Here is a 57,528-nt window from a genome sequence, read left to right as displayed (position 1 = left end):
CGAGCATCGAGACCGGCTCGTCGGCGATGATCACCTGCGGGTCGGACGCGAGTGCCCGGGCGATGACGACGCGCTGCCGCTGCCCACCGGAGAGCTGGTGCGGGAGCTTCTGCGCGAACTGCTCGACCGGGGTCAGGCCCACGGTCTCGAGGAGCTCGAGCACGCGGCGTCGGGCGTCCTGCCCCTTCAGGTCCGTGTAGTTCGCGATCGGGCGGGAGAGCGTGTACTCCACGGTGTGCAGCGGGTTGAGCGCCGCGTACGGGTCCTGGAACACCATCTGCACCTCGGACCGGAGGTCCCGCAGGCCGCGCTTGCCCAGGCGTGCGACGTCGAGGTCGCCGAACCGGACGGTGCCGGTCGTCGGCTTCTCGACCCCGGTCAGGAGCTTCGCGATGGTCGACTTGCCCGAACCGGACTGGCCGACCAGGGCGAGCGACTGCCCCGGCTCGAGGGTGAACGACACGTCGCGCACCGCCTGCACCGGCTGCTCGCCGCGGCGCGGAGCCGGGTAGGTCTTCACGATGTTCGAGACGACGATCGGGTTCTTCGCCGCCGATCGCTCACGCGACCCGACGGTGCTGAACGACGACGTGGCCTCCTGCCGCTTCTCGCCGGACGTCGCACGCTGCGACCGGTCCGGGAACCCGGGCAGGGACACGATCTCGGCCCGCGGGTCGGCGTAGTGCGACAGCAGCATCTGCGTGTACTCGTCCTGCGGGTTGCGCAGGAGCTCCTTCGAGCCGCCGTCCTCGACGATGCGGCCCTCGTGCATGACGAGCACGCGCTCGGTGGCCTCGAGCACGATGCCGAGGTCGTGGCTGATCAGGATCGCCGTGAAGCCCTCGGCCTGCTGCAGCTCGATGATCGTGTCCATGACGGCGTGCTGCACGAGCACGTCGAGTGCCGTGGTCGGCTCGTCGAACACCATGAGCTGCGGTTCGAGCGACAGGGCCAGGGCGATCGAGACACGCTGCCGCATGCCGCCGGAGAGCTCCCCGGGGAACCGGGCGAGCATCGACGTCGGCAGCTTCACCTTCTCGATGAGCTCCTTCATCCGGGCGTCCCAGCGGTCGCGTGACACGTGGCCGTGCGCCTTGAAGATGTCGATGAAGTGGTTCCGGACGGTGCGCACCGGGTTGAGCGCGTTCATGCCGGACTGCAGCACCATCGCGAAGCCGCCCTGGCGCTGCTGCCGGAGCGCTTCCTCGTCGAGGTCACGGATGTCGTGACCGTTGAAGACGATGCTGCCGCCGTTCGTCCGCGCCGGCGGCTTCTGCAGACGCGTCAGCGCGTAGCCGAGCGTCGACTTGCCCGAACCGGACTCGCCCACCAGGCCGACGAACTCGCCCTTCCGCAAGCTGAACGACACGTGGTCGACCGCCTGCACGGCCGTCTGGCCGGCCGATTCGTACACGACCGACAGGTCGCGGACGTCCAGTAGGACGCCCTGGGCGTCACCACCGTCGGACGGGAGGCCCGTGGCGGCGCCGTCCCGCGCCTCCAGGCCGTCATCTGCGTACGTTCGCGAGCCGCTCATGCGGTCGCCTCCTTGCGCTTCGGGCGCGCGCCTTCGCGCAGCCGCGGGTTGGACACGGCGTCGACGCCGAAGTTGATCAGGGTCAGGCTCATCGCGAGCAGCGCGATGCAGAGACCGGGGGCGAAGAGCAGGATCCACTGGCCGGTGAGCAGCGCGTTGGAGTTCTGCGCCCAGTAGAGGATCGTGCCCCAGCTGACGATCGACGAGTCGCCGAGCCCGAGGAACTCGAGGCCCGCCTCGGCCAGGATCGCGCTCGTGGCCGCTCCGAAGAAGGAGCCGACGATGAGCGAGGTCATGTTCGGCAGGATCTCGCGGAACACGATGCGGGTCGCACCGTCGCCGGAGAACTGCGCGGCCGTCACGAAGTCGCGACCGCGAAGGGACTGCGTCTGGCTGCGCAGCACGCGAGCGCCCCAGGCCCAGCCGGTGACGACGATCACCGCGATGATGACCGCGATGCCGCCGTTCTGCAGGTACGCCGCGATGACGATCATCAGGGGCAGGCCCGGGATGACCAGGAACAGGTTCACGATGAAGCCGATGACCTCGCCGATCCACCCGCGGACGTAGCCCCAGCTGAGGCCGATCGCGACGGCGACGAGCGTCGACAGGATGCCGGCGACGGCACCCACCATCACGGAGATCCGTGCGCCGTAGATGATCTGGGACAGGACGTCCTCGCCGGCGGCGGTGGTGCCCATCCAGTGGTCGGCGGTCGCGTCGGCGGACCGGGCGAAGCCGTTCTGGCTGGCACCGTACGGGGCCAGGAGCGGCGCGAAGATCGCGACCAGCACGAACACCGCGAGGATGATGATGCCGATCCGGGCCTTCGAGTTCGACCAGACGACGCCGAACTGGCGGGCGATGCTCTTCCACTTGGAAGGAGCCTGTTGTTCGTCGGTGTCCTGGGTCCGGACAGCGACAGTGGCGTTGTTGGTCATCGGCGCGTCCTCGGGTCCAGGACGCCGTACATGACGTCCACGATGAAGTTGGCGATGAGCACCGACACGGTGATCATCAGGAAGAGGGCCTGCATCAGCGGGTAGTCCTGCCCGATGACGGCGTTGAACAGCAGGTAGCCGATGCCGGGGTAGCCGAAGACCTGCTCGACCAGCACCGAACCGCCGACCACGCCACCGAGTGCCAGACCGAAGCCGGTCAGGTTCGGCAGGATCGCGTTCCGCGCCGCGTACCGGACGGCCACGGTGCGGCCGCGCAGACCGTTCGCCTCGGCGAAGGTCACGTAGTCGTCACCGAGCGTGTTGATCATCGCGTTGCGCATGCCGATGATCCAGCCGCCGAGGCTCGTCACCAGGATCGTCACCGCGGGCAGCACCGCGTGCTGCAGGGCATCGGCCGCGAACGCTCCGTTGAGCCCCGGGGTGGTGGTCGCCGAGTAGGCGCCCGTGGTCGGGAACCAGTGCAGCACGTAGCCGAGGAAGAACAGCAGGAGCAGGGCGGTCCAGAAGTACGGGAACGTCGACATGAACGAGCCCGACAGCGTCGGGAGCGAGTCCAGCCAGGTGCCGCGCTTCCACGCCGCCGCGACGCCGATCAGGGTGCCGAGGACGAACGCGAGGATCGTCACGACGCCGACCAGGATGAGCGTGTACGGCAGGGCCTTCGACACGAGGTCGCCGACCGGCTGCGGGTAGAACGTGTAGCTCACCCCGAAGTCGAGCGTGACGACCTGGTGCAGGTAGTTGACGTACTGGTCCCACAGGTTGCCCGTGGGGACACCGAGCTGGGCCTCGATGGCCTTCTTGGTGGCTTCGGTGACGGGGCCGTTCTGGCTGAGCTTCGCCAGCGCGGCGTCCGACGGGCTGCCCGGCATGAGGCGCGGGAGCACGAAGTTCAGCGTGACCGCGGCCCAGAGGGTCAGGACGAAGAGGACGAGTTTCTGGAGGATGTACTTCACTTCTGGTCCTCTTGCTGCTTCAGGATCTCCTGGCCGGCTGCGCTGTCCCGGAGCCGGAGCTTCGAGAAGATGAGCAGCGGTGCGGAGTCGTAGTTCTGCGGGGCCATGTACGGGTCCTCGGCGCTGGGCCAACCGACGAACTTGCCGGTGTTGAACAGCCCCCAGAGCCCGCCGTAGTACATGCCGATCACGGGCAGCTCGTCGTACACGATCTCCTGCAGCTGGTTGAGGATCTCCTGCTGCTTCGCGGTGTCCGTCGTCGCCTTGTACTCGTCGAGGAGCTTCTGGGTGTCGGCGTTCTTGTAGCGCTCGTAGTTGTTGACCGTCGACTTGCCGACCGGCTGGTAGAAGTCGCTGCTGAGCAGGGAGTTGAACGCCTGGTAGACGTCACCGTTGCCCATGCCGCCCATCGCCATGTCGAACGTGCCGTTGTTGATGTTCTGCTGGTAGCCAGCGGGCTGCGGTGCCTGGATCGTCACCTTCACGCCGATGGCCGTCAGGTCGCGACGGACCTCCTGCGCGGCACGGAGCCAGTCCGAGTAGCCGTTCGCGGTCATGATGGTGATGGACAGCTGCTTGCCGTCCTTCATGATCTTCCCGCCCTGCTCGGTCCAGCCGGACTTCGCGAACGCGGCCTTCGCAGCGTCGACGTCCTGCGTGATCATGCCCTTGTCCGGGATGTCCGGGTTGAGGTACTTCTCCTGGTTCGGCAGGATCAGGCCGGTCTGGCCCGCTGCCGCCAGGTTGCCCTCGGACGCGGTCTCGGCGATGTCGTCACGGTTCAGCGCGAGCGAGATGCCCTTGCGGACGTTGACGTCGTTGTACGGGGCCTTCGTCAGGTTCGGGATGAGGCCGATCACGCCACCGGCCGGGAACCACCACTGGTTCGTCTTCGACGCGGCACCCCAGGTGCCCTTGACGTCCGAGATGAACGAGTACGCCCAGTCGTAGCCGCGGGTGACGGTGTCGAGCTGCGTGTTCGTCGCCGGCAGGATGAGGTGCTTGATGGCGATCTTGTCGGCCTGCCAGTACGTCGGGTTCTTGTCCATCGAGTACTGCTGGTCGGTGTAGTTGCCGAGCACGAACGGGCCGGTGCCGACCGGGTTCGGGTCGCGGAACGTCGTGGGGTCCTTCACGCCGCCCCAGTGCTGCTCACCGAGGATGTACGTCGCGCCGATGATGTTCAGGCTCGGCACGTCGTCGCTCTTCAGGTGGAAGACGACGTGGTCGCCGTCCACCTCGATGCTCTTGATGTGCTGCCAGGCGCCCTTGACGTCCATCGCCGGGAACTTCTTCAGCAGGTCGAACGTGAAGGCGACGTCCTTCGCCGAGAACGGTGAGCCGTCGGACCACTCGACGCCCTGGCGGATCGTCATGTCGATCGTGCTGGCGTCCGGCTGGCTCCACTTGCTGGCGAGCCACGGGGTGCCCTTGCCGTCGAGGGGGTTGATCTCGATGAGCGGCTCGTACATCCACTTGGAGGCCGTGCGGGCGTTCGCGATGTACGGGTTGAAGTTGCGGTCGAACAGCGGGTTGCCGTGGTCCGCGTTGATGAGCATCGTGTCCTTGCCGATCGTGGGATCGGGTTCGGACCGGACCTGGATGCTGCAGCCGGTGGCCATGAGGGCCACGGCTGCGAGCCCGGCGATCGCCGCGACGAGGCGTCCGCGTCGTCGCGTGCTGCCGGGGCGCGTTCCGGGAGCGCGGGTCCCGGGGTCGCGCTTGCCGCGCGTGCGCTGTGGGGGAAGCGTCATTGCTCGGTCGACCTCCGTGTCGAATCGGTACTGGGTCAATGTATGCGCTTACATCGCGTCGCGCAACACCGGGGTTCCGTGCCGGGGTGGTACGCAGGCGCGGGCGGCGGCAGCGAGGGTCGCTGCGCACGGTGCGCGTTCCGTCGCCGGGTGCGAGGCTGCCCGCTCCGTGCGCGGTTACAGGCCCGCACCGGGCGGTCAACGTCGCACGGGATGACCAAAGCCGCACGGTGCGGACGCACCGCCGCGCCGCTCGCAGCGCCGTTCGCCGCGCCATGCGCCGCGCCGCTCGCAGCACCGCTCGTCACAGCGCCGGCGGGCAGCTCTCGCGCAACAGCACCTCGACCGGCAGGCGGACGGCGCGCGGCGGTCCCTCGCGGTGGTCCAGCCGGTCGACGATCGCCCGCACCGCCGCACGCCCGAGCTCCCCCATCGGCTGGTGCACGGTGGTGAGCCGCGGCGACGAGAAGCGCCCGGCGTCGATGCCGTCGAACCCGGTGACGACGACGTCCTCGGGCACGCGCAGGCCCCGGGCGGTGGCGGCGTCGAGCACGCCGAGCGCCGACTGGTCGTTCGAGCACACGATGGCCCGGGGCACCTCGTCCGCCAGCAGCGTCGCCGCCAGCTCCCGCGCTCGCGCCCGGCCGAAGTCGCCGTGCACCACCCGGACCGACGACGCCGGCACCCCGTGGTCCGCCAACGCCGACCGGAAGCCGGTCGAGCGCTCCATGTCGTCCGGCGAGTCGATCGGGCCCGCGACGTACGCGAGCGACCGGATGCCGAGCCGCCCGATCACGTGCGATGCGAGCGTCCGCATGCCGGCGCTGTTGTCCACGCTCACGGAGTCGAACCCGTGCGACCGCCGGTCGTCGGCGAGCACCACGACCGGGATCCGACGGGCGACGTGCTCGAGCAGGTCGTCCGGCACGGTCTGCGCGAGCACGGCGAGGCCGTCCACCCGGCCGGCGACGTCGTTGACGATCACGTCGCGCGAGGACCCCCGACCGGCGGCGACCATCAGCGCGAGTCCGCGCTGCCAGGCCTCGGTCTCGGCGCCGCGCAGGACCTCGTCGAAGTACAGGTTCGAGGAGAACGGCTGGGTCACGTGGCGGCGGTCGTCGACCACGCGGACGCCCCCGTCGGTGACCAGGTCCGGCCGTTCGTCGGGCACCACGTCGAACCCGGGCAGCAGCAGTCCGACGACGCCGGTGCGCTTGCCGGCGAGGGCTCGGGCGTTGCCGGAGGGGACGTAGCCGAGGCTGCGGATCGCCGCTTGGACGCGGTCCCGGGTGCCCTCGCGGACGGCGTCCGGCGTGCGGAGCACGCGCGAGACGGTCGCGATCGAGACGTTCGCGGCACTGGCGACGTCGTAGACCGTGGGAGGTGCGGTACGTGGTGCAGCCAAGCCGTGCCTCCCGTCCGACGTCCGCTGGTGCGCACCGGGGCGGCGCGGCCGCACCATCCTAGGCACGGTCCGTGACGGCACTTCTCCACATGTGACGAAAGCCCTTGCGGCGGCCGGAGCGACCGCGCGACACTGTCACGACCTCAGTACGTCCCGTGAGGAAGCGCACCGGCGGGCAGGATGCCCGCGCACACCACGATGCCCACACGCAGGGGAAGGACACCGACATGTCACAGGCGACACGATCCGGAAGCAAGCTGGCGAACCGCGCGAGCCACGACGAGGCCGAGGTGCGCGACGCGCTGCTCGAGCGCACCGACGGCGGCGGTTCGACGTTCGACCAGCTCGACGCGACGGAGGAGCGCGCGGACCGCCCGTAGCGGGTCACGTCCGGCGTCGACCGGGCGACGGCCAGGAGGCGCGGACCGGCAGCTGCTGTCGGGTCGCGTCTCCGGCACGGTCGCGTCCAGTGCCCTGCTCGCGCCACGGCGGACCGGGTCACGCGTCACGCGCCGCGCATCACGCCGGGCCCCGGGGTTCGTGCTCCGTCAGGTCACGCGGATCGCGTCAGCGCTCGGTGGCCCCGACGATCGTCATGCCCGCGCCGCGCAGTCGGCGGCGCTCCTGCGCGATCCAACCGAGCAACCGGTCGTTCGTCCCGGCGACGTGCGCTGCGACGAGCCCGGCCGCACGGTCGGCGTCGCCGTCGCGCACGGCGTCGATGATGGCGCTGTGCTCGTCCCACGCGGCGTCGCGGGCCTCGGGCGTGCGCACCTCGATCCACCGGGTGCGCTCGAGACGGGTCAGGGCATCGGCGATCGCGTCGGTGATGAACCGGTTGCCGCCGAGCGCCGCCAGGTCGAGGTGGAACGTCGAGCCCATCCGGATGCCGGCCTGCTGGTCGGGTGTCGGGCGCAGTGCGTCGAGGTGCCCGCGGACCTCGGCGAGTTGTTCGGCGCTCGCCCGCTCGACCGCGAGTCGGGTGGCGGCGGGTTCGAGCACGCCGCGGAGTTCGGCGAGCGAGGCGATCTCGTCGAGGTCGATCGGGGTGACCGTCCACGAGCGCCCCTCGTGCAGGATGAGGCCCTCGCGCTCGAGCCGCGACAGTGCGGCACGGACGGGGGTCCGCGAGGCGTGGAACCGCGCTTCGAGTCCGCGCTCCGAGATGCGCTCACCCGGCGCGATGTCGAGCGTCAGGATCGCGGCACGCAGGTTGTCGTAGAGCTGGGCCGTCTGCGACACCGGGGTTGCATCGGTCGTGTCGGTCACGGCCAACAACTCTAGCGGGGACACCGTCGGAATGGTATACCGTTGTGGTATACCAATTGCTTCCGACATGAAACGATGCGAGCCACCACGATGACCGCGACCGCCCCACCCCCGACGCCCACCACGATCGGCCGCCGAGCGTGGACGATGCTCGCGCTCGGGGTCGCCGCGCAGGCCGCCGGGACCCTGGTGGTGACGGCTCCCGCTCTGCTCATCCCGTACCTGCACGCGAACGGCACGTCCCTGACCGTGGCGGGCGTGCTCGCCGCTGCACCGACGTTCGGCATGGTCCTGACGCTCATCGCCTGGGGCGCCATCACCGACCGGATCGGCGAGCGGATCGTGATCGCCGGCGGACTCGTGCTGACGACCCTCGCGGTGGTCGGGGCATGGCTCGCCGCGGGCGACCCGGTCCTGCTCGGGCTGGCCTTCCTGCTGGGCGGCATGACGAGCGCGTCGACGAACGCCGCGAGCGGCCGGGTCGTCGTGGGGTGGTTCCCGAAGGAGCGGCGCGGGCTCGCGATGGGCATCCGGCAGATGTCGCAGCCGCTCGGGGTGACGCTCGCGGCCGTCACCGTGCCGCAGCTCGCCGAGGGGTCCGGGATCCGCGCGGCCCTCGTCCTGCCGATCGTCCTCTGCGCCGTGCTCGCGGTGCTCTGCGCCATCGGCATCCAGAACCCGCCACGACCGGCCCGGCACACGGCACCGGCCGACGCGACCGCGAACCCGTACCGGGCGAGCGGGTTCCTCTGGCGGATCCACGCGGTGTCGATCCTGCTCGTGGTGCCGCAGTTCACCCTGTCGACCTACGGGCTGGTGTGGCTCGTCGGACTGGGCTGGTCGACGGCCGCGGCAGGGCTGCTCGTCGGGGCGTCGCAGTTCGTCGGGGCGATCGGACGGATCCTGGTCGGGGTGTGGAGCGACCGGGCCGGCTCACGCGTCGGACCGCTGCGGATCGTCGTCGTGAGCGCCGCCGTCGTGATGGGGCTGCTCGCGCTGGTCGACGTCACGCACCTGGCCGCCGGAGCCGTGTTCCTGGTGATCGCGACGAGCGTCACCGTGGCGGACAACGGGCTGGCCTACACGTCGGTCGCCGAGGCGGCCGGGCCGTTCTGGTCCGGTCGCGCCCTCGGCACGCAGAACACCGGGCAGTTCATCGCGGCGAGCGCCGTCGGCCCGGGAATCGGGGCCCTGGTGACGGCGCTCGGGTTCGCGGCGTCGTTCGGCATCGTGGCCGTGCTGCCGCTGCTGGCCCTGCCGCTGGTCCCGCGCGCGGACCGGTCGCACGACTGACCCGCGCGGTGTGGGGGCGCCGAGGTTCCACGACTCGCCGCACGCGGTTCGCCGAGGTTCCAGAGAACCGCGGCGCGAGCCCCGAGATGCCGAGATTTCGGAACCTCGGGGCGCGCACTCCCGGGGGGCGAGAGAGAACAAGCGCTAGGCGGGGACCACCGGACCGACGGGCCAGCGGAGCAGCGCGGCGGCGGGAGCGCCACCGGGCAGCGACGCGGCGTTGACGAGCACGAGCTCGGCGTCGGTCAGCACCGCGGCCCGCACCAGCGCGCACACCGCCGGCACCGCCCCGATGACGGGCGTCCCCGCGGCCTGCTCCGGTGCGGTGGCGACCCACGGCGCCCCGGCGAGCGCGAGCAGCGCCCGGTCGCCGATGGCCACGGCGTCGAGGGCGACGGTCGCGCCCTGGGCCTGCTGCAGCGCCTCGACGACGGGTCCGAGGCCGGTGACGACCTGGTTGTCGCCACGGCCGACGTGCGTGCGGAGCGAGTCCTCGAGGTCGTGACGGCGGGTGGCGACGACGCGGGCGAGTGCGGTCTCGACGTGCTCGACGAAGGCCTGCTTCGAACCGGCGTCGGCGCGCGGGTCGCCCGGGAACACCGAGACGAGTGCACGGGTCTCGGACGAGAGTGCCTTCACCAGGAGCTCACGGGCGGTGACGTCACCGGCGACGACGACGAGTCCGGGGCGGATCGTCCGAACGGCCTCGTCGACGGCGGCAGCGGTCTCCGACGAGTTCTGCTTCCAGATCTCCTCGGTGTGTTGCTGCCAGTGCGGCTGCTTCCACCCGGTGCCGGCCTTGGCGTAGTGCAGGGTGTCGTTCCGGCCCGCCACCTGCTGCTCGGACGCGTCGGCCGCGACCGGGGCGTGCCCGAGGCGGTAGGCGCGGAAGGCCCCGCCCTCCTTGCCGGCGTGGACCACCAGGAACGGGAGGTCGACGGGACGGTGGGCGACGAGCGGCACGAGGTCCGGCACGGCTCCGACGCCGACGGACTCCGATCCGTGCAGCGGCCCGGGCAGGACCTCGCTCAGCACGACCTCGCCGTCGTGCACGAGCACGTACCGGGTGACGGGCGAGGGGACGCCGGGCTCCTGCTCGAACTCGGTGGCGACGGCGTCGACGACCTCGTCGGACGCACCCTGTGCCCGGAGCCCCTCCTCGACACCGCGGAGCTTGAGCGCCGCCTGTCGTCGGGGATCCTCGACGTTGCCGGAGACGTCGGCGTAGGCCCAGGCCCAGGTGCCGCCGCCCTCCAGTCGCTCTCCCAGGATCCGGTGCAGTTCGCTCGTCGCGTTGGTCGACGTCATGGCAGCTCCTCTCGGACGGTTGCCGGAGCCGATGAGCTCCGGCGCTCTCACGTGCGACCACACTCCACCTCGCCGCCACCGGGCGTCCACAGTCGGGAGCGAACACCCAGGCGCGAATCTGCAACGACGCTCGGTTTTGTGGTTGGCTGACCTGGACCCCGAATCGACGACGAACCGGAGTGCGGCAATGACGCCACGACCACGACCCATCTCCAGACGACAACTCCTGGGCTTCGGCATCGGCACGGCGGCGGCAGGGCTGCTCGCCGGCTGCGCCGTCCCCGGTTCCACCAACGTGAACAAGGCCGCCCTCGTGCCGGCCGCCGCGTCGGGCGAGACCGTCCAGCTCACCTACTGGGCCTGGTTGAAGGACCTGCAGAAGGTCTGCGACGTCTGGAACAAGACGCACCCGAACATCCAGGTGTCGGCGAACTGGATCCCCGGTGGCAACAGCGGCGGGTACCAGAAGATGTACTCCGCGCTGGCGGCCGGCGGCGGTCCGGACATCGGTCAGGTCGAGCTCCGGCAGATCCCCGAGTTCATGCTCGCCAACGGTCTCGTCGACCTCGCCCGCTACGGCGCGAAGGACTTCGAGTCGAAGTACGACGAGGCGGCGTGGGCGCAGGTGTCCTTCGTCGACGGCATCTACGGCATCCCGCAGGACACCGGCCCCATGGGCTTCTACTACCAGACCGCCCTGCTCGAGCAGGCCGGCGGTGAACCCCCGACGACGTGGGACGAGTGGCGCGACCTGGCCGAGAAGGTCCGGAAGACGGGCAAGCAGAACTACCTCGAGGTGTTCCCGGTCTCGGACGCGTCGCCGTTCGCCGCGTACGCGCAGCAGGCCGGCGCCCGCTGGTTCAAGGTCGACGGTGACGAGTGGGTCGTCGACATGACCGACGACAAGACCCTGATGGTCGCGGACTTCTTCGACGGGGTCATCGACGACAAGCTCGTCGACACCAGCGCCGGTGCGTACTCCCCCGGCTGGTACGCCTCGGCCGCGAGCGGCAAGATCGCCGCGGTCACGAGCGCGAGCTGGGGTGACGCCCTGATCGAGTCCGTGCAGGGCGGCGAGGGCAAGTGGAAGGTCGCCCCGATGCAGAAGTGGGGCGCCGACGGCTTCGGCTCGAGCGCCATCGGTGGTTCGACGGCGGCGGTCCTGGCGAACGCGAAGCACCCGAGGGAGGCGCTCGAGTTCATCACGTGGATGACCACCTCGAAGGAGGGCATCGACGCGATGATCAAGCACTGCGGCATCGGCTGGTCGCCCGCGGTCGACTACATCGGCAAGCAGCGTGAGCAGCCGTCGAAGTGGTTCTCCGGCCAGAACTACAACGAGGACGTCTTCGTGCCGGCCTCGAAGGAGCAGAACATCGACTGGTCCTGGTCCCCCGTGACCCAGTCGGCGTTCACGAGTCTGCAGAACCAGTTCCGCCGCAAGCTCACCTCCGGCCTCAAGCTCTCCGACGCGGTGGAACTCGCGCAGCGGGAGATCGTCCAGTCCTTCAAGGACAAGGGCCTCAGCGTCAGGACGGCACGATGAGCCAGCAGACCAGCACGCGACCCGCCTTCCGCACGAGCACGAAGGCCACGAGTGCGCAGAAGCGTGCCCCGTGGATCTTGCTCGCGCCGTTCCTGGCCCTGTTCCTGCTGACGTTCATCATCCCGATCATCAGCGCCCTGTTCCAGTCGTTCACGACCGTCGACCGTGAGGGCCTGTTCGGCGAGGACGGCGTCGTCGGCAAGTTCGCCGGCTTCGACAACTACGCGATCGCGCTGCAGGACTCCGGCTTCGTCGCCTCGATCGGCCGCATGCTGCTCTTCGGCATCGTGCAGGTCCCGGTGATGATCATCGCCTGCACGATCCTGGCGCTGCTGCTCGAGTCGGCGAGCGCCCGCTGGCCGGGCTTCTTCCGCGCGATCTACTTCATGCCGTACGGCGTCCCCGGCGTCATCGCGACGATCCTGTGGTCGTTCCTGTACGTGCCCGGCCTGTCGCCGATCGTGTCCCTGCTGCAGTCGATGGGGCTGCAGCCGGACTTCCTCGGCGCCAACAGCGTGCTGTGGTCGATCGCGAACATCGTCACGTGGACCTACACGGGCTACAACATGCTCATCATCGTGGCGCAGCTCAAGTCGATCCCCGGCGAGGTCTACGAGGCCGCCAAGATGGACGGCGCCGGCCCGTTCCAGGTCGCGTGGCGGATCCAGATCCCGCTCATCGCGCCGGCCCTGGTGCTCACCACGGTGTTCTCGATCATCGGCACACTGCAGCTCTTCGCCGAGCCGCAGATCCTGTCCACGGTCGCCCCGGCGATCGACACCGAGTACACGCCGAACTACGCCGCGTACACGAACGCGTTCGCGTTCAACGAGTACGGCGTCGCGAGTGCGCAGGCGGTCATCATCGCGCTGGCCGCGTTCATCCTGTCGTTCGCGTTCCTCGCGTTGACGAACCGCGCGCCGAAGGACGAACGCGACCGGCGCAAGCGCGCCAAGCGTGACGGCCTGGAGGCCCGCACCGCGCTCCAGACGCGCGCTGCGGCGGGCAGCACCGGTACTTCCCAAGCCGCACCGGGCCTCCAGGCCAGGTCCGGTCTGCAGAACGGAACGAAGGGGGCGGACGCATGACCAGCGAAGCCATCGAAGCGCCGGCCACGGCGAAGACCGCCGTCCCCGTGGACACCACGTCGATCTCGGCGCACCAGCGCCGCAAGCTCGACCGGTCTCCCCGCTCGCAGATCGTCGTGACGGGCATCCTCGTCATCGTCGCGCTGTACTTCCTCGTCCCGCTGTACTGGGTGGTCATCGCCGCGACGAAGACGACCGGCGCGCTGTTCTCGACGAACGGGTTCTGGTTCGGCGGCGAGTTCGCACTGTGGAGCAACCTGCAGCAGGTGTTCACCTACGACGGCGGCATCTTCGTCCGGTGGATCGCGAACAGCATCCTGTACTCCGGCGTCGGTGCGGTCCTGGCGACCTACTTCGCCGCGGCCGGCGGGTACGCCCTGGCGAAGTACGACTTCAAGGGTCGGCAGTTCGTGTTCGGCACGATCCTCGGCGGCGTGCTCGTGCCCGGGACCGCGACGGCGCTGCCGCTGTTCCTGCTGTTCTCGACGCTGGGCCTGACCGACACGTACTGGAGCGTGCTCATCCCGAGCCTCGTCTCCCCGTTCGGCCTGTTCCTGTGCCGGGTGTACGCAGCGGCGTCGGTGGACACCACGCTGCTCGAACAAGCACGCATCGACGGTGCCAGCGAGCTCCGGATCTTCCACACCGTCGTGCTCCGGCAGATGACCCCGGCCCTGGTGACCGTGTTCCTGTTCCAGGTCGTCGGCATCTGGAACAACTTCTTCCTGCCGCTCATCATGCTGGCAGACCAGAAGCTGTACCCGATCACACTGGGGTTGAACAACTGGCGCTCGCAGGTCGACCGCCTGCCGGAGTTCTACCAGCTCACCACCGGCGGGGTGCTCGTCTCGGTCATCCCGCTCGTCATCGCCATCATCGTCCTGCAGCGCTTCTGGCGCGGGGGCCTCACGGAAGGATCGGTCAAGGGTTGACCAACTCCGCACTCGACGACCTCCACTCGACCTCGCCGGGTTCGGCATCACGGCTCCCTCCGCGGGCCGCGCTCCACACCGACGCACCCTCGCTGTCACTGAACGGCGACTGGCGCTTCCGGTGGTCGCCGGTCGCATCGGTGTCCGACGCGTTCGCCACCGACGCCGCCGTGGAGGACGACCCCGCGTGGGGCGAGCTCCCGGTGCCGTCGCACTGGGTGCTGCACGGGCACGGGTCGCCGAGCTACACGAACCTGCAGTACCCGTTCCCGATCGACCCGCCGCACCCGCCGGACGAGAACCCCACCGGTGACCACCGGCGCACGTTCGAGCTGCCGTCGTCGTTCGCGGCGGCCGGTCGGGTGCTGCTGCGGTTCGACGGTGTCGAGTCGCACTTCCGGGTGTGGTTGAACGGCACGCTCGTGGGCTGGTCGACCGGGTCCCGCCTGGCGACCGAGTTCGACGTCACGCAGCTGCTCCGTCCGGGGTCGAACGACCTGGCCGTGCGGGTGCACCAGTGGTCGGCGGCCTCCTACCTGGAGGACCAGGACCAGTGGTGGCTGCCCGGGATCTTCCGCGACGTCACGCTGCTCGCCCGTCCGACGGCGCCGATCGACGACGTGTTCGTGCGCGCCGGGTGGGCACCGACGCTCGGCAGCGCCGCGACGGCCGGGACCGCTGCGTCCGGACGCCCGGCGACCGGCAGCGGGACGATCACGTTCCCGACGCTGGACGCTGGCTTCCCGGTGCGGTTCGCGGTGCCCGACCTCGGCGTCGACGTGACGTGGGCGACGGCCGACGAGGTCGCGCCGATCGAGGTCGAGGGCGTCGAGCCGTGGAGCGCGGAGCTGCCGAAGCTCTACGACGCGACGGTGTCGACCGGCACGGACGCCGGCGGTGCCGCCGGTGGCGAGACCGTCTCGTTGCGGCTCGGCTTCCGCACCGTGTCGATCGAGGGCGACCGGTTCCTGGTGAACGGCGAGCGCGTGGTGTTCCACGGCGTGAACCGGCACGAGACCCACCCCGTCCGCGGCCGCGTCTTCGACGAGGAGCACGCCCGCGCGGACATGGCGCTCATGAAGCGCAACAACGTCAACGCGATCCGCACCTCGCACTACCCGCCGCACCCCCGCGTGCTGGACCTCGCCGACGAGCTCGGCTTCTGGGTGATCCTCGAGACCGACCTCGAGACCCACGGGTTCATCTTCACCGGCTGGGTCGGCAACCCGTCGGACGACCCGGCATGGGCGGACGCCTACCTCGACCGCGTCGCACGGACCGTCGAGCGGGACAAGAACCACCCGTCCATCGTGATGTGGTCGCTCGGCAACGAGTCCGGCACCGGCCGGAACCTGGCGGCGATGTCGCAGTGGGTGCACGACCGCGACGCCGAGCGCCCCGTGCACTACGAGGGCGACTACACGGGCGAGTACACCGACGTGTACTCGCGGATGTACCCGTCGCTGCAGGAGACCGAGTCCATCGGCGGCGGCACCCCGACGCCCCTGCTCGGCTGCGGCCCGGCCGAGGCCGCACGGCAACGCTCGAAGCCGTTCATCCACTGCGAGTACGTGCACGCCATGGGCAACGGCCCCGGCCAGATCGCCGAGTACGAGGCCCTGGTCGACCGGTACCCGCGCCTGCACGGCGGGTTCGTGTGGGAGTGGCGCGACCACGGGCTCCTGGCGCAGACGGCGTCCGGCCAGGACTACTACGCCTACGGCGGCGACTTCCACGAGGTCGTGCACGACGGCAACTTCGTGATGGACGGCCTGGTGCTGCCCGACGACTCCCCGACCCCGGGGCTCGCCGAGTTCGCGGCCGTCGTCGCCCCGATCCGCCTGGCGGTGTCGGACACCACGATCCTGGTCGAGAACCGGTACCACTCGGCCTCGACCGCCGGGCTGCGGTTCTGCTGGACCCTGTCGCGGAACGGCGTCGTCGAGGCCTCCGGTCGGTTCGCCGCCGGTGTGGTGGCCGCCCGCGAGTCGGCGACCGTCCCGGTGCCGTCCGAGGTGCTCGACGCGGCCACGGCCGAACTCACACCCGGCGACGAACTCTGGCTCGACCTGACCGCCGAACTGGCGGGCCCGACCGCGTGGGCGGACACCGGCCACGTCGTCGCACGCACCCAGCGGCTCGTCGCGAGCCGTGTGGCGGACGCACCACGGGCCTCCCGGCAGGGGTGGGACGGCGACCGTCTCGGCGACGGGACGTTCTCGGACCGCGGCGACCTGGTGTCCTGGAAGGGACACGAGGTCGCAGGACCCCGCCTGGAGCTCTGGCGCGCCCCGACCGACAACGACCGGCTGGCGTCGCAGGGCGGCTACGAGACGGCGGACCCGGTGCTGACGCACGGTGTCGGTGACCCGGACGCTCCCCCGTCGGCCTCGCGCTGGCGGGACCGTGGACTGGACCGGCTGACCCACCGCCTGGTGTCAGTGGCACGGACCGACTCCGGCCTGGAACAGCGGGTGCGGGTGGCGGCGGCGAACAGCGGGTGGGGCCTCGAGGTCACGCACCGCTGGACCCTGACGTCCGACGGGCTCGTGCTGCAGACCGACGCGGTGCCGTTCGGGGCGTGGGACGTCACCTGGCCGCGGATCGGGGTGCGGTTCGACCTGCCGGCCGGGTTGGCCGACGAGACGGCCACGTGGTTCGGCACCGGGCCGCTCGAGTCGTACGCCGACTCGTCACACGCTGCCCGGGTCGGCCGGTTCACCGCTCCGGTGCGGTCGCTCGGGGTCGAGTACTCGCGGCCGCAGGAGACCGGGCACCGGCCTGCTCTGCGCTCGTTGTCCGTCGGGCCGTTCACGGTGTCGACCGTGGGATCGCACCGTGCGGGCTTCACCCTGTCGCCGTGGACCGCGCAGCAGATCGACCGCGCCGAACACCCGTACGAGCTGCCGACGTCGGACCACCTGTACCTGTACCTCGACGCGGCACAGCACGGGCTCGGCTCCCGCGCGTGCGGCCTCGACGTGCTGCCGGAGCACCAGCTCTGGCCGCAGGCGTTCAGTTGGAGCGTGGCGCTGGCGTAGGGCGGGTCCGGGTCTTCCGGAACCAGGTTCCGGACACAGCACCGCGCATCGGCGGGGTCCCGTGTCCGGAACCTGGTTTCGTCGTTTCGCGCCGCACGCCGCGCGCCGCGACCGCGCCGCGCTACGCGTCGGCGGACAGGGCGCGCAGTGCCTCGGGGTCGCTCGCGTTCAGGAAGTCGGTCAGGCGCTCGGGCTCGCCGGGCTCGTCGATCGCCTCGGCCGCACGGCGCAGCGCGAACAGCGCACGGAGCACGCCCCGGTTCGGCTCGTGCGCCCACGGCACCGGACCGGCACCGCGCCACCCGGCCTTGCGCAGGGCGTCGAGCCCGCGGTGGTACCCGACGCGGGCGTAGGCGTACGACTCGAGCGCCGCGCCACGCTCCCAGGCCTCGTCGGCGAGCAGGGCCCACGCCAGGCTCGACGACGGGTGCGACACCACCACGCTGGCGACGGGAGCGTCGGCGGCGAGCGCCGCGGTCACCTCGGGTTCGGCGGGCAGCAGGGTCTCAGGGTTCGTCGACGGGTTCGGCAACAGGTTCTCCGGCATGCCCCCAGCCTGTCATCCCTTGCGCGTCCCCGTGGCCGGGATTACCGTGGGAGACACCTCGTCGTCATCACGAGGCCCCCGGGGCGGGAGACCGACCGGCGGCACGGATGGCGGACACGGGGGTCCCCGACGGAAGAAGACGGATTGCTGTCGATCACCGGTTCTGCTCAGCCCACGCGCTGACACCGTGATCGCGCGCCCCCGTCGGGCGCTCCACCGCACAGCGGTGGGTTCGGTGTCGTGCGCCCAGCATCGACACCGGGAGGCATCCCCATGCCCAGCAGTCCATCCGTCGTCCTGCACGACGTCACCTTCGCCTGGCCCGACGGCACCGTCGCCCTCGACCACCTCACCGCCGCCTTCGGGCGTGGCCGGACCGGCCTGGTCGGGAGGAACGGGGCCGGCAAGTCCACGCTGGTCCGGCTCGCGACCGGCCGGCTCCACCCCACGTCGGGCACCATCTCGACGTCCGGCCCCGTCGACCACCTGCCGCAGCGCCTCGCAACGGGGACCGACGACGCCGTCGCCGACCTGCTCGGCATCCGGTCGACGCTCACCGCGCTCCGGGCCGTCCTGTCCGGTGACGCGTCGCCCGAGCACTTCGAGGCGGTCGGCGACGACTGGGACCTCGAGGAACGGGCCGCCGCCGCGATCGCGAGCGTCGGACTCGACGGCGCCGACCTGGAACGCCCGGTGTCGACGCTGTCGGGCGGGCAGTCCGTGCTCGTCGCCGTCGCCGGGGTGCGGTTGCGCGGTCGTCCGATCGCGTTCCTCGACGAGCCGACGAACAACCTGGACCGTCGGGCACGAGGGCTCCTGCTCGACCTGGTCGACGACTGGCGTGGCACCCTCGTGGTGGTCAGTCACGACCGGGAGCTCCTCGAGCACGTCGACGAGACGTGCGAGCTCCGCGCCGGTGCGATGACCGTGTTCGGCGGGACGTTCAGTGCGTTCGAGGAGCACGTGGCCGTGCAGCAGGCGGCCGTCGAACGGGAGGTCCGGGTCGCCGAACAGCGACACCGCACCGAGAAGCGGCAGCGCATCGAGGCCGAGACGAAGCTCGCCCGGCGTGCCAAGGCCGGTGAGAAGGCGGGCCGATCGATGCCGAAGATCCTGGCGAACGAGCAGCGGAAGAAGGCGCAGGAGACCGCCGGCCGACTGCGCGTCGGGTACGCGGACGACGAGGCCGCCGCACTCGCCACCAAGCGCGAAGCCGAACTCCGGCTGCGCGACGACGAGTCCATCCACGTGACCCTGCCCGACCCGGACGTCCCGGCGTCACGACAGATCGCGACCGTCACGGTTCGCGGGCGGGACGTCATCGTGCAGGGGCCGGAGCGGATCGCCGTCACCGGGGACAACGGCGTCGGCAAGTCCACCCTGCTCGAACAGCTCGTCGGTTCGCCGGAGGCGCGGGAGCACCCGCTCCCCGACACCGGAGCCGTCGCCCACGTCGAGCGGATCGCGTACCTGCCGCAGCGGAAGGACACCCTCGACGACACCGCCACGGTGCTCGACAACGTGCGACGGGACGCCCCGCACGTCGCCGTCGCCGAGGTCCGGAACCGCCTCGCGAAGTTCCTGGTGCGCGGCGACACCGTCGACCGGCTCGCCGGGGCGCTGTCCGGCGGGGAGCGGTTCCGGGTGGCGTTGGCGAGCCTGGTGCTGGCCGACCCGCCGCCGCAGTTGCTGGTGCTCGACGAGCCGACGAACGACCTCGACCTGACGAGTGTCGACCAGCTCGTCGACGCGTTGCGGGCCTACCGCGGCGCGCTCGTCGTGGTCAGCCACGACGAGACGTTCCTCGACCGGCTCGAGCTCGACGCGCGCATCGAGCTGTCGTAGCCCGCTGTCAGCGCCGTCGGGTCGGTCGGATCGCGAGCGACTCGACGGTGCCGCGCTCCGGCAGGTCGACGACCGTCCGGACAGCGGCGGCCACGTCCTCCGGCGCCAGGTAGTAGGCGGTGTCGTAGTCCTCGCCGAGCTTCTCGGTCAGCGCCCGCTGCATGTCCGAGTCCGTCCGGCCCGGGTGCACGCTCGAGACCCGGACGCCGTTCGCCCGCTCTTCTTCGCGCAGGGCGTCGGCGAAGGCCCGCAGTGCGAACTTCGACGCCGCGTACACACCACCGCCGGGGCCGGAGTGGAAGCCCGAGCCGCTGTTGATCGGCACGACGATGCCCCGAACCGCTCGGAGTGCCGGCAGCGCCACCCGGGTGAGCTCGGCGACCGCGAACAGGTTCGTGGCGAAGACCTGCTCCCACACGGCACGCGGGGTGTCGGCGATGGTCGTGCCCTGCTCGACACCGGCGGAGTGCACGAGCACGTCGAGCCGGTCGGGCAGCGGCGGCAGGTCCCCCGCGCCGAGGTCACCGACGAACGGCACGGCGCTCGGCAGCTCGGCGACGAGGGCGTCCACTGCCTCGGCGTTCCGCCCGCCGACGAACACGTGGTGGGTGCGACCGAGGTCGGTCGCGATCGCGCGGCCGATGCCGCGGGTGGCACCGGTCACCAGGGCGACCGGACGGTTCTGGAGCTGTTCTGTCGTCACGTGGGCCAGCCTACGGAAGCCGGGCCGGGCCTCCCGTCCGGTTCCGTGATCTGTGGAGAACCGTCACCGCGACGACCATCGCGACCACCAGGACGGCCACCAGGACGGCCACCGCCGCGATGCCCCACGGCGAGCCGGCCAGCGCGGCGACGACCGCCCAGAACACCGCGAGCCCGACGGTGGCGTAGAGGAAGGCCCACGCGACGCACCCCGGCACCATCGCGGTCGTGTACCGCCACCACGCCACGCGGGCGAGCCCGGCGGCCGCGTTCATCACCGTCTGCAGCCCGACCACCACGAAGCTCACCGTCACCACCGGCAGGCCCCAGCGCTCGAGGAGCACTGAGCCGCGGCGGACCGCCGGCGAGTGCAACCAGCGACCCCAGCGGGAGCGCGAGGCACCCGTCACTGCGAGACGCGCGACCCAGTACGTGGCCTGCGCACGGCAGAACACGATCACGAAGAGCGCGAGGACGAGCTGCCAGAACGGCAGCCCGTCGAGGAAGGCGGGCACGGTCGCACCGTAGCGCCTCCGTCCGGAGGAACGCCTCGGGTGTCAGTCGCCGTCGGCGCCCTGCCGGATCCTGATCCCCTCGAGGACGTCCTGCGCCCGCTTCTCGTCCTGCTTCTCGATCTGGCGGGTGTCGCGCTCGGGGAGCTGGATGTCCTCCTCCGCCCGGATGCCCGCCTGCAGCTGCCGGCCGCGCTCGAGCTCGGCGTCGAACTCGGCACCGAAGAGCAGCGCGTTGTTCGTGATCCAGATCCACAGCAGGAACACGATGACCCCACCGAGGGAGCCGTAGGTGGCGTTGTAGTTCGAGAAGTTCCCGACGTAGAAGCCGAAGCCGACGCTCGCGATGATCCAGATGAGGAGCGCCAGGATCGACCCGCCGCTGACCCAGGTGAACTTCGGCTGCTTGACGTTCGGCGACCAGTAGTAGAGCACCGCGACCACGACGATCGCGATGATCAGCAGGATCGGCCACTGCACGATGAGGAGCACCGTCGCAGCGACGTCCCCGAGGCCGATGACGTCACCGAAGCTCCGGGCGAGCGGACCGGAGACGAGCGTCAGCAGTCCGAGGACGAGCAGGATGACGGTCGCGAGCGTCACGCCGAGCATCGTCGGGCGGAGCTTCCAGATCGGACGCCCCTCGCGGACGTTGTAGATCCGGTTCATCGCCCGGCCGAAGGCGCCGACGTACCCGGAGGCCGACCAGAGCGCACCGACGACACCGACGATGAACGTGATGGGAGCGGCGGGCGAGCGGACGAGGCCCTCGAGCGGCTCCTTGATCAGGCTCACGACCTGGTCGGACCCGATGTTGCCGATGATCTGCAGCAAGGTCTTGATCGTGTTGTCGGCCTGCCCGACCAAGCCCAGGAGCGACACGACGGCCAGCAGTCCGGGGAAGAGCGCGAGGACCGTGTAGTACGTCAGGCCCGCTGCGAGGTCGGTGCACTGGTCGCTCGAGAACTCGCGCAGCGTCTTCTTCAGCGTGTAGACGAGCGTCGGCTTCCTGAGGTCGGTGGGGTTGTCCGGCTTCCGGGAGTCGTCCGGATCCGGCTTCTGCTGCTCCTGCGCCATCGGACTACCCCCGCGCCTTCAGGGCCTGCTTCGACCGCTTCACGGCGGCCTTGCGGTTCTTGTCCGCCCGTCGCTGCACCGCGGCGATGCCGGTCTGCTGCTTCACGCGGGCCTTGTGCGCCGGGTCACGGTCCAGCGCCTGCTCGGCCGCCTTCGCCCGGGCCTTGCGCCCCTTGCGGCCGGACTGCGCCTGCTCCTTCGCCGAGGGGCCGTCGCCGCGCCCGCCGAAGGGCAGCAGCGCGGTGAACGCCGAACTCGCCGGTGGCGTCGCCAGGTGGCCGGCGGGACGGTTGCGGATCGCGATGCCGGTGATGATCGCCGCGATCCCGGTGAGTCCGGTGATGCCCATCGCCACGAGCGGGGTCGGGTCACGGTGCCAGCGCTGTCGGGTCTTCGCGACTGCGAGCCGTGCCCGCGCCGGGAGGTTCGCACGGCGCTTGAGCTCGGTGACGGTGTCGGTCATGCGCTCACGCGTGCGGACGTTCGCGAGTTCGAGCTCGGGGAGACTGTCCTTGGCCATTCCCCAGTTTCTACACGGCCGGGCCGGGGGCGCGCCCAGATGGCCGCGGCGCGGCCACCCGGGCGGCGTCGCGCCCGCGGCAGTGGGCGTGCCCCCAGGGCGGACGGGAGGCCCGTGGCGGGCCCGCCACGGGCCTCCCGTCCGTCGGTCACGGCGTTCAGGACGGGACGACGACGTCCTCGGGTTGGCCGCTGGCAGCCGAACGACCAGCTGCCTCCATGAGTGCGAGGCTGCGCAGGTTGTCGCGGCCGCTCGTCGCCGGCGCCGGACCGCCCTCGACCGAACGGGCGAAGGCCTGCAGCCCGCCCTGGCGGTCGGTGTGCTCGAGCACGGGCAACTCGACGGGCTCGGCCTCGTCGTCCTGGGTGCGGCGGAGGGTGACCACGTCGCCGTCGACCGCGTTCGGCGCGCCGTCGCGGCTGGTGAACCAGAGTTCGCCGTCCTCGCCCTGGATGCTCCACTCGCCGGCCCACGCCGTGCGGGGGCCGCGGCTCAGCCAGCTGCCGCGGTAGCTGACGACCAGCCCACCATCGAGCTCGATGATCATCGAGGCGATGGCTTCGTCCTGGTACTTGCTGTACGACGGGAAGGTCGCCTTGGCGAAGACCCGGACGGCCTCTTGTCCGGTGACCATCCGGAGCAGGTCGAAGTGGTGGATGGCCATGTCGTTGATCATGGCGTGCGGGAACTTGTAGTGCGGGTGTTCCTCGAACGCCAGGTCGTTGTCCCACTGCCGGAAGTCGACGTTGATCGCGGAGAGCTCGCCCACGGTGTTCGCAGCGAGCAGGTCCTGCACGGCGCGCGGTGCCGGGTACCAGCGGTAGTTCTGGCTGACCTGCAGCACGAGGCCGAGCTCCTCGGCACGGCGCACGGCGGTGACGGCCTCGTCCGTGGTGTTGGCGAACGGCTTCTCGACCAGGACGTGCTTGCCGGCGTCCAGGGCCTCGAGCGCGAGCGGCACGTGGGTGACGGCGGGGGCGGTGATGACGACGGCGTCGGCCTCGACCCCGGCGAGCGCCTCGGTGAGGGACGCGAACGCGGCGGACGCGGGCAGCCCGAGGTCCTGCTGCACGGCGGTCAGCGTCGCCGGCACCGGGTCGACGATCCCGACCACCTCCACTTCGGAGACCTCTGGGATGGCGGTGCGGGCCCAGTTGCCGCCCCACCCTCCGAGACCGACGTGGATGATCCGGACCGTCATGCGTGCACTCCTTCGTGGCTGCGGCGTCACGACTCCCGTGACGCGTCCGTCCAGTCTGTCAGTGCTGCGCGCGCCGGGCGCTGTCAGTGCTGCGGGCGGCGGGCGGCGGGCGCCGAGGTTCGGGCGCCGAGGTTGCACGACATGCCGCGTGCGCGGCGCCGAGGTTCCACGGATCGCGCCGGGCGACGTCGAGATGCCGAGATTTCGGAACCTCGACGGGACGCCGACGGAGCCCGACCGCGACCGACGCCGGGCGCTCAGTGCGTGAAGGCGTAGGCGATGAGCGCCATCGTCACGATGAACCCCGCCAGGTAGTTGATCCAGAGGAACCGCTTCCACCCCGCGTTCGCGGCCTCGGCCCCCTGGTCCGTGATGTTCCACCAGGGCAACACGTTGAGCGCGTACGGGATCACGACGACGGCGGCGATCGGCCCGGGGAACGCCGAGAAGAGCAGCGCGACGCCGGCGACCAGGTACGCGACGAACGCGAGGCGCACGGTCGCCCGCGCACCGATGACGGTCGCGACGGAGCCGATGCCGCCGGCCCGGTCGGCGAGGACGTCCTGCACGGCACCGAACGCGTGCGAGGCCACGCCCCACAGGAAGAACGCGACGCAGACGGCGACGAGCTCACCGGTCCAGTGCGGTCCGGCGAGCGCGAGACCGTAGATCGCGGGCGAGACGAAGTGCGTCGACGAGGTCAGGGAGTCGAGGAACGGCTTCTCCTTGAACCGCAGCCCCGGCGCCGAGTACGCGATGACCGCGAACACGCTGATCGCCAGGACGAGCCACGACCACGGCCCGTTCCCGCTCACCGCCCCGAGCACGACGAGCGCGACCAGGAACGGCACGTTCGTGACGACGACGGCCCAGAGGGTGGTGCGGTGGACGCTCTTGTCGAGCAGGGCACCCTCGACGCCGCCCTTGCGCGGGTTGCGCAGGTCGGACTCGTAGTCGAAGACGTCGTTGATGCCGTACATCGCCAGGTTGTAGGGCACCAGGAAGTACACGACGCCGACCAGGAACGCGACGAGCGAGAACCCACCGCCGCCGCTGCTGTCGTCAACGCTGACGCCGACCCCGCTGCCGAGCAGGTACGCGGCACCGAACGGGTAGGCGGTGTTCACCCAGCTGATCGGGCGCGACGAGACGAACAGTGCTCGCAGCGTCGACGGCCTGGAGGCGGTGTTGGCGTTCACTTCGTGTCCTCCGGTGGTGCGGTGGTCGGGTCGGGCGCGGGGCGCGGGCCCGTCCGGTCGAACACGACCCACAGGCTCGGCAGCAACACGATCGCCGCCATCGCGTACGCGAGGTCCTCGACCGGGATCGCCCCGATCTTCGCCCCGCTGATGAGCGAGGGGTCGTAGGCGACGATGCGCAGGGTCACGATGACGTTGTCGAACACGATCGTCATCACGAGCAGCGCGATCCCGGCGACGAGCGACGTGACCAGTGCGACCCGACGCCCGGGCCCCGGTGCGCGTCCCGCCGCTCGTGCACGGCGCGCGGCCAGGATGCCGGCGACGACCGCCACCACCGCCACCACGGCGAAGAACGGCAGGGCCAGGAGCGCGTACGCGCCGGAGCCGGTCACGGGCGCCGCCGTCCGAGCGACCGCTGCACGACGGGCCGGACGAAGCCGACCAGGTCCATCGTCGAGTAGCAGAGCAGCAGCAGGAAGAAGAGCTCCTCGAGCGGGACCTCGGGGGCGAGCAGCACGCCGGTCAGCAGGTTCTGCGGGCCGATGAAGAAGATGCCGTACGCGACCCCGGCGACGTCCCACACCATGAAGAAGGCGACGCCGACGACCATCACCGCAGCCGCACGCCACGGTGCTCGCCAGAAGAACAGCCGGAAGCGGGCGTCGAGCACGGTCATGCCGATCAGCGACACGACCAGGCCGGTGAGGTACAGCCCCGGCATCAGGCGGTGCCGGCCTGGTTCCGCGGGGTGCCGAGCGGCGTCGGCAGCGGTTCGGTGCTCGTGTCGCCGTGGATCCGCTTGAGCAGGACCTCGGCGCTGATCAGGCACATCGGCAGACCGATGCCCGGGATCGTGGACGCCCCGGCGTAGTACAGACCCTCGACCTTGGCCGACGCGTTCTTCTCGCGGAAGAACGCACTCTGCTTGAGCGTGTGCGCGGGACCGAGCATCGACCCGTTCCACGCGTTGAGGTCGTCGGCGAAGTCGCGCGGGCCGATCGTCCGGCGGACCCGGATGCGGTCCCGCAGGTCGGGGACGCCCGAACGCTCGGCGACGACGTCGATGGCGCGGTCGGCGATCTGCTCGACCTCGTAGTCGCCGGCACCGTCGATCCCGCCCTTGCCGATGGACAGGTCGGCGGGCAGCGGCACCAGGATGAACAGGTTGCTCGAGCCGCGGGGGGCGACGGAGGGGTCGGTCTCCGACGGCGCGCAGACGTAGATCGACGCGGGGTCGGGGACGTGCCGGTCCTTGCCGAAGATCGCGCCGAAGTTCGCCTTCCAGTCCTCGGTGAACACCAGGGTGTGGTGCAGCAGGCCGGGCGTCGGTCCGTCGATGCCGAGGTAGACGAGCACGGCGCTCGGCCCGGGGTCGCGGGTCTTCCAGTGCTCGGCGCCGTGGGTGCGGTGCTCGCGGTCGAGCAGCTGCATCTCGGTGTGCTGCAGGTCGGCGGCGCTCACGACCAGATCGGCCGAGGCGGTGTGCTGCACGCCGTCGCGGTCGCGGTGCACGACCCCGGTGGCGACGCCGTCCTCGACGACGATCCGTTCGACCTTCGCACCGGCGATGATCTTCGCGCCCTCGGCACGGGCAACCCGCTCGACCGCGGCGATCACCTCGATGATGCCGCCCTTCGGGTAGAGCACCCCGTCGGCGAGGTCGAGGTGGCTCATCAGGTGGTACATGCTCGGTGCGGCGTACGGGCTCGTGCCCAGGAAGACGGCCGGGTAGCCCAGGATCTGCCAGAGCCGCCGGTCCTTGACCGCCGAGGCGGCGCGGGACGACAGCGGCTGCAGCAGGAGCCGGGCGAGCTTCGGCAGGCGACGGAGCACGTCGGGGGCGGCGAGCTTCGTGAGGTCCTGGAACGTCGTGTACAGGAACCGGCGGATCGCCATCGCGTAGGTGTCCTCGGCCGAGGCGAGGTACTTCCGGATCCGCTTGCCGGCTCCGGGCTCGACGGACTCGAACAGCGCGATGTTCGCCTCGGCGTCGGCGCGCAGGTCGATCGGCTCGTCGTTGCCCTCGCTGTAGACGCGGTACCCGGGGTCGAGCTTCACGAGGTCGAGTTCGGCGTCGGCCGAGGTGCCGAGCAGCTGGAAGAAGTGGTCGAACACCTCGGGCATGAGGTACCACGACGGCCCGGTGTCGAACCGGAAGCCGTCGCGCTCCCACGAACCGGCACGGCCGCCGAGCTGCGACCGCTGCTCGAGCACGGTCACGGCGAAGCCGTCCCGCGCGAGCAGCGCCGCGGACGCCAGTCCGCTGATGCCGCCGCCGATCACGACGGCGCGTCGGGCGGGCACCTTGCGCCGGGTGGTGGCGGCGACGGCCGTCGGACGGGAGGCGCGGGGCGGGGTCATGACGTGCCTCCTGGCCGACGTGTGGCCACCTTCGACCGCACGGGTGCGCGTCCGGCGAGCACCTGTGCGGCCAGGCGTGCCTTCACCGGGTTCGGGACGCGCACGCGCGTCGTCACCAGGCGCGTCGCCGGCGTGCGGGCGATGCGGTCGTTGAGTTCCTGGAACAGGGCGTGCGCGAGCCCGACGGCGTTCCGGGCGTCGGCCGGCAGCAGCCGGATCGTCCGGGCCGCGTGGTCGAGGTCAGCCTGCACGTCGGCGACCAGGCGCTGCTTCGTGGCCTCGTCGAACGAGCGGATGTCGACCCCCGGGAAGTACGAGCGGCCGAGCACCTCGAAGTCGGCGTGCAGGTCGCGCAGGAAGTTCACCTTCTGGAACGCGGCGCCGAGCGCCCGGGCTCCCGCGACGAGCTCAGCCTGGTCGAAGGTCGGGCGGCCGGCGCGGTACACGAACGCACGCAGGCACATCAGCCCCACGACCTCGGCCGAGCCGTACACGTACGCAGCGAACGAGGGGTCGTCGTGCTCGGTGCGCTCCAGGTCCATCCGCATCGACGCGAAGAACGGCTTGGTGAGCTCCGCGCCGAAGCCCGTGACCCGTGCACTCCGGGCGAACGCGTGCACGACGGGGTTCACCGAGAAACCGAGGGCGATCGCGCGCTCGGTGTCGGCCTCGAGCTCGTCGAGGACCGTCCGTGCCAGGTCGGGGTCGAGCCCCGCCTCGGTCGCGGGACCGTCGACGACCTCGTCGGCGACGCGCACCAGCGCGTACACGTTGCGGATGTGCTCGCGGGTGTCCTTGGCGAGCAACCGGCTCGCCAGGCCGAACGACGTCGAGTAGCGGTCGATGACGACGCTCGACGCTGCCTCGGCCGTGGCGTCGTACAGGGGGAGCCGACCGGACGGCGCACTGCCGGTCCGGGTGGTGTCGGTCGTCACCGGGCGCGCTCCACGAGTTCGGTCACGAGGCCCTCCAGGCGGTCGGCGAGGTCGTACGGCAGTCCGGAGAGCTCGGCACGGGCGAGTGCGACGTGGTCGGCGATCCGGGACTCGGCTGCGGCACGGGCGCCGCAGGTGACCAGGGTCGCACGGAGTTCGGCCGCGCGTTCCTCGGTCAGGTCCGGGTCACCCAGGTAGGGAGCGATGTCCGGCCAGCAGTCGGTCGTGGCCGCGTACGCGATGAGCATGGTCCGCTTGCCCTCGCGCAGGTCCCCCAGCACGCTCTTGCCGGTGGTCGTCTCGTCGCCGAACACCCCGAGCAGGTCGTCGACGATCTGGTAGGCGATGCCGATCTCGCGGCCGAAGGCGCCGAGCGCGGTGACGACGGTCTCGGGCGCGCCGGCGAGCACGGCTCCGGACTGCAGCGGTGCCTCGAACGAGTACACGCTCGTCTTCGCCCGTTCCATCGCCAGGACCTCGTCCACCGTCGGCATCACGCCGAGGGCCAGGTCGACGTCGGTCATCTCACCGGCGGCGCTGGCGAACACGGCTTCGTCGAGCAGTTCGAGCAGACGCCCACGACGCTCGCCCGTCACGCCGGAGGACTCGATGAACCGCGGTGCGCCGGAGAGCGCGAGGTCGCCCGCGATCACGGCGGCGCTCATCCCGCGGTGCTCGGCGGTCGGCAGCGGCAGCCCACCGGTGGTGCCGGCGTCGCGGTAGGAGCCCGCGACGTTCGGCTGGCCGCGGCGGGCCCAGTCGCGGTCGATGACGTCGTCGTGCACCACCAGCGCGGTGTGCAGGAGTTCGTAGGCCGCGGCGACGTGCGCAGCAGCGTGCACGTCGTCCCCGCCGAGGCCGAGGTACGCGGTCAGGACCATGCGCGGTCGGAAGCGCTTGCCGCCCAGGCTCGCCTTGCGGAGCACCCGCCAGAGTTCCTCGGACGGACGGCCGTAGCGCGCGGCACGAGCCGAGGACACGACGAAGAAGCGCTCGAGACAGTCGTCGACGAGCGCGAGGTCGATGTGCGCCACGGTGGCCGCTTCCTCGCTCATTGGCCTAACCTATCGGTGCAGATGAGCGCTTTCCCGGAAACCGTGGTCCTGCTGGCCGACGACCGTACCCCGATCGGCACAGCGGACAAGTTCACGGTGCACACAGACCACACGCCCCTCCACCTGGCCTTCTCGTGCCACGTCCGCAACACCGACGGGGACGTCCTGGTGACCCGTCGCGCCCTGTCGAAGAAGACGTGGCCCGGTGTCTGGACGAACACGTTCTGCGGGCACCCCGGCCCCGACGAGTCGTTCGAGGACGCCATCGCCCGCCGGGCATCGCGCGAACTCGGCATCACGGTGCGCGACGTCGAGCTCGTGCTGCCGGACTTCCGGTACCGCGCGGTCGACGCCTCGGGGATCGTCGAGAACGAGGTCTGCCCGGTGTTCCGCGCCGTCACCGACGACCTGCCCGCCCCCGCGGACGACGAGGTCGCCGAGTACGCCTGGGTCTCCGAGGACTCGCTGCGGGCCGCCGTCGCCGGTGCGCCGTTCGGCTGGAGCCCCTGGCTGGGCTGGCAGCTGACCGAGCTCGAGGCCGCGGGCCTGCACATCACGCGCTGACCCGGCGCGGCCGCCTGGGCCGAGACTCGGGCTCAGCGACACTCCTCGTGCCCGCGAGCACGAGAACCGTCGCCCAGGCCGAGTCTCGGTCGAGCGCGGCCGAGCGCTTGGCTCCCTCGTGCGTCCGGAGTATGGTCGGACGTCGGCCACAGTTGTGGCCACGAGGCTGCGCACCGCGGCCGCACGACCAGGAGAAGGGCAGGTGAGGCGCGATGTCGGGTGACCATCCTCGCGCGGGCCGGCAGCCCCTCCCCCTCGCCGCCGCGCCCGTGTCCTAGATCTCCTCCGCCCGCTGCGGTCCGCCGCGGCATCGCGCCTGCCTGCTCCCGACCACGAGGAGCACGCGCATGGCAATGATCGACAACGCGATCTACGTCGAAGGACGTCGCATCGAGTCTCCGTCGACCCTGTCGCTCGGGGCACGCCACGAGGTCGCACGGTGCGACCTGGCGTGGATCGGGCTGCTCCGTCCGGACCCGCACGAGCTCGACGCCGTCGCGACCGAGTTCGACCTGCACGAGAACGCGGTGGAGGACGCCCGCAAGGGGCACCAGCGCGCGAAGCTCGAGCGGTACGGCGACACGCTCTTCCTGGTGCTCCGCCCGGCCTGGTTCGACCGCGACGAGGGCACGGTCGAGTTCGGCGAGGTGCACCTGTTCGTCGGCGACCGGTTCGTGGTGAGCGTCCGGCACGCCGAGCGCCCCGACCTCGCTGCGCTCCGCGCCCAGGTCGAGGCCGACCCCGAGTTCCTGGCGCTGGGCTCCGAGGCCGTGACCGCCGCGGTGCTGGACGAGGTCGTGGACGGCTACGCCCCGGTGGTCGAGGTGCTGCAGGACGGCATCGACGCCATCGAGGACCTGCTCTTCGCCGGGCAGGTCGACCCCGGTGTCTCGAAGCGCATCTACCAGCTGCTCAGCGAAGTGCTGTCCTTCCAGCGAGCCACGAAGCCGGTGCCCGCGATGGTGAAGGGCCTGCTGCGCGGCGCCGACAAGTACGGCGTCGACGACGAGGTGCAGCACCGGCTGCGCAACGTGCTCGACCACGCCCTGCGCGTGACGGAGCGGGTGGACTCGTTCCGGTCCCTGCTCGAGAACGCCCTGACACTGCACGCGACCCTGGTGTCGCAGGAGCAGAACGAGGCGATGCGGCGGATGACCAGTGCGAGCCTGGCGCAGGGCGAGGAGAGCCGGCAGCTCGCCCGCGCCGCGCACCGTCAGGGCGAGGAGGTCAAGAAGATCTCGTCGTGGGCGGCGATCCTGTTCGCCCCCGGTCTGATCGCCGGTGTCTACGGGATGAACTTCGACCACATGCCCGAGCTGCACTGGCGGTACGGCTACCCGGTCGCGATCCTTGGCATGCTCGCCCTGATGGGTGTGTTGTGGGCGATCTTCCGCAAGCGCAACTGGCTCTGACGCACCGCGAGGGTGCAGCGAGGCTGCGGCCCGGCACGCCGCCGGGCCGCAGCCTCGAGGACGTTCAGGTGGCGTCGATCCGCCGGACGTGCATAATGATCTGGCCCGGAATGTGAACGTGCACATCGACGTGCCACGGCCCCGGGCGGAAACGAGCAGCAATGGCGTCATCGCGGGCACAGCAACCGCGTTCGCCCAGCATCCGTGACGTCGCACGGATCGCGGGCGTCTCCCACCAGACCGTGTCGCGGGTGCTGAACAACTCCGACGCCATCCGCGACGCCACACGCGACAAGGTGCTGGCGGCGATGGAGCAGCTGCAGTACCGGCCGAACCGTGCGGCGCGGGCCCTCGTCACGAGCAGGACCCACACGATCGGCGTCCTGACAGCCCGGCGCGCCCACTACGGCCCGGCGGTCGCACTGCAGGCGATCGAGGACGCGGCGATGCTGCGCGGGTACTCGGTGACGACGGCGAACATCGCCGAGGCGACCGACACCGCCGTGCGCGAGGGGCTCGGGCACCTGCTCGACCTGGACGTCGAGGGCATCGTCGTCATCGCACCCCAGCAGCGGGTGTTCGACCTGATCGAGGAACTCGGCATCCGCACGCCGTACGTGACGATGCGGGCCAGTGTCGGCGAGGACCCGACGGCCCTGTGGGTCGACCAGATGGAGGGCGCGCGGCTCGCTACCGAGCACCTGCTCGACCTGGGTCACGAGTACATCCGGCACATCGCCGGCCCGCAGGACTGGATCGAGGCCGACGCCCGCATGCAGGGCTTCCTGCGCGCCATGTCGGACCGCGACATGTCCGTCGTCCCGCCGATCCTGGGCGACTGGACGGCGGACTTCGGTTACCACGCCGGCCGCGAACTCCTGCGGTGGCGGGACTGCACGGCGGTGTTCTGCTCGAACGACCAGATGGCCCTGGGCGTCATGCACGCAGCGCGCTCCTACGGGCTCGACGTGCCGGGCGACCTGTCGGTGGTCGGCTACGACGACATCCCCGAGGCGAAGCACTTCTGGCCGCCCCTCACCACGGTGCAGGTCGACTTCGCCGAGCTCGGCCGCCGCTGCGTCGACCTGCTCCTGCCCGGCGACGACGAGCTCCTCCGCCCGATCGACATCGTCCCGCAGCTCGTCGTGCGCGCGTCCACGGGGGCCCCGCGCGGTCGTTGACGCGCCCACGGTCGATCCGCAGGACGCGGGGCGGACCGGCACCGTGCCTCCCGTCCGGGGGACGTTCATGCGGGATCACGCAGGCCGTTACGAAAACGCGACCAATCCGAATTGACAGCCGCACAGGGGCTGTGCGTAAATTACCTCCGTCCAGCCGATGTGACCGTTCACATGAGCGTCACACCAGCGGGGCACCGGACGCGACAACGAAGTCCACGCAGGCCACCTGCGCCCTTTCGCTGCCGCAGCAGAACCACCCGAACAACTGCCGCATCGCAGCGGCAGAAGGAGATGCACTGTGGCGTCAACCCCGATCGACACCGGCCTCGAGACCCGGTCGATCACCGCACCCGAGACCATCCTCGAGATGCGCTCGATCACCAAGGAGTTCCCTGGTGTCAAGGCGCTGTCCGAGGTCTCCCTCAACGTCCGCGCTGGCGAGATCCACGCGATCTGCGGCGAGAACGGTGCCGGCAAGTCGACCCTGATGAAGGTCCTGTCGGGCGTCTACCCCTACGGCACCTACGACGGCGAGATCGTCTACGAGGGCAAAGAGGTCCGCTTCAAGGACATCAAGCAGTCCGAGCAGGCCGGCATCGTGATCATCCACCAGGAACTCGCGCTGATCCCGGAGCTCTCGATCACCGAGAACCTGTTCCTCGGCAACGAGCCCGGCAAGTTCGGCGTGATCGACTGGACGAGCGCCCAGCTCCGTGCGCAGGACCTGCTCGCCCGCGTCGGCCTGGCCGACGACCCGGACACCCAGATCAAGAACATCGGTGTCGGCAAGCAGCAGCTGGTCGAGATCGCGAAGGCCCTGCACAAGGACGTCAAGCTCCTCATCCTCGACGAGCCGACCGCGGCCCTGAACGAGAACGACTCGCAGCACCTGCTCGACCTGATCGTCGGGCTGAAGGCCAAGGGCATCTCGAGCATCATCATCAGCCACAAGCTCAACGAGATCGAGCAGATCGCCGACGAGATCACGATCATCCGTGACGGCAAGACCATCGAGACGCTGAACGTCAAGGGCGACGGCGTCAACGAGGACCGCATCATCCGCGGCATGGTCGGCCGGTCGCTCGAGAGCCGGTTCCCGGACCGCACCCCGAAGATCGGCGAGACCTTCTTCGAGGTCCGCGACTGGACCGTGCAGCACCCGCTCGACGCCAGCCGCCTGGTCTGCAAGGGCTCGAACTTCCACGTCAAGCGTGGCGAGATCGTCGGCTTCGCGGGCCTGATGGGCGCTGGCCGCACCGAGCTCGCGATGAGCCTGTTCGGTCGCTCCTACGGCACCTGGCTCGGCGGCGAGATCATCAAGGACGGCCACGAGATCAAGGTCACGAACGTCCAGCAGGCGATCCAGAACGGCATGGGCTACGTCTCCGAGGACCGCAAGGCCCTCGGCCTCAACCTGCTCGACACCGTCAAGCGGTCCACCGTCTCCGCCGATCTGCAGAAGATCTCGAAGGGCGGCGTCGTCGACTCCATCGAGGAGTACGACGTCGCCGAGAAGTACCGGAAGATGCTCCGCACCAAGGTGCCGAGCGTCGAGGAGAACGTCGGGAAGCTCTCCGGCGGGAACCAGCAGAAGGTCGTCCTGTCCAAGTGGATGTTCACCGACCCGGACATCCTGATCCTCGACGAACCGACCCGCGGCATCGACGTGGGCGCGAAGTTCGAGATCTACGGCATCATCCAGCAGCTCGCAGCACAGGGGAAGGGCATCATCCTGATCTCCTCCGAGCTCCCCGAACTCCTCGGCCTCTCCGATCGCATCTACACGATCTTCGAGGGCCAGATCACGGCCGACGTCCCCGCGGACCAGGCCGATCCAGAAACGCTCATGCGCAGCATGACCTCCGCGCGGAAGGGCGCTCCCGTCTCATGAACAACCTGAAACTGCTCTTCGGCAAGGGCAACTCGATCGGCCAGTACGGCATGATCATCGCCCTCGTCGCGATCGTCATCTTCTTCTGGTTCATGACGGACGGGCTCATCCTCGAGCCCACCAACGTCATCAACCTGTTCCTGCAGTACTCCTACATCCTCATCCTCGCGCTGGGGATGGTCATGGTGATCATCGCGGGCCACATCGACCTGTCCGTCGGATCGGTGGCGGCGTTCGTCGGCATCATCGTCGCCCAGTCGATGTCGGTCTGGCACTTCCCGGTCTGGCTGGCGATCGTGCTCGGCCTGGTCGTCGGTGCGCTCGTCGGTGCCTGGCAGGGCTTCTGGGTGGCGTTCGTGAAGGTCCCGGCCTTCATCGTGACCCTGGCCGGCCAGCTCATCTTCCGCGGTGCGAACCAGATCATCGGTGCGTCCACCTCGGTCCCGACGCCGGACCCCTACAACACCATCGGCTCCGGCTTCCTCGGTGACTTCGGCCCCGACTTCGGGTTCTCGAACGGCACGCTGCTGATCGGCGCCGTGACCATCGCCGTCCTGATCATCGTCGAGGTCCGCGGTCGTGCCCGTCGCCGCAAGATGCAGGCCGAGGTCCCGCCGCTGTGGGTCTCCGTCGTCCGCACCGGCATCCTGGTCGCCGTCACCCTCGTCGCCACGTACCTGTTCGGCGCCGGCCCGGTCGGCACGTCGATCCCGATCGTCGCGATCATCCTCGGTGTCCTGACCATCGTCTACGGCTTCATCACGAAGAACACCATCTTCGGTCGCCAGGTCTACGCGGTCGGTGGCAACTCCAGCGCCGCCGTCCTGTCCGGCGTCAGCGCCCGCAAGGTGAACTTCTTCGTCATGGCGAACATGTCGGTCCTCGCCGCGATCGCCGGCATGGTGTTCGTCGGGTACTCGAACGCCTCGGGTCCCGCGGACGGCACCGGCTGGGAGCTCGACGCGATCGCCGCCGTGTTCGTCGGTGGTGCAGCGGTCGCCGGTGGCATCGGCACCATCTCCGGCTCCATCATCGGTGGCCTCGTGATGGCGCTGCTGTCGAACGGTCTGCAGCTGATGGGCATCGAGTCCAACAAGGTCCAGATCATCCGTGGTCTCGTGCTCCTCATCGCCGTCGCCTTCGACGTCTACTCGAAGTCGCAGGGCCGCCCATCGCTCATCGGCGGCATGATGCGGCAGTTCCAGCGCAAGGACGCAGCCGAGGTCCCCGCGGCCCAGCAGCAGCCGCGCTCGATCGAGGACCAGCCCGACAAGATCACCCTCCCCTAGTCCAACCCTTCCCCTCACAGCACCACCACCTCAACGAAGAGAAAGCACTCTCATGCGCAAGAAGCTCATCGCCGGCATCGGTCTGGCACTCGTCGCGGGCCTGGCCCTCAGCGGTTGCTCGGCTCGTGGCACCTCCGACTCGGGCGACGGCTCCGGCTCGTCCATCAAGAAGGGCGACCTCATCGGCGTCGCCCTGCCGGCCAAGACCTCGCAGAACTGGGTGCTCGCGGGCGCCGCGTTCAAGAAGTCGATCGAGGACGCCGGCTTCAAGGCCGACATCCAGTACGCCAACGCCGGCAACCCGGTCCCCGACCAGCAGTCGCAGATCTCGGGCATGGTCACCAAGGGCGCGAAGGCGATCATCATCGGTGCTGCCGACGGTTCGCAGCTCGGCTCGCAGGTCAAGGCCGCCAAGGCCCAGGGCACGACCGTCATCGCCTGGGACCGCAACATCCTGAACACGAAGAACGTCGACTACTACGTCGCGTTCAACAACTTCAAGGTCGGCCAGCTGCAGGCCCAGGCGCTGCTCAAGGGCCTCGAGGAGAAGAAGGGCGACGGACCGTACAACGTCGAGCTCTTCGCCGGTTCGCCGGACGACGCCAACGCCACCGTGTTCTTCAACGGTGCGATGGACGTCCTGCAGCCGAAGATCGACGACGGCACGCTCAAGGTCGTCTCGGGTCAGACCACGTTCGCCAAGGTGAACACGCAGGGCTGGCTCGCGCAGAAGGCCCAGTCGCGCATGACCGACCTGCTGGCCCAGTACTACACGGGTGACACCAAGCTCGACGGCGTCCTGTCGCCGAACGACACCCTCGCCCGTGCGATCCTCACCGCGACCAAGGCCGCCGGCAAGGACAACCCCGTCGTGACCGGGCAGGACTCGGAGACCGCTTCGATCCCGCTCATCATGAAGGGCACGCAGTACTCGACGATCTACAAGAACACCACGGAAGAGGCCCAGGCGGCCATCGACCTGGTGTCCGACCTCGCCGACGGCAAGACCCCGAAGACGACCAAGGACAAGAACAACGACAACGGTTCGAAGGTCGTCCCGGCCGTCGAGCTGACGCCGATCCTGGTCACGAAGGACAACGCGGTCGAGGCCTACAAGGGCAACGACACCCTCGAGGAGCTCGCCAAGAAGGGCTGATCTCCCCCGCTCACACGGACGGCCCCGTCTCGCTTCGGCGAGACGGGGCCGTCCTGCGTCGTCGTGGGGCCGGCCACGGTCGGACGGGAGGCCCGGGGCAGGTCGTGATCCGTGCCTCCCGTCCGCCGTGCACGCACGTCCGGTGCCCGCGCGACCCGCCGGGTCAGGGCCGGGTCGCGCGCAACCGCCGCGCCGCGTCGGCCAGGTGCGGTACGTCGGTGCGGGCCGTGCCGAACACCACCGCGCGGGTGGTGTCGAAGTAGCGCCGGGTCAGCCGGTCGCCGAGGTCGGACACCCGCGACCACGGGATGTCCGGCTCGCTCGCGGTGACGGTGCTCGGCAGGACACGGACCGCCTCGCCGATCTCGACCAACCGCATCCGGACGGCGTCGTGCACCAGGTCCTCGGGCAGCCGCTCGTCGCCGACGTACCGGCCGATGGCCTCGCACGCGCCGATGACGTCGTCGAGTCGATCGCCGACCAGCCGGGGCGTCACCGGTTCCTGGCTCACAGCGGCACCGCGCGTCGGACGACCTCTGGGCTCATGCCGGCCGCGTCCACGACGTCGACGCGCACGCCGAGCAGTCGCTCGGCGCCGTCCTGGATGCGCATGAGCGCGAAGATGCCGAGCCCGGCGTCGACGTCGATCATCAGGTCGACGTCGCTGCCCGGGCCGTCGTCCCCACGGGCGACGCTGCCGAACAACCGGGGGTTCCGGCCACCGAACCGCTCGACGACGGCGATCAGGTCCTGCCGCGCGGCGGCGACGCGTTCACGCAGCGGCGGTGGGTCCTCGACCGGGAGCAGGTCGATCGACGTGGTGAAGCCCGCGGCCCGGAGCATGCGCTGGAGTGCGGCGAGCGAGGGTTCGCGTCGGCCGTTCTCGTACGTGCTGATGACGCTCTGCGTGACGCCGGCGCGGCGGGCGAGCTGCACCTGCGTCAGTTCGGCGCGGTCACGGGCGTCACGGATGAGCGCGGCCGCCGACACCGTCGGCATCGGACGTGGAGGGACTGCGGACATGCTGCAACGATACACAGCATGCGACATTTCGTCCGCTGGATGACGCGCGGTGTCGACCCGGAACGACGTCATCGATGTCGCACGACGTCGATGACGTCGCTCCGGGTCGGACGGACCGCGGTCAGGGGCGCGCTGAGACGTCCGCGCGGTGGAAGTTCTGCGCCGAGCGGGACGGGGTCGGCCCGCGCTGGCCCTGGTACCGCGACTGGTACTCGGCCGAGCCGTACGGCTTCTCGGCAGGGCTGGACAGCTGGAAGAAGCACAGCTGCCCGATCTTCATGCCGGGCCAGAGCTTGATCGGCAGCGTCGCGACGTTCGACAGCTCGAGCGTCACGTGGCCGGAGAACCCGGGGTCGATGAAGCCCGCGGTCGAGTGGGTCAGGAGCCCGAGGCGTCCGAGCGAGCTCTTGCCCTCGAGCCGCGCGGCGATGTCGTCGGGCAACGTGACGACCTCGTAGGTCGAGCCGAGCACGAACTCGCCGGGGTGCAGCACGAAGGCCTCGTCCGGGTCGGTCTCGACCAGCCGGGTCAGGTCGGGCTGGTCGACCGCCGGGTCGATGTGCGGGTACTTGTGGTTGTCGAACAGCCGGAAGAACTTGTCGAGTCGGACGTCGATGCTCGACGGCTGGACGAGCGAGGCGTCGTGGGGGTCGAGACCGATCCGGCCCTCGGCGAGCTGGGCGGTGATGTCGCGATCGGAGAGCAGCACGCCGTGCAGCCTAGCGGCAGCGGACCCTCGCCGATATGCTGCGAGGCTGTCCGGAGCCGGGCGGCGTCGCACCGCCGGGAGGAACCGACATGACCGCGTACACCGTCCACGAACTCGTGGTCCCCGCCACGATGGACGACGACCCGGGGACCGTGCGGGCGTTCCGCGAGTGGGTCGACGTGCAGAACCGCGCCGAGGTGTCGATCACCGGACTGCCGGAACTGCTCTGGACGCCCGAGGAACAGCTGCCGTACCTGATCGACCCCGACGCGCCCAGCCGACTGTTCCTGGTCCGTGACGACGAGGGGGCCGCGGTGGGGGCCGGCTCGTACGAATCGAAGGCGGTCGCGGACGCCCCGAACTGCTGGATGGCGGTCAGCGTGGCGCCCGAGCACCGGCGCCGTGGCATCGGCACGCTCCTGGCCGAGCACGTCGAAGCGGTCGCGAGGCAGCAGGGCCGCACGCAGTGGAAGACGTACGCCGTGTCACGGCAGGTCGGCCCCGCAGCGGGCCCCGGGTGCCTCCGTGCACCGACCGGGTTCGGCGTCGTGCCCGAGGACGAACCCGGAGCCCGGTTCCTGACGAGCCGGGGGTGGCGGTTCGGGCAGGTGAACCGGATCAGCCGTCTGGAGCTCCCGGCCGACCCCGATGCGCTCTCCGGCGTCCGCGCGGCGGCGACGCGGGCGGCGGCCGACCGGTACCGCGTGCACACCTGGGCCGGACCGACTCCGTCCCGGTGGCAGACGGACGTCGCACTCCTCCTGAGCCGGATGAGCACCGATGCCCCGGCCGGCGACATGGCCGAGCCCGAGGACGCCTGGACGATCGACCGGCTCCGGACGCACGAGCAGCACCTCGACGACGGCCCGCGCACCATGCGCACCGTCGCCGTGGAGGACGTGTCGTCCGGCGGACTCGTCGGCTTCACCCAGCTCGCCGTCCCTGGGCCCGTGGCCCAGCCCGTGATGCAGGGCGACACCCTCGTGCTGCGCGAGCACCGGGGGCACCGGCTCGGGTGGCTGCTCAAGGTCGTCGGGATCGAGACGATCGAGCGCGACCACCCGGGGCACCCCTCGATCATCACGTTCAACGCCGAGGAGAACCGCCCGATGCTCGACGTGAACGAGGCCGTCGGGTTCGTGGGCGTCGGCAGCGAGGGGATCTGGGAACACCGCCCGGCGTAGGGTTCCCCCATGACGCGCTCACGGGGGATGGACGATCTGGTCAGCGACGGGGTCTTCCTGGCCTGGGAAGCGCAGCTGCAGCTCGCCGACCGGTACGACGACCACGAACGCTGGAACGTCGACCTCGCCGCCGGCACCCTGCAGTTCGTCGGGCCGCACCCGGGCGAGTTCCGGATCCAGCTGCTGGGATCGGCCGCACCGGGGCCGCGCAGCTGGCTCTGGGGCTGGGCGAACCCGTCGCAGTACCCCGCGTCGGTGCTCGCGGCCGCGAACGCCACCCGCGCGCTGGGCGAACGGCTCGGCATCCCGGAACTCGTGCAGGGCGAGGTCCCGTTCGGCGAGCACCGGCAGGCCGACGCCGCCGACGCCGGGTACGAGTTCGCGTGGGACATGTCGATCGCGGCACGGCTGGCGACCGGTTCGTGGTTCGGCTTCGGCGGGCACGTCGGCGGAGGTTCCCGACTCTGGGTGCTGTTCGAGGGCCTGCTGTTCGCGCCACCGACGGTCCCCCGGATGGTCCGGGTCTTCGGTGAGGGCCTGCAGACGACCGAGGTGCACGACCACCGCCGCGCTGTGGGGAGCTGGGCGTCGCTCCGCGGTGTCCCCTGGGACGGGCGCACGCTGACGTTGGCGGACGGGACCATCACGGTCGACTTCGACGAGCTGGGCCGGATCCGCGACCTGCAGGGGTCGTCGGCGCGAGCCTGAGGCGGACCGCAGCGCGCGCTGCGGACTGACACCGCGCCTCCAGACCGACCCGCCTACCATGGAGGGTCCGCGGTCTCGCGGACGCACGCGTCCCTGGAACAAGGTTGATGACCGTCACGTCCCCCGCAACCCAGCCTGGAGGCCCGGCGCCGGAATCCGCGCCCGTCACCGCGCGCACGTCCACCGTCGCGACCGTGCTGGTCGTCGCCATCCCGCTCGCGGTCGCGTGCTCGATCCTCGGCCTGACGATCACCGGAGCGTTCACCGCGAACCAGCAGCTGGTGTCCGCCGGCGACGTGGTCGAGTACGGCCTGCCGATCGCCCGCGTGGTGCACGACACCATGGCGGCGCTGACCGTCGGCCTGCTCATCGTCGCCGCGTTCGCGCTGCCGGCACAGAAGAAGGACCACCGGGCACTCTCGAGCGTGCAGCACCGCGCCACGCGCTGGGCGGCGGCGACCGGATCGATCTGGTTCCTCGCCGCGGCCGTCACCGTCGTGCTGACCGGCGCCAACACCCTCGGCGTCCCGCTCACCAGTCCGGTGTTCGCCCGCAACTTCATGCTGTTCGCGTTCCAGGTCGAGATCGGGCAGGCGCTCGTGGTCTCCGCGGCGGCGATCCTCATCGCGACCGTGCTCGCCGCGTTCGCCACCCGGGTCACGACGCTCGCCGTCGCCACCGTGTTCGGCCTCTTCGCCCTGCTCCCCCTGGCACTGTCCGGCCACGCCGCCGGCTCGCTCGAGCACGCCAACGCCGTGAACTCCCTCGCGATCCACCTGATAGGGGTGTGCGTCTGGGCCGGCGGGCTCGTCGCCGTCGTGCTGCTGCGCACCCGCACGAAGGGCACGACCGGTCGGGTGGTCTCCCGCTACTCCACGCTGGCCGGGTGGTCGTTCGGCGCCGTCGCGTTCTCCGGCATCGTCAACGCCTCGCTGCGGCTGACCGGTCCGCTCGACCTCGTCACCACCCCGTACGGCGCACTCATCACGGTCAAGGCCGTCATCCTGGTGCTGCTCGGGATCGCCGGCGTCGTGCAGCGCCGCAAGCTGGTGCCCGGGCTGCTCCGCGCGCCGCTCGACCGCCGTCGGTTCACCCGGTTCGCGCTCGCCGAGATCGTGTTCATGGCCGTCGCGATCGGCGTCTCGGTGGCCGTGTCCCGCTCGCAGCCGCCGATCCCGCAGACACCCGAGACCGGTGAGGACACCCGCTCCGGCCTGATCGGGTTCCCGTTCCCGCCGGCCCAGACGATGCACACGTACCTGACGCAGTGGCACATCGACTGGGTGTGGCTCGGGCTCGCCGTCGTCGGTGCCGTCTGGTACCTGCTCGCCGTGCGGAAGCTCCGGAAGCGCGGCGACAAGTGGCCCGTCGGGCGCACCATCGCGTGGGTCATCGGCTGCGCCCTGTTCATCTGGACCACGTCGGCCGGACCGGCCGTGTACGGCATGATCCACTTCTCGTCGCACATGGTCCAGCACATGCTGCTCATGATGTTCGTGCCGCTGCCGCTCGTGCTCGGCGGCCCGGTGCTGCTGGCCATGCGCACCCTGCCGGTCCGCAACGACGGTTCCCGCGGGGCCCGCGAGTGGCTCATGCTCTTCGTGCACTCGCGGTACATGCAGTTCATGGGGAAGCCCGCCGTCGCGGGTGTGATCTTCGCCGGGTCGCTCGTGGTGTTCTACTTCACGCCGGCGTACCAGGCAGCGATGCAGTCGCACGAGTGGCACGTCGCGATGGTCGTCCACTTCGTGCTGAGCGGCTACCTGTTCTTCTGGGTGTTCGTCGGCGTCGACCCGGGGCCGAAGCGTCCGCCGTACCCGATCCTGATCATCGCGCTGCTCGCGACGCTGGCCTTCCACGCGTTCTTCGGCGTCGCCGTGATGACCTCGCAGTCGGTGTTCGCGATCGACTGGTTCCACGCACTCGGCCAGACGAACGACGCCGCGCTGCTCGACGACCAGCACACCGGCGGCGGCATCGCCTGGGGCGCCTCCGAGCTGCCGATGGTCTTCGTCGCGCTGCTCGTGGTGCGGAACTGGATTCGCACGGACAAGCGCGACGCGAAGCGGCTCGACCGCAAGGCCGAACGCGACGGTGACGCCGACCTGAAGGCGTACAACGAACGCCTGGCGGCGATCAACGCGACCGACACCGCGCGCCGCGACTGACGCGCGCGTCCGGCGTCCGCGTCGGCTCCGTCAGTCGCCGTGGACGATGCAGACCGCGTCGAGGTCGAGCGCGGCCTCGAGCGCCGCCGAGATCCCGGACTCGCCGTCGGCCCCGGCGGGGGTGACGGTGTCGACCCACCACAGTGGCGTCGCGATCGTGGGAGCGTCCGGCAGGATCCGCTCGACCTCGTCGAACGATTCCACCCGCCGCACCCCGAGCACGGTGATCACCGGGTGCGTGGCGTCGCGGCAGACCTGCAGCATCGGGCCGTCGTCGAGGGCTCGGACGCCCCAGGACTCGTCGTGCAGGAGCAGCGCTTCGGCGACCTCCCGCGGCTCGACCGGCTGGCGGCAGAGGATGGTGACGTCACGCGGCACCGTGACCGCCTGCCACCCGGGCGTCCCGCACGTGTCCGTCGAGCGTGCCCTCGTCGTGGGCCGGGTCGAGGGGCGCTCCGCCGACGAGTTGCAGGAAGCGGTCTTCGTCGATGCGGTCGAGGAAGGACTCGAGGGCTTCCCAGCCGTCCTCGAAGCGGACGATCATGCCGCCGTCGACGATGTCGCTGTCAGCGGTGCCGGTGTCGCCTGCTCCGGACGGGTCGCCTGCGCCGGACCGGTCGCCTGCCCCGGACCGGGTGCCGAACGTCGCCGTCGTGGTGCGCGGTGGCGGCCAGACCCCGTCGCGGTCCAGGAACTCGGAGGCTTCGGGTCCGACGACGACGGCGAGCGGCGACGGCTCGCCGTGCGACACCGCGCGGATCAGGTGGTCGGCGTCCCCCCGGCGCTGCATCACCACACCGAAGACGGGCACGACCTGGTCGGCGACCTGCTGCACGGCGTCGAACAGGCGGTTCGCGAGCTCCGGGTCGGTGTTCTCCTCGGGCACGGTCAAGACGGCGGACATCGTCTCGACGACGACGCCACCGACCAGGTGGGCGGTCATCGTGGCAGAGAAGCCCTCGCCGACGGCGTACGAGGTCGACACCCCGGGTGCCTCGTGCTTGGCGTACTGCGTGACGACCCATCGGTCCCACGGAACGGTGAGCGGTTCGGCGGTGCCCCAGCGGGTGGGGCAGGTGCCGACGGTGTGGCACAGGGCCTCGATCGCGGACCCCATGTCCACGGCACGCTCGGCGTGGTGGCGGAGCGTCAGGTCGATGCTGATCTGGCGGACGGAGTCGGCTGCGACCGGGTGCTCGGGAGACGGTGTGCCGACGAGTTCGGGGCCGCGGTGCACGAAGTCCTCGATGCCCGAGGCTGCCGCACCCGTCCGGCCGTCGCGCAGTGTCCCGTCGAAGTCGGCGACGGCCCACGCGGCACCGTAGGCACCGAGCGCGTGCCGCAGGGCGGGGGTGATCGCGGATTCGCGCCCGGTCCGCAGCACGACCATGCGGCCGGCGTCCGCCGAACGACGGAGCAGTGAGGCGAGCGCGTCCGTCAGCCACACGACCGGCGAGGCGGACTCGACCACGATGGCGGGACCGACCACGTCGTCGATGAGGGGATGCCTGACCATCCGGTCCTCCTCGGGTTCTTCGGCGCTGGAACTCCCTGGACGGTACACACGAGGACGACACCTGTCCGTCAGGCTGGCGTGCTCACAGCGGAGACTCGGGAGGCCCGGCACACGCCCGACAGGAGGCGTACGGTGCGCGGTCGGCTGGCTTCCAGCCGAGAATCCGCTAGGCTTGCCGAGTCCCGTTCTGCGGGTGCGCGAGTGTAGTTCAATGGTAGAACTCCAGCTTCCCAAGCTGGTAGCGCGGGTTCGATTCCCGTCACTCGCTCCAACTAGCATCGTGCTGTGGAGTCCAAGCCGGCATCTGTCCTCAAGGCGATCAGGGCCGAGATCATCGCCGGCACGCTCGCACGTGGCTCCCGGCTGAAGGAAGACGCCCTCGCCGAACGCTTCGGCGTCTCGCGGGTCCCCGTGCGCGAAGCACTCCGGCAGCTCGAGACCGAGGGGTTCGTCGAGTCCGAGAAGTTCAAGGGCGTCCGGGTCGCCGACTCCTCGACCGAGGTGGTCATCGAGCTCATGCAGATCCGCCGAGGACTCGAGGTCCTCGCCGCCGAGCTCGCCGCCCGTCGCCAGGGTGGCGAGTGCGCCGACCTGCTCCGAGCCGTCGGTCGCGAACAACGGTCCGACCAAGAGGTCGAGGCCGCGCAGTCACCGCGGTTCGCGTTCCACGGACTGGTGGCACGTGCCTCGGGGAACAGCCGGCTCGAGACGATGGTCGACCACCTGATCCACCAGACGGCGTGGGCGTTCGAGCGCGTGACGCAGGACGAGGTGGCGTCGAGCAGCGATGACCACACGGCCGTCGCCGGCGCGATCCTGCGCGGCGCGTCGGTGCAGGCAGGGCTGCTGATGGACGAGCACCTGCGCCGCGACGAAGCGATCTACCGGGCCCTGAACCCGTAAGAACGTATACAAAACAGCCCGCGGGCTTGGCGAGGCCCTGCCTGGATGCTTGAATATCCAGGTGATTCAGGCAGCCGTAACGAACCGTCTCGTGTTCGAAACCAGCCCGAAACAGCTTTTCGTATACAAAAGAGTGACCGCACGGTGCACCCACCTCACTCTTCCCCCGCTGGAGTTACGAATGACTGCTGTAACCCGCTCCACCGCACCAACCCGAACCGCTTCCGCCACCCCGTCCTCCGGCGGCGTCGGATCCGCCCTCGACTCGATCGGCTTCACCCGGGCCCAGTTCTGGGTCCTCATGCTCATCCTCGCCGGGGAGTTCTTCGACACGCTCGAACAGAACTCCATCGGCGCGATGGCCACCAACATCAAGGCCTCGCTCGCCATCGGCGACGTCCAGCTCTCCACGATCAACACCGCCACCGTCCTGGGTGGCCTGGTCGGCCGGTTCCTGGCCGGCTGGCTCGCCGACAAGTACGGTCGGCGGTTCTCGCTCGGGCTCAACCTGCTCGTCTACACGCTCGGCGGCCTCCTCAGCGCCGTCTCCTTCAACTTCGACATGCTGCTCGTCAGCCGGTTCATCGTCGGGATCGGCGTCGGCGGCGAGTTCATGATCGGCATCGCGATGCTGTCCGAGATGGTGGCCACCAAGTACCGCGGCGGCCTCATCGCGACCATCAACGTCGGCGCCGGCGGCATCGGCAACTTCATCTCCTACGGCCTCTTCCTGCTGCTGCTCGGCCCGCTGGCCGCTCCGCTCGGTGGTGACGACCACGTCTGGCGCTGGACGTTCGTGATCCTCGCCATCCCCGCCCTGTTCGTCGTCCTGTACCGCCGCAAGCTGCCCGAGACGCCTCGCTGGCTGCTGTCGAAGGGCCGGGTCGACGAAGCGAACCGTTCGCTCGCGGTCCTCGCCTCGAACACGCTCACCCCGCCCGCCGACGCCGCTCCCCCGGTGCGCCTGACGCCGGCCGACCTGCCCCCGGTCGCTCTGCACTCGTCGCCCGCAGCGGTGTTCCACAAGCTGGTGCTCCGCCGGACGATCGCCATCGGCGTCGCCTCGTGGATGGCCTTCGGTGTGCAGGTCACGCTGAACTTCCTGATGCCGACCCTGCTCGTCGAGCGTGGGTACACCGTGTCGCAGAGCCTGCTCTACACGATGATCATGAACATCGGGTCGCTCCTCGGGTGCACGGCAGCGGCGCTCCTCGCCAACCGCGTCGGACGACGGCCCCTCATCGCCGTCGCGGGCATCCTCGGCTGCCTCACCGCCCTGGCGTTCGCGGCCTTCGGCAACGACACCGCCGCGATCCTGGTGCTCGGCGCCCTGTTCCAGTTCTTCACGATGTTGACGAACACCACCCTCGCGGCGTGGACCGCCGAGGTCTACCCGACCGCGATCCGTGCCTCCGGCGCCTCGATCGTCAACGGCATCGGCAACATCGCCGGAGCGGTCATGCCGTTCGCCGCGATCGCGCTGTACGGCTCGTGGGCCTTCGCCGGTGTCTTCGGACTCGCCGCCGTCATGTACGCGATCCTCGTGGTCGCGTCACGCTTCGCCCCGGAGACCCGCGGCCGGTCGCTCGAGGACGTCAACGAGAACGCCCTCTCGACCACCACCGCCTGACCCACCTGACCACCCGCACCAACCGCACCACCCCGGTGGGCCGGACACCCCGGCCCACCACCCCACGATCGGAGAACACCATGGACACCCTGAAGATCTCGGCGACCGCGAACGGCCTCAACTACCTGCCCGAGTACGTCGCCGACGTGGGCGGTCTGTTCGCCGAGCGCGGCCTGTCCGTCACCGCGAAGGCCTGCGACCCGTGGACCGGCGTCCTCGACGACATCGACTCGCACGAGGCCGACCTCGCCCTCGGCGGTCTCTGGGTCCCCGCGATGTACGCCGGGACCCCGCGGAAGCTCTCCGTCGTGGGCCAGCTCAACCACGGGTTCCCGATGACCATCGTCGCCCGCGACGAGACGACCCCGATCACGCTGGACTGGCTCGCCGGCAAGGTCGTCCTGGCGCCCGGCGCCGGCGGCAGCGCCCCGTACGAGTTCACGGCCGGACTCGTCCGCGAGGCCGGGTTCGACGTCGCGGCGACCCGCTTCGTCCGCGACCTGTCGACCGCCATGCTCATCGAGCTTTACCAGGGCGGGCTCGGTGACGCGATCATCCTCGACCTCGTCTCCGCCCAGGAACTCGTCGCCGCCGGTGGGGGCACGATCGTCTTCCGGCACCTCGACGCCGGTGGCGTGATGCCGAACAGCGTCTACTACACGCGCACGGACCGCATCGACGAACTCGGCGACCGGGTCGACCGGTTCATGGACGGCATCGCCGCCGCGATGGCCAAGATCACCGCGGGCGACGCCGACACCGAGATCGCGGCCGTGCTCGCCGCCCGGTGGCCGGAGAAGGACGCCGCCCTGCTGCGACGGGCCGCCGACGAGATGGCGGCCGGGGGCGTCTGGGACTCCGCGGTCGTCGACCGCGAGGCCTCGGACCGCTGGATGCGCATCCTGTTCGACGGTGGCCTCACGACCCACACCCCGTCGCTCGAGGAGCTGCTCGGCGCCTCGACCGCCGTCACCGCGTCGTGACCGTCGTCCTCGGCGCCGCCGACGTCGCCGGTCTCATCGACGCCGTCGACGTCGTCGGGGCCGTGGAGGCCGTCCACGCCGACCTCGGGACCGGCGCGATGCAGCAGCCGGCTCCGGTCGCCCTGACCGGCGCCGACGACGCGCTCTTCCTGCCGATGGCCGTGCGCTCCGACCGGCTCGGGCTCGTCGCCGTCAAGCTGATGGCCGACATCCCCGACAACGGTGCGCGGGGGCTGCCGTCACAGCGCTCCACGATCCTGGTGTCCTCGTCGGTCACCGGCGAGTGCGTCGCCGTGCTCGACGGCATGACGATCACCCGGGCACGGACCGCGGCGACGACCGTCGTCGCGACGAAGCACCTCGCCCGCTCGGGCAGCCGGACCCTCGGGATCCTCGGCGCGGGCAACCTCGCCGTCGAGCACGTCCGTGCCTTCGAGGCGACGCGACCGTTCGAGCGGATCGTCCTGTGGTCACGGTCGTCCGGAACGGTCACCCGGTTCCTCGAGGCCGTCGGACCGGACGTGGCCCGACGGTGCGTGGTCGTACCGGAGGTCCGGCGCGTGGTCGAGGAAGCCGACGTGCTCTGCACCCTGACGCCCTCGGTCGACCCGATCGTCCGCGGCGACTGGTTGCACGCCGGCCAGCACGTGAACGCGGTCGGGGCCCGCCCCCGCCCGACACACCGGGAGCTCGACGGCGCGGCGATGGCACGCGGCACGCTCTTCGTCGACAGCCGGGCCACCGCCTGGACGAAGTCGGGTGACCTGCTCGAGGCCGTGGTCGAGGGGGCGGTCCCGCAGGACCTCCACCCGGCGGAACTCGGCGAGGTCGTCGCCGGACGCGCACCCGGCCGGACCGGGGACGACGAGATCACCGTGTTCGACTCGGTCGGGCTCGGCGCGCAGGACCTCGCCGTCGCCGCCCGGCTGATCGATCTCGCACACGAGCGGGGCGTCGGGACGCAGGTCTCCGTCGCCCGGGTCGGGGTGCCGGTTCCCGGCGTGTGACCAGGGTCGAGCGGCAGGGTGCTCCCATGCACCGTGCTCTCCCCCTGGTCGTCGGCGGCACCGTCGCCGTGCTCGTCCTCGCCGGGTGCTCCGGTGGCGGCTCCGTCGGACCGACCGCGTCGGCCACGTCGTCCGCACGGTCCACGAGCACACCGACGAGCACCTCAGCGACGACGCCGCCGCCGACAACGGACGCCGCGACCACCGCCACGGTCCGCCGAGCAATCGCGGGCCTCGAACGCGAGTACGACGCGACGGTCGGCGTCGTCGCGACCGACACCGTCACGGGTGAGAGGGTCGCGTACAACGGCGACCGACGCTTCGGCTACGCCTCGACCATCAAGGCGTTCGCCGCGGCACAGTTCCTGCGCTCGGTGCCCGCGGACGCCCGGAACGAGGTCGTGCACTGGACGGCCGCGGACGTCGCCGCTGCCGGGTACTCCCCCGTGACGGAACAGCACGTGGCCGACGGGCTGTCGTACGAGCAGCTGGCCGAGGCAGCCGTCCGGATGAGCGACAACACGGCCCTGAACCTCGTACTCACGCGCATCGGCGGTCCGAGCGGCCTGGACGCCGCGTTGACCGAGCTCGGCGACACCACCACCGAGGTGGTCCACGGCGAGCCGGACCTCAACACCATCGAGCCGGGCAGCACCGAGGACACCACGACCCCGGCGGCGTTCACCGCAGCCCTGGCGACCGTGCTCGACGGCAGCACCCTGGACCGCGCCGACACCGCGCTGCTGGTCGACTGGATGGGCGGCAACGCGACCGGCGACGCACTCATCCGGGCCGGGGCACCCGACGGCTGGGTCGTGGTCGACAAGTCCGGGGGCGCCGGACCGATCCGGAACGACGTGGCGCGGGTGACCCCGCCCGGCGGCGACCCGATCGTGCTCTCGGTCCTGACCACGCGGAACGACCCCGACGCCGCCTACGACGACGCCCTGGTGGCCCGGTCGGCATCGGCGGTGCTCGACGCGTTCGACCGCTGACCGACCGCTGATCGACCGGGGCGGCGATCGCCGTTCTGCACCGCGTCACACGGCGTCATGAACGACACCTGTCGGGGACCCCGGGACACTACGCTCGCTCCATGTCCTCCTCCGGATCCCCCGTGGTCGTCGTCGGCGCCGGCATCATCGGACTGAGCGCCGCGTGGCACCTCGCCGGGCTCGGGCAGCGGGTCCTGCTCCTCGACAGCGGCACGGTCGCCGGGGGCACCACCACCGCGGGCGCCGGGTTCGTCGGCCAGTGGGCAGCCGGGTACGCCTGGTACTGGAACGAGTCCGAACGCGACGTCGAGCAGTACGGCATCGACTTCTACCGCGACCTCGCCGGCGCCGGCCACGGCCCGACCGGGTACCGGCAGAACGGCAACGTCTGGCTGACCGTCACCGAGCAGGGCCGGGCCGACCACCTGCCGCCGTTCGAGCAGCACCCGCTCCGGCCGGCCGGTGCGCGCACGCTCACCCCGGCCGAGGCGGCCGACCTCGTGCCCGGACTCGACCCGACCGCGGTCACCGCGGGCTTCCTCCATCCGGACGGCATCCAGATCAGTGCGCCGGACACGGCCGCAGCGCTGGTGCACGCGGTCCGTGCGCGGGGCGTCGAGATCCGCGAGCACACGCCGGTCGCCGGTCTGGAGGCCCGTGGGGGCTCCGTCACGGGCGTCCGGACCGCGAACGGCGAGGTCATCGACGCCGCGAAGGTCGTGCTCGCCGCCGGCAGCTGGACGAACGCCCTCCTCACCCCCTTCGGGCGCGAGCTGCCGACGGTCCGGGTCGTCGCCAGCCGGCTCGTGACGACGCCGTTCGGTCTGCCGGGCACCCTGCCGACCCTGATGCTGCCGGAGCTGCACGGCCTGTGGATCCGTGAGCACCGCGGCGGCCTGACGTACGGTGCCGGGCCCGGGTACGAGCCGCTGCACGTCGGCGGTGCGGACCGGAGCGACGAACCCGACCGCCGACCGGTTCGCACGGACCTGCTCGACGCCATGCGGACGTACCTGCACCCGATCGTCGCCCGGCTGCTCCCCGCCGCCGCGAGCGTGCTCGGGGTCGACGAGACCCCCACGCAGGGCGTCGTCTCGATGACCGCCGACCGGAACTTCATCGTCGGCGCGGTCCCCGAGCTGGACGGACTCGTGGTGGCCGGTGGCGACAACGAGTCCGGCGTCACGCACGGCCCGGGTCTCGGGCGGATCGCGGCGGAACTGAGCGTCACGGGCACGACCACCCTCGGCGACGCGAGCCGCTACGCCCCGGCACGGTTCCCGGCGGCGGCCCCGACCGAGGCCGAGGTGGTGGCGATGATGCCGGCGCGGCGCGAGGCCGACGCCCGACGAGCCGGAGCCGTGGCATGAGCGACGTGCTGAGCGACCGGGCCCCGACGCACGTCGTGATCGGCGGCGGGGTCGTCGGCGCCGCCACCGCGTACGCCCTCACACTCCGCGGCGAGCGCGTCCTGCTCGTCGAGCAGCACGAGCGCGGGCACCACAACGGCTCGTCCCACGGCGCGACCCGGATCTTCCGGCAGGGCTACGCCGACCCCGAGTACGTCGACCTGACCTCCCGCGCGCTGGAGCTGTGGGAAGCGCTCGAGGGCGCTGCGGGCGAGGAGCTCATCGTCCGCACCGGTGCCGTCGACCACGGCCGCGCCGAGGTCGTCGACGCCATCGCCGCCGCACTGACGGACGCCGGCATCCCGCACGAGACCCTCAGCCCGGACGCCGCGGCCGCACGCTGGCCGGGGATCGCGTTCGAGGGCCACGTGCTCGCGCACGCCACGGCCGGTCGCATCCGGTCCGACCGCGCCATCGAGGTGTTCCTCACCCTGGCGGAACGGACGGGGCTCGCCGAGCTGCGCTTCGACACGGGGGTGACAGGGCTCGACGACCACGGCGACGACGTGACCGTGACGCTGTCCGACGGGTCCACCCACCGCAGCTCGTCCGTGGTGGCGGCCGTGGGGTCGTGGGCTCCCGCGCTGGTCGGCGACCTGCTCGCCGGACGCGGGGCGGGCCTCCCGGCCATCCGCGTCACCCAGGAGCAGCCCGCGCACTTCCCCAGCCGTCTGCCGGACCAGGCGTGGCCGAGCTTCGTGCACTGGGCGGCCGACGACGACGTGTACGGCCTGCTCACCCCGGGCGAGGGCGTCAAGGTCGGGTTCCACGGCACCGGCCCCGTCGTCGATCCGGACCACCGCGACTTCACGCCAGTGCCGGCCGAGGCCGAGCGGTTGCAGGCCTACGTCGCGCGGTACGTGCCCGGTGTCGACGCGACGAAGCCGACCTTCATCAGTTGCCTGTACGACAACTCCCCCGACGAGGACTTCGTGATCGACCGACGTGGTCCCGTCACCGTCGCGACCGGGTTCTCCGGCCACGGCTTCAAGTTCGCACCGCTGCTCGGCGACATGATCGCCGACCTCGCGACCGGCGGGGCCGCACATCCCCGTTTCTCCCTCTCGAAACCATCCCCCTCAGGAACCCCGTGACGACCCGACTCCTCTCCGCGCTCGCGCTCTCCGCTGCCGTCGCCGCCGTGCTCACCGGCTGCGCCTCGACCGGGGCGTCGACCGACGTCTCCGACGGCCTGGTGATCGGGACGACCGATCCCGTCACGTCCCTCGACCCGGCCGGCGCCTGGGACCGCGGCAGCTACACGGTGCAGACGCAGCTGTACCAGCACCTGCTCACCTACCCGGCCGGTGAGACCACGACGAGTCCCGAGGTCGCCGAGTCGTGCGACTTCACCGACGGCACCCACTACGTGTGCCGGATCCGTGACGGGCTCACGTTCTCGAACGGTGACGCCCTGACGGCGAAGGACGTCGTGTTCTCGTTCGAGCGCCAGGTCGGCATCGGCTCCGAGAACGGTCCGGGGTCGCTGCTCGCCAACATGGCGTCCGTGGCGGCCGACGGCGACGAGGTCACGTTCACCCTGAAGCAGGCGAACGACCAGACGTTCCCGTACGTCCTGGCGAGCATGGCCGGGGCGATCGTCGACAGCAGTGTGTTCTCGAAGACGAAGGTCCACGCGGACGACGGGGTCGTCGGGTCCGGTCCGTACGCGCTGCAGCAGTCCGCCGACGGCGGGGCGACCATCGCGTTGACGGCGAACAAGGAGTACGACGGCACCGCGCCGGAGTCGTCGAGCGTGACGATCAAGCAGTACACGAAGTCCGCCGACCTCAAGCTCGCGGTGCAAGAGGGCGACGCCGACGTGGCGTACCGCCAGCTCACGCCGACCGAGGTCACCTCGTTGTCCGAGGACGACGGCCTGCAGCGGGTCCAGGGCTCGTCGGGCGAGGTCCGGTTCCTCGGCTTCAACCTCGACACGATGCCCGGTGACGACACCGCGCAGAAGACCGCGATCCGCCAGGCCGTCGCCGCGACGGTCGACCGCGCGGCGATCGCGAAGGACGTCTACCAGGGCACCTACGCTCCGGCGTACTCGATCGTGCCGTCCGACTTCACCGGCGCGACCGATGCGTTCCAGACGGAGTACGACGGCGCCGACCCCGCGGCCATCCTCGAGAAGGCCGGCGTGCGCACGCCCGTCACGCTGCCGATCGAGTACACGACCGACCACTACGGCTCCGGGTCGGACGACGAGTACGCACTGATCAAGCAGCAGCTCGAGGACACCGGCCTGTTCACGGTCGACCTGCAGTCGGCGAGCTGGGACACCTACGTCAGGAACGTCGGCAAGGGCGAGTACCCGGTCTTCCAGCTCGGGTTCTTCCAGGACTACCCCGACGCCTCGTCGTACCTGACGCCGGCCTACGGTTCCGAGGACGTCAACCTGCTCGCGAACCACTTCGACGACCGGGCCGTGCAGCAACTGGTCGCCGCGCAGGCGGTCGAGGCCGACGCGACCGAGCGGACGAAGCAGATCGAGGAGATCCAGCAGGACACCGCCGAGTCCGTGCCGCTCATCCCGTTGCTCGCCGGGCAGGAGAACGTCATCGGGCAGAAGTCGCTCACCGGGCTGACGAAGTCGGTCGACGCCTCTGGTGAGTTCCGCATCTGGGAGATCGGGCGCTCGTGAGCACCGGCGACGCAGCGCTGCAGGCGACCGAGCCCGCTGACCCGCTCCGCGACGCCGTCCGCGCCGGGATGCCCGCGGGGCTCGACGAGCTCGCGGCGCTCGTCGCCATCCCGTCGGTCCACGACCCGGCCGTGCAGTCGCTCGACGACTGCCGCCGCGTCGCCGAGCGCGTGCGGGGTGCGTTCGACGGCCTCGGCCTGACCTCGCGCCTCGTCACGACGTCGGACGGCTCGCAGGCGGTCCTCGCGACCCACCCCGCGCCGCCCGGCGCCCCGACGGTCCTGCTCTACGCCCACCACGACGTCCAGCCCGCCGGCGACCTCGCAGCGTGGACGAGCGACCCGTGGACCCTGACCGAGCGACAGGGTCGCCTGTACGGTCGCGGCGCTGCTGACTGCAAGGGCGGGGTCGTCACCCACCTCGTGGCGCTGCGGGCCCTGCTCGACGTGCACGGATCGTTCCCGGTCGGACTCGTCGTGGTCGTCGAGGGGTCCGAGGAGCAGGGCACCGACGGTCTCGAGCAGTACGTGTCCACCCACGCAGCGGACTTCGCCGACGTCGACACAGCCCTCGTGATGGACGCCGGCAACGCCGCCGTCGGGGTCCCCGCGCTCGTGACCACCCTGCGCGGCACGGCGTTCGTCGAGCTGCGCGTCCGTGCGCTGCACGGCAACGTGCACTCGGGGATGTTCGGCGGTGCCGCACCCGATGCCGTCGCGACCCTGGTGGCCCTGCTCGCCACGCTGCGCGACGACGCCGGGGACACCACCGTCGACGGGCTCGAGGCCTCGCAGACATGGGACGGCCTGCCCTACGACGCCGACCGGTTCGCCGCCGACGCCGGGCTGCTCGACGGCGCGGTGCCGATCGGGTCCGGGGACCCGGCATCCCAGGTCTGGGCACGGCCGGCGCTGACCGTCGTCGGCATCGATGCGCCGGCGGTCGCCGGGTCGTCGCCGTCCGTGCAGGCGACCGCCGGTGCCGCGCTGAACCTCCGGGTCCCGCCGGGCGTCGACCCCGCTGCCGCCGGCGATCTGCTCGTGGCGCACCTGCTGCGGCGAGCGCCCTCCGGGGTCGAGGTCAGCGCGCGGGTCACGGGCACGGGCGACGGCTTCCGGGCGACGGCGGGGCAGTACTCGTCGGCGTTCCGGAGCGCACTGGCGTCGTCGTACCGGGTGTCGTCGGTGGGTTCCCTCGGCGGCGGCGGATCGATCCCGCTCTGCGCGACGCTCGAACGGACGATCCCGGGGGTCGAGGTCATCCTGGCGGGGGTGTCCGAGCCGGCTGCGAACGTGCACGCGCCGGACGAGAGCGTCGATCCGTCCGAGATCGAGCACATGGCCCTGGCCGAGGCGCTGTTCCTCGCCGGGCTCGGGCGCGCCCGCACCTGACGTCGCACGACGCCGGCGTCAGACGCCCGCCGCAGCCGATGCCCCCCGCGGCGTGCGACGGGTCCGCACCTGCAGCACCCCGGTCAGCAGCAGCACCACGAGCCCGATCGCCAGCACGACGAGCCCGGCGAGGAACCCGATCACGACGAGCAGCAGCGTCTCGGTGGACATCCCCCCGCCGCTGCTCCCGTCGGACGCGGCCGCGGCGGCGACCGACCCGTCGGCCTGCTCGGTGACCGCCTCGACGCCGTCGGTCACCGAGAACGGCACCGCGACGACCGTTCCCTGGTCACCGACGAGCACGACGTGGTGGTCGCCGACCTCCAGGCCCGTGGTGTCGACCGTGGCGGTGGCTGTGCCGTCCTCGACGGTGAAGTCGTCGCCCTGCACCGGTTCGGAGTAGGTCCACACGCTCCCGCCCTCGTCGTCGCCCGTCCACGGCAGGCGGAGCTCGAGCTGGTCACCGGCGGTGACCTCGTCGGGGATCCCGGCGTCGGCGGCCGCGACGGTCGTGATGTCGCCGGCTTCGATCTTGCGTGCCAGCTCGTCGGAGTCCGCGGCGGGGGCCGTGGGCGGCTCGGCGGCCGAGGGGGCCTTCGCGCTGTTCCGGGGCTGGGCGGCGGTGTTCCGCGGCGCTGCGGTCGGCGCGGCCGTCGGCGCCGTGTCCGAGGCGTTCGTGATGGTCGGTGCTGTGGCGGCCGGCGGCAGCTGCACGACGGGCGGCTGGATCACCGTGCCGCCGTTGCCGCCGGTACCACCACCCGTGGTCGGACCGGTCGGCAGGGTGCCGGGGACCGTCTGTCCGGCGAAGTACACCGGTGTGAAGGTCTCGAGCGCAGCGTCGGCGGCGCCGTGCGCACCGATGGTCAGGACCCCGCACTGCACGGCCCCGGACAGGCAGTCGACACGCTTCGTCGACTGGCCGGTGAAGGTGGAGCGCGCGATGACGCCGCCCTGCGTGAAGCCGGCGTTCTTCGTGCCGCTGAACTTCGCGGTCGCTGCGGCGCCGGTGCCGGTGTTGTCGGGCCAGGCGACGAAGCCCTGGCCGTCCTGCCCGGTGCCGCCGGACCCGGGGACGTAGTCGTAGCCCGCGCCGGCCGCTCCCCCGGCGCTCGGGTGCTTCGTGACGTACCCGAACAGCACGTACAACCCTGAGCCGTTGGTGTTCTTCGTGAAGCCGGAGCCGGTCACGGTGAGCTTCGTGCCCGCCGCGGCGGTCGAGAGGCCGGTGGCCGGCCGCACGTTCGTCGAGGCACCCCGGGCGTTCTCCGCCCCGGTGATCGACCCGTCCGCACCGACCACGGTCGACCCGCCGCCGGTGCCGCCGCCGCCCGTTCCCCCGCCGCCGGTGCCGCCGCCCGGGTTCGTCGGCGCCTGCACGGTGACGCGCAGGGTCGCGGTGTCCGAGGCGACCCGACCGACGACGGTCGCACCGAGGACGTTCGTGGCGACCGCGCGGTACCGGTCGCCGTTCAGCCCTTCGGTGGCCGTGATGCGGAGTGTGCTGGTCGTCGCGCCGGCGACCGAGGGGCCGTCCTGCAGGTCGGCCCAGCCGGACGGGGTGTGCTGCTGCCACTGCACGGTGGGCGTCGGGGTCCCGGTCGTGGTGACCGCGAAGGACACCTGCTGCGGCGTGGCGGGGGTCGTGCTGCCGTCGGTTCCGGTGGTCGCGCCGGTCAGCGTCACGGCGGCGTCGGCCGGCTGCGCCGTGATGGTCGGGGTGGTCACGACCGTGAACGTGCGGAGCCCCTGGTCGGCGGCGTCGGTCGCGGCGTTCACGACGCCGACCACCGCGCGGCCGTCGGCGGCGACCACGATCGGGTCGCCGGTGTAGGTGGTGCCGGGCTGGTACTCGGCACCGAGCGTGGGCGCGGTGCTGCCGTCGATCGCGTAGGCGCGGACGACGTTGCCGGTGTCGGTGCTGCCGGCGGCGGACACCCAGAGGCGCTTCGCGGACTCGTCGACGGCCAGGTACGCGGCACCGCCGACCCGGTCGATCGAGGTCGTCACGGCCGGGGTCCCGCGCAGGGAGACGGCTCGGAGCGTGGCGTCGCCGTCGTTGCTCCACCACGCCCGGCCCCGGGAGTCGACGACGGTCCCGCCGGTGGCCCCGGACGTCGCGGTGGCGCCGATCGACACGTCGGCGACCGAGGCCCCGGTGTCGAGGGCGACGACGCGGGCGAGGGCGGCGGCCTGGTCGAAGACGACGGCGCGCTCGCCGGTCCAGTCGACGCCGACCGACGAGATCGTCCCGGTGACCGAGCCGATCAGGGTGGCCGTGCGGGTGACGGCGCGGACGGTCCCGCCAGCGGGGCTGGTGCCGACCTCGGTCACCGCACCCGAACCAGAACCAGAACCAGAACCAGAGCCACCCGAACCAGAACCAGCACCCGCTCCCGCTCCGACCGCGGCCACCCGCAGCAGCCCCGCGGACCCGCCGTTCGCGGCCGGGGCGACCTGCGCGACGATCGAGCCGTCGGCGGGGTCGATCGTGAACGCCTTGGCGGCGGGCACCGCGACGGACGGCTTCACGTGCACGACGTCCCGGTAGGCGGCGTCCGTGCCGCGTTCGACGACGACCCAGCCCTGGACGTTCGCGCCGGTGCCGCCGAACTCCGCGGCGGGCAACGACGCGGTCGCGACGATGTTCCCGGTGGACGGGTCGACGCTCGGCTTCGAGGTGGCGACACCGGGGTCGATCGGCCCGGCGA

At 71.0% G+C, this 57,528-nt stretch carries 50 protein-coding genes and 1 tRNA gene (2 of these 51 only partly in view); 26 read left to right on the top strand and 25 right to left on the bottom strand.

Annotated features, from left to right (window positions below; translation table 11 throughout):
- From EDF47_RS14740 to EDF47_RS14720, 5 genes are all read right to left on the bottom strand, one after another.
- Positions 1-1,537 carry the 5' portion of an ABC transporter ATP-binding protein gene (locus EDF47_RS14740; protein ID WP_131881267.1) on the bottom strand. 257 nt of this gene lie to the left of the window's left edge, so the window shows 1,537 of its 1,794 coding nt (coding positions 1-1,537); its start codon is at positions 1,535-1,537; its stop codon lies off the left edge, out of view.
- Complete coding sequence (locus tag EDF47_RS14735; protein WP_123293511.1) at positions 1,534-2,478, bottom strand: ABC transporter permease; 945 nt, start codon at positions 2,476-2,478, stop codon at positions 1,534-1,536. Before EDF47_RS14735 ends, EDF47_RS14740 begins: the two co-directional genes overlap by 4 nt.
- Positions 2,475-3,455 (bottom strand): ABC transporter permease, encoded by a 981-nt coding sequence (locus EDF47_RS14730; RefSeq protein WP_111085432.1) that lies wholly within the window; start codon positions 3,453-3,455, stop codon positions 2,475-2,477. Before EDF47_RS14730 ends, EDF47_RS14735 begins: the two co-directional genes overlap by 4 nt.
- Positions 3,452-5,209, bottom strand: coding sequence for an ABC transporter substrate-binding protein (locus tag EDF47_RS14725; protein WP_235035807.1), 1,758 nt, complete (start codon positions 5,207-5,209; stop codon positions 3,452-3,454). The genes EDF47_RS14730 and EDF47_RS14725 overlap by 4 nt, the downstream gene beginning before the upstream one ends.
- Before the next feature lie 304 nt (positions 5,210-5,513).
- Positions 5,514-6,614 carry a LacI family DNA-binding transcriptional regulator gene (locus EDF47_RS14720; protein WP_228505604.1) on the bottom strand — a complete coding sequence of 367 codons (1,101 nt, stop codon included), beginning with the start codon at positions 6,612-6,614 and terminating at the stop codon, positions 5,514-5,516.
- Between the two features lie 227 nt (positions 6,615-6,841).
- Between EDF47_RS14720 and EDF47_RS19915 the strand changes: the two genes are divergently transcribed.
- The gene (locus EDF47_RS19915; protein ID WP_159570996.1) at positions 6,842-6,994 is read left to right on the top strand and encodes a hypothetical protein; all 153 of its coding nucleotides are present in this window, start codon (positions 6,842-6,844) and stop codon (positions 6,992-6,994) included.
- A gap of 187 nt (positions 6,995-7,181) precedes the next feature.
- Here EDF47_RS19915 and EDF47_RS14715 read toward each other — a convergent pair whose 3' ends face one another.
- Entirely contained in the window at positions 7,182-7,883 is a 702-nt protein-coding gene (locus tag EDF47_RS14715; protein ID WP_235035805.1) for a GntR family transcriptional regulator, read from the bottom strand.
- A gap of 90 nt (positions 7,884-7,973) precedes the next feature.
- Here EDF47_RS14715 and EDF47_RS14710 point away from each other — a divergent pair, with 90 nt between their 5' ends.
- Positions 7,974-9,176, top strand: coding sequence for an MFS transporter (locus EDF47_RS14710; RefSeq protein ID WP_131881269.1), 1,203 nt, complete (start codon positions 7,974-7,976; stop codon positions 9,174-9,176).
- Positions 9,177-9,320: 144 nt separating this feature from the next.
- On the opposite strand, the gene EDF47_RS14705 is transcribed toward EDF47_RS14710, so the two are convergent.
- Positions 9,321-10,484: a hypothetical protein gene (locus tag EDF47_RS14705; protein WP_131881271.1), complete on the bottom strand. Its 1,164-nt coding sequence runs from the start codon at positions 10,482-10,484 to the stop codon at positions 9,321-9,323.
- Between the two features lie 187 nt (positions 10,485-10,671).
- Between EDF47_RS14705 and EDF47_RS14700 the strand changes: the two genes are divergently transcribed.
- Genes EDF47_RS14700 through EDF47_RS14685 form a run of 4 tightly spaced genes read left to right on the top strand, consistent with a single transcriptional unit; the run spans position 10,672 to position 17,091 of the window.
- Complete coding sequence (locus EDF47_RS14700) at positions 10,672-12,030, top strand: sugar ABC transporter substrate-binding protein (protein WP_123293506.1); 1,359 nt, start codon at positions 10,672-10,674, stop codon at positions 12,028-12,030.
- Positions 12,027-13,118, top strand: a complete 1,092-nt coding sequence (locus EDF47_RS14695; RefSeq protein ID WP_123293505.1) for a sugar ABC transporter permease — start codon at positions 12,027-12,029, stop codon at positions 13,116-13,118. The genes EDF47_RS14700 and EDF47_RS14695 overlap by 4 nt, the downstream gene beginning before the upstream one ends.
- Positions 13,115-14,050, top strand: coding sequence for a carbohydrate ABC transporter permease (locus EDF47_RS14690; RefSeq protein WP_111085425.1), 936 nt, complete (start codon positions 13,115-13,117; stop codon positions 14,048-14,050). Before EDF47_RS14695 ends, EDF47_RS14690 begins: the two co-directional genes overlap by 4 nt.
- Positions 14,047-17,091: a glycoside hydrolase family 2 TIM barrel-domain containing protein gene (locus EDF47_RS14685; protein WP_131881273.1), complete on the top strand. Its 3,045-nt coding sequence runs from the start codon at positions 14,047-14,049 to the stop codon at positions 17,089-17,091. Before EDF47_RS14690 ends, EDF47_RS14685 begins: the two co-directional genes overlap by 4 nt.
- Before the next feature lie 121 nt (positions 17,092-17,212).
- On the opposite strand, the gene EDF47_RS14680 is transcribed toward EDF47_RS14685, so the two are convergent.
- Complete coding sequence (locus tag EDF47_RS14680; protein ID WP_131881275.1) at positions 17,213-17,638, bottom strand: DUF3151 domain-containing protein; 426 nt, start codon at positions 17,636-17,638, stop codon at positions 17,213-17,215.
- A 273-nt stretch (positions 17,639-17,911) separates the two neighbouring features.
- Here EDF47_RS14680 and EDF47_RS14675 point away from each other — a divergent pair, with 273 nt between their 5' ends.
- Entirely contained in the window at positions 17,912-19,483 is a 1,572-nt protein-coding gene (locus EDF47_RS14675; protein ID WP_131881277.1) for an ABC-F family ATP-binding cassette domain-containing protein, read from the top strand.
- 7 nt (positions 19,484-19,490) lie between these two features.
- Here the strand turns inward: EDF47_RS14675 and EDF47_RS14670 are convergent, their stop codons facing one another.
- From EDF47_RS14670 to EDF47_RS14625, 11 genes are all read right to left on the bottom strand, one after another.
- Complete coding sequence (locus tag EDF47_RS14670) at positions 19,491-20,186, bottom strand: SDR family oxidoreductase (RefSeq protein ID WP_131881279.1); 696 nt, start codon at positions 20,184-20,186, stop codon at positions 19,491-19,493.
- Positions 20,187-20,196: 10 nt separating this feature from the next.
- Positions 20,197-20,700 (bottom strand): VTT domain-containing protein, encoded by a 504-nt coding sequence (locus EDF47_RS14665; RefSeq protein WP_131881282.1) that lies wholly within the window; start codon positions 20,698-20,700, stop codon positions 20,197-20,199.
- Positions 20,701-20,742: 42 nt separating this feature from the next.
- Positions 20,743-21,774, bottom strand: coding sequence for a YihY/virulence factor BrkB family protein (locus EDF47_RS14660; protein WP_131881284.1), 1,032 nt, complete (start codon positions 21,772-21,774; stop codon positions 20,743-20,745).
- Between the two features lie 4 nt (positions 21,775-21,778).
- Entirely contained in the window at positions 21,779-22,294 is a 516-nt protein-coding gene (locus EDF47_RS14655; protein WP_131881286.1) for a hypothetical protein, read from the bottom strand.
- Between the two features lie 157 nt (positions 22,295-22,451).
- Positions 22,452-23,495, bottom strand: a complete 1,044-nt coding sequence (locus EDF47_RS14650) for a Gfo/Idh/MocA family oxidoreductase (protein WP_131881288.1) — start codon at positions 23,493-23,495, stop codon at positions 22,452-22,454.
- A gap of 257 nt (positions 23,496-23,752) precedes the next feature.
- Entirely contained in the window at positions 23,753-24,694 is a 942-nt protein-coding gene (locus EDF47_RS14645) for a prenyltransferase (protein WP_131881290.1), read from the bottom strand.
- On the bottom strand, positions 24,691-25,089 hold the full coding sequence (locus EDF47_RS14640) for a lycopene cyclase domain-containing protein (protein WP_166673240.1): 399 nt from the start codon (positions 25,087-25,089) through the stop codon (positions 24,691-24,693). The genes EDF47_RS14645 and EDF47_RS14640 overlap by 4 nt, the downstream gene beginning before the upstream one ends.
- Positions 25,086-25,418: a lycopene cyclase domain-containing protein gene (locus tag EDF47_RS14635; protein ID WP_133937499.1), complete on the bottom strand. Its 333-nt coding sequence runs from the start codon at positions 25,416-25,418 to the stop codon at positions 25,086-25,088. The genes EDF47_RS14640 and EDF47_RS14635 overlap by 4 nt, the downstream gene beginning before the upstream one ends.
- The gene (gene crtI / locus EDF47_RS19910; protein ID WP_243834065.1) at positions 25,418-27,058 is read right to left on the bottom strand and encodes a phytoene desaturase family protein; all 1,641 of its coding nucleotides are present in this window, start codon (positions 27,056-27,058) and stop codon (positions 25,418-25,420) included. The genes EDF47_RS14635 and crtI overlap by 1 nt, the downstream gene beginning before the upstream one ends.
- Positions 27,055-27,993, bottom strand: a complete 939-nt coding sequence (locus EDF47_RS19905) for a squalene/phytoene synthase family protein (RefSeq protein WP_243834064.1) — start codon at positions 27,991-27,993, stop codon at positions 27,055-27,057. Before EDF47_RS19905 ends, crtI begins: the two co-directional genes overlap by 4 nt.
- Positions 27,990-29,048, bottom strand: coding sequence for a polyprenyl synthetase family protein (locus EDF47_RS14625; RefSeq protein WP_111085415.1), 1,059 nt, complete (start codon positions 29,046-29,048; stop codon positions 27,990-27,992). The genes EDF47_RS19905 and EDF47_RS14625 overlap by 4 nt, the downstream gene beginning before the upstream one ends.
- A gap of 21 nt (positions 29,049-29,069) precedes the next feature.
- On the opposite strand from EDF47_RS14625, the gene idi reads away from it, so the two are divergent.
- The 6 genes from idi to EDF47_RS14595 all read left to right on the top strand — a co-directional run bounded on the left by idi (position 29,070) and on the right by EDF47_RS14595 (position 36,541).
- Complete coding sequence (gene idi / locus EDF47_RS14620) at positions 29,070-29,612, top strand: isopentenyl-diphosphate Delta-isomerase (RefSeq protein ID WP_111085474.1); 543 nt, start codon at positions 29,070-29,072, stop codon at positions 29,610-29,612.
- Between the two features lie 347 nt (positions 29,613-29,959).
- The gene (locus tag EDF47_RS14615) at positions 29,960-31,024 is read left to right on the top strand and encodes a magnesium and cobalt transport protein CorA (RefSeq protein WP_133937501.1); all 1,065 of its coding nucleotides are present in this window, start codon (positions 29,960-29,962) and stop codon (positions 31,022-31,024) included.
- A 161-nt stretch (positions 31,025-31,185) separates the two neighbouring features.
- Positions 31,186-32,205 carry a LacI family DNA-binding transcriptional regulator gene (locus EDF47_RS14610; RefSeq protein WP_123293492.1) on the top strand — a complete coding sequence of 340 codons (1,020 nt, stop codon included), beginning with the start codon at positions 31,186-31,188 and terminating at the stop codon, positions 32,203-32,205.
- A gap of 367 nt (positions 32,206-32,572) precedes the next feature.
- Positions 32,573-34,096: a multiple monosaccharide ABC transporter ATP-binding protein gene (gene mmsA / locus EDF47_RS14605; RefSeq protein WP_133937572.1), complete on the top strand. Its 1,524-nt coding sequence runs from the start codon at positions 32,573-32,575 to the stop codon at positions 34,094-34,096.
- Positions 34,093-35,385, top strand: coding sequence for a multiple monosaccharide ABC transporter permease (gene mmsB, locus EDF47_RS14600; RefSeq protein WP_131881296.1), 1,293 nt, complete (start codon positions 34,093-34,095; stop codon positions 35,383-35,385). The genes mmsA and mmsB overlap by 4 nt, the downstream gene beginning before the upstream one ends.
- 52 nt (positions 35,386-35,437) lie before the next feature.
- Positions 35,438-36,541 (top strand): sugar-binding protein, encoded by a 1,104-nt coding sequence (locus tag EDF47_RS14595; protein WP_123937388.1) that lies wholly within the window; start codon positions 35,438-35,440, stop codon positions 36,539-36,541.
- A 163-nt stretch (positions 36,542-36,704) separates the two neighbouring features.
- Here the strand turns inward: EDF47_RS14595 and EDF47_RS14590 are convergent, their stop codons facing one another.
- The 3 genes from EDF47_RS14590 to dcd form a co-directional block, all read right to left on the bottom strand.
- Positions 36,705-37,052 carry a HepT-like ribonuclease domain-containing protein gene (locus tag EDF47_RS14590; RefSeq protein ID WP_131844748.1) on the bottom strand — a complete coding sequence of 116 codons (348 nt, stop codon included), beginning with the start codon at positions 37,050-37,052 and terminating at the stop codon, positions 36,705-36,707.
- A complete protein-coding gene (locus EDF47_RS14585; RefSeq protein WP_165932432.1) occupies positions 37,049-37,564 on the bottom strand; it encodes a helix-turn-helix domain-containing protein in 516 nt (171 codons plus the stop codon). The genes EDF47_RS14590 and EDF47_RS14585 overlap by 4 nt, the downstream gene beginning before the upstream one ends.
- A 121-nt stretch (positions 37,565-37,685) precedes the next feature.
- On the bottom strand, positions 37,686-38,273 hold the full coding sequence (gene dcd / locus EDF47_RS14580; protein WP_123339996.1) for a dCTP deaminase: 588 nt from the start codon (positions 38,271-38,273) through the stop codon (positions 37,686-37,688).
- A gap of 89 nt (positions 38,274-38,362) precedes the next feature.
- Here dcd and EDF47_RS14575 point away from each other — a divergent pair, with 89 nt between their 5' ends.
- The 3 genes from EDF47_RS14575 (at position 38,363) to EDF47_RS14565 (ending at position 42,333) form a co-directional block, all read left to right on the top strand.
- Positions 38,363-39,457, top strand: coding sequence for a GNAT family N-acetyltransferase (locus EDF47_RS14575; RefSeq protein WP_165932433.1), 1,095 nt, complete (start codon positions 38,363-38,365; stop codon positions 39,455-39,457).
- Positions 39,458-39,466: 9 nt separating this feature from the next.
- A complete protein-coding gene (locus tag EDF47_RS14570) occupies positions 39,467-40,165 on the top strand; it encodes a DUF6882 domain-containing protein (RefSeq protein ID WP_131881303.1) in 699 nt (232 codons plus the stop codon).
- A 107-nt stretch (positions 40,166-40,272) separates the two neighbouring features.
- Complete coding sequence (locus EDF47_RS14565) at positions 40,273-42,333, top strand: cytochrome c oxidase assembly protein (protein ID WP_131881305.1); 2,061 nt, start codon at positions 40,273-40,275, stop codon at positions 42,331-42,333.
- Between the two features lie 30 nt (positions 42,334-42,363).
- Here EDF47_RS14565 and EDF47_RS14560 read toward each other — a convergent pair whose 3' ends face one another.
- The gene (locus EDF47_RS14560) at positions 42,364-42,711 is read right to left on the bottom strand and encodes a hypothetical protein (protein ID WP_133937505.1); all 348 of its coding nucleotides are present in this window, start codon (positions 42,709-42,711) and stop codon (positions 42,364-42,366) included.
- Entirely contained in the window at positions 42,701-43,849 is a 1,149-nt protein-coding gene (locus EDF47_RS14555) for a DUF6177 family protein (protein ID WP_133937507.1), read from the bottom strand. The genes EDF47_RS14560 and EDF47_RS14555 overlap by 11 nt, the downstream gene beginning before the upstream one ends.
- Positions 43,850-44,046: 197 nt before the next feature.
- On the opposite strand from EDF47_RS14555, the gene EDF47_RS14550 reads away from it, so the two are divergent.
- The 10 genes from EDF47_RS14550 to EDF47_RS14505 all read left to right on the top strand — a co-directional run bounded on the left by EDF47_RS14550 (position 44,047) and on the right by EDF47_RS14505 (position 54,817).
- A tRNA-Gly gene (locus tag EDF47_RS14550) sits at positions 44,047-44,120 on the top strand.
- 14 nt (positions 44,121-44,134) lie between these two features.
- Positions 44,135-44,752, top strand: coding sequence for a GntR family transcriptional regulator (locus EDF47_RS14545; RefSeq protein WP_133937509.1), 618 nt, complete (start codon positions 44,135-44,137; stop codon positions 44,750-44,752).
- 181 nt (positions 44,753-44,933) lie between these two features.
- On the top strand, positions 44,934-46,382 hold the full coding sequence (locus tag EDF47_RS14540) for an MFS transporter (protein ID WP_243834062.1): 1,449 nt from the start codon (positions 44,934-44,936) through the stop codon (positions 46,380-46,382).
- 80 nt (positions 46,383-46,462) lie between these two features.
- On the top strand, positions 46,463-47,365 hold the full coding sequence (locus tag EDF47_RS14535) for an ABC transporter substrate-binding protein (RefSeq protein ID WP_133937511.1): 903 nt from the start codon (positions 46,463-46,465) through the stop codon (positions 47,363-47,365).
- Positions 47,362-48,372: an ornithine cyclodeaminase family protein gene (locus EDF47_RS14530; RefSeq protein WP_133937513.1), complete on the top strand. Its 1,011-nt coding sequence runs from the start codon at positions 47,362-47,364 to the stop codon at positions 48,370-48,372. The genes EDF47_RS14535 and EDF47_RS14530 overlap by 4 nt, the downstream gene beginning before the upstream one ends.
- Before the next feature lie 26 nt (positions 48,373-48,398).
- Entirely contained in the window at positions 48,399-49,367 is a 969-nt protein-coding gene (gene bla / locus EDF47_RS14525) for a class A beta-lactamase (protein WP_131881315.1), read from the top strand.
- A 101-nt stretch (positions 49,368-49,468) separates the two neighbouring features.
- Positions 49,469-50,737: an FAD-dependent oxidoreductase gene (locus tag EDF47_RS14520; RefSeq protein ID WP_131881317.1), complete on the top strand. Its 1,269-nt coding sequence runs from the start codon at positions 49,469-49,471 to the stop codon at positions 50,735-50,737.
- Positions 50,734-51,870 carry an FAD-dependent oxidoreductase gene (locus tag EDF47_RS14515; protein ID WP_243698130.1) on the top strand — a complete coding sequence of 379 codons (1,137 nt, stop codon included), beginning with the start codon at positions 50,734-50,736 and terminating at the stop codon, positions 51,868-51,870. Before EDF47_RS14520 ends, EDF47_RS14515 begins: the two co-directional genes overlap by 4 nt.
- Positions 51,867-53,426 (top strand): ABC transporter substrate-binding protein, encoded by a 1,560-nt coding sequence (locus tag EDF47_RS14510; protein ID WP_166673239.1) that lies wholly within the window; start codon positions 51,867-51,869, stop codon positions 53,424-53,426. The genes EDF47_RS14515 and EDF47_RS14510 overlap by 4 nt, the downstream gene beginning before the upstream one ends.
- Entirely contained in the window at positions 53,423-54,817 is a 1,395-nt protein-coding gene (locus EDF47_RS14505; protein ID WP_243698131.1) for a M20/M25/M40 family metallo-hydrolase, read from the top strand. The genes EDF47_RS14510 and EDF47_RS14505 overlap by 4 nt, the downstream gene beginning before the upstream one ends.
- An 18-nt stretch (positions 54,818-54,835) precedes the next feature.
- Here the strand turns inward: EDF47_RS14505 and EDF47_RS14500 are convergent, their stop codons facing one another.
- Positions 54,836-57,528, bottom strand: the 3' portion of a protein-coding gene (locus tag EDF47_RS14500; RefSeq protein ID WP_133937517.1) for an HtaA domain-containing protein. Its footprint extends 925 nt past the window's final position; the window shows 2,693 of its 3,618 coding nt (coding positions 926-3,618); the start codon falls outside the window, past its right edge; it ends in the stop codon at positions 54,836-54,838.

This window comes from Curtobacterium sp. PhB190 (assembly GCF_004365385.1).
Taxonomy (GTDB): domain Bacteria; phylum Actinomycetota; class Actinomycetes; order Actinomycetales; family Microbacteriaceae; genus Curtobacterium.
This window is presented reverse-complemented; position numbering and strand designations above follow the sequence as displayed.

Excerpts from the sequence above, each read along its gene's own strand:
- EDF47_RS14735 (WP_123293511.1), bottom strand. The coding sequence starts at position 2,478 with ATGACCAACAACGCCACTGTCGCTGTCCGGACCCAGGACACCGACGAA.
- EDF47_RS14725 (WP_235035807.1), bottom strand. The coding sequence starts at position 5,209 with ATGACGCTTCCCCCACAGCGCACGCGCGGCAAGCGCGACCCCGGGACC.
- EDF47_RS19915 (WP_159570996.1), top strand. The coding sequence starts at position 6,842 with ATGTCACAGGCGACACGATCCGGAAGCAAGCTGGCGAACCGCGCGAGC.
- EDF47_RS14710 (WP_131881269.1), top strand. The coding sequence starts at position 7,974 with ATGACCGCGACCGCCCCACCCCCGACGCCCACCACGATCGGCCGCCGA.
- EDF47_RS14705 (WP_131881271.1), bottom strand. The coding sequence starts at position 10,484 with ATGACGTCGACCAACGCGACGAGCGAACTGCACCGGATCCTGGGAGAG.
- EDF47_RS14700 (WP_123293506.1), top strand. The coding sequence starts at position 10,672 with ATGACGCCACGACCACGACCCATCTCCAGACGACAACTCCTGGGCTTC.
- EDF47_RS14695 (WP_123293505.1), top strand. The coding sequence starts at position 12,027 with ATGAGCCAGCAGACCAGCACGCGACCCGCCTTCCGCACGAGCACGAAG.
- EDF47_RS14690 (WP_111085425.1), top strand. The coding sequence starts at position 13,115 with ATGACCAGCGAAGCCATCGAAGCGCCGGCCACGGCGAAGACCGCCGTC.
- EDF47_RS14680 (WP_131881275.1), bottom strand. The coding sequence starts at position 17,638 with ATGCCGGAGAACCTGTTGCCGAACCCGTCGACGAACCCTGAGACCCTG.
- EDF47_RS14675 (WP_131881277.1), top strand. The coding sequence starts at position 17,912 with ATGCCCAGCAGTCCATCCGTCGTCCTGCACGACGTCACCTTCGCCTGG.
- EDF47_RS14660 (WP_131881284.1), bottom strand. The coding sequence starts at position 21,774 with ATGGCGCAGGAGCAGCAGAAGCCGGATCCGGACGACTCCCGGAAGCCG.
- EDF47_RS14655 (WP_131881286.1), bottom strand. The coding sequence starts at position 22,294 with ATGGCCAAGGACAGTCTCCCCGAGCTCGAACTCGCGAACGTCCGCACG.
- EDF47_RS14650 (WP_131881288.1), bottom strand. The coding sequence starts at position 23,495 with ATGACGGTCCGGATCATCCACGTCGGTCTCGGAGGGTGGGGCGGCAAC.
- EDF47_RS14635 (WP_133937499.1), bottom strand. The coding sequence starts at position 25,418 with ATGCCGGGGCTGTACCTCACCGGCCTGGTCGTGTCGCTGATCGGCATG.
- crtI (WP_243834065.1), bottom strand. The coding sequence starts at position 27,058 with ATGACCCCGCCCCGCGCCTCCCGTCCGACGGCCGTCGCCGCCACCACC.
- EDF47_RS14625 (WP_111085415.1), bottom strand. The coding sequence starts at position 29,048 with ATGAGCGAGGAAGCGGCCACCGTGGCGCACATCGACCTCGCGCTCGTC.
- idi (WP_111085474.1), top strand. The coding sequence starts at position 29,070 with ATGAGCGCTTTCCCGGAAACCGTGGTCCTGCTGGCCGACGACCGTACC.
- EDF47_RS14615 (WP_133937501.1), top strand. The coding sequence starts at position 29,960 with ATGGCAATGATCGACAACGCGATCTACGTCGAAGGACGTCGCATCGAG.
- EDF47_RS14610 (WP_123293492.1), top strand. The coding sequence starts at position 31,186 with ATGGCGTCATCGCGGGCACAGCAACCGCGTTCGCCCAGCATCCGTGAC.
- mmsA (WP_133937572.1), top strand. The coding sequence starts at position 32,573 with ATGCGCTCGATCACCAAGGAGTTCCCTGGTGTCAAGGCGCTGTCCGAG.
- mmsB (WP_131881296.1), top strand. The coding sequence starts at position 34,093 with ATGAACAACCTGAAACTGCTCTTCGGCAAGGGCAACTCGATCGGCCAG.
- EDF47_RS14595 (WP_123937388.1), top strand. The coding sequence starts at position 35,438 with ATGCGCAAGAAGCTCATCGCCGGCATCGGTCTGGCACTCGTCGCGGGC.
- EDF47_RS14585 (WP_165932432.1), bottom strand. The coding sequence starts at position 37,564 with ATGTCCGCAGTCCCTCCACGTCCGATGCCGACGGTGTCGGCGGCCGCG.
- EDF47_RS14575 (WP_165932433.1), top strand. The coding sequence starts at position 38,363 with ATGACCGCGTACACCGTCCACGAACTCGTGGTCCCCGCCACGATGGAC.
- EDF47_RS14570 (WP_131881303.1), top strand. The coding sequence starts at position 39,467 with ATGACGCGCTCACGGGGGATGGACGATCTGGTCAGCGACGGGGTCTTC.
- EDF47_RS14565 (WP_131881305.1), top strand. The coding sequence starts at position 40,273 with ATGACCGTCACGTCCCCCGCAACCCAGCCTGGAGGCCCGGCGCCGGAA.
- EDF47_RS14555 (WP_133937507.1), bottom strand. The coding sequence starts at position 43,849 with ATGGTCAGGCATCCCCTCATCGACGACGTGGTCGGTCCCGCCATCGTG.
- EDF47_RS14540 (WP_243834062.1), top strand. The coding sequence starts at position 44,934 with ATGACTGCTGTAACCCGCTCCACCGCACCAACCCGAACCGCTTCCGCC.
- EDF47_RS14535 (WP_133937511.1), top strand. The coding sequence starts at position 46,463 with ATGGACACCCTGAAGATCTCGGCGACCGCGAACGGCCTCAACTACCTG.
- bla (WP_131881315.1), top strand. The coding sequence starts at position 48,399 with ATGCACCGTGCTCTCCCCCTGGTCGTCGGCGGCACCGTCGCCGTGCTC.
- EDF47_RS14520 (WP_131881317.1), top strand. The coding sequence starts at position 49,469 with ATGTCCTCCTCCGGATCCCCCGTGGTCGTCGTCGGCGCCGGCATCATC.
- EDF47_RS14515 (WP_243698130.1), top strand. The coding sequence starts at position 50,734 with ATGAGCGACGTGCTGAGCGACCGGGCCCCGACGCACGTCGTGATCGGC.